The organism is Janthinobacterium sp. PSPC1-1, assembly GCF_049897625.1.
GTDB classification, from domain to species: Bacteria; Pseudomonadota; Gammaproteobacteria; order Burkholderiales; family Burkholderiaceae_D; genus Janthinobacterium; species Janthinobacterium tructae.
Genome location: NZ_JAFCWP010000007.1, coordinates 225,661 through 275,023, shown reverse-complemented (window position 1 = coordinate 275,023; position 49,363 = coordinate 225,661). Strand labels below are relative to the sequence as shown.

Sequence of the window (49,363 nt, the reverse complement as noted above, 5' to 3'; positions counted from 1 at the left end):
CTGATGACCATAGCAAGTTGGTCCCACCCCTTCCCATCCCGAACAGGACCGTGAAACAACTTTGCGCCGATGATAGTGCTGCAACCAGTGTGAAAGTAGGTTATCGTCAGGCTTGTTATATAAAAAAACCCCGCTAGGTGCGGGGTTTTTTTTCGTCTGCAACATTCATCGGATCAGATGCCCCAGGTGATGCTTTCACCTTCCGCCTTGGCCGAACGCAGCATCTCCATCAAGGGATAGGCGCGCTGCGAAAAATGTACTTTTTGCGCGCGCGCATGTGCGCCCGATTCGCCATCTTCCAGCGTTTCCGGCGTATGTGTATCGTGCTCGATGTCGTTTTCCGGATGTAATTTGCTTTCCGCGACTTCTTTTTCCAGCAGGGCCAGGGCATCGCCCGCTTCCGTTGGCGTGATGACGCCGCGCGTGGGGTTCTTGTGCAGGATGTCGAGGATACGCTGGGCATGTTCCTGGTACATCAGCACTTCTGGGGAGGATTTGGATTTGAATGAGATCAACATAAGCGCTTTCTGAAACTTGTTGTTAGTGTCGAAACAATATCACGACTTGAAATATCGCACAGGCTGTCCGATTGCACGGATTGCACATTTGCAAGCTGGATATCCACATCTGTTGGACAACGCACGTATTTACAAGGGCGGCTGTTCCAGGAAGCTGCCTGTTTAAGCGATCGTTAAGTCTCAATCCAGTTTCACCGAGTCCATGAAGGTGTCGATGGTGTCACGCGACAGCTTGCGCTCTTCACCGAGAATGATGATCTGGAAGATGTGCTTGTCCTGTGCCACAAAACGGCCGACCAGCACCACAGGCTTGCCTTGCTGCGTGCCGCTGGCCTCGATGCTGAGCGAACTGCGCTGATGTATTCCGGCAGCCGTGCTGCTGGCTGCCGATGCGGACTTTTCGCTGCGCACAGTGCCGTTGATATTTTTCAACAGGGCGGTTTGCATGGCGGGCAGGGCCGCTTGCGCCTGTTCCGCACTGTCGAGCACGGCACTGCCGATGGCGAAGGTATTGCCATCAACCTCGCTCGCCGTCATGGTCAGGCTGACTTTCTTGCCATCGAGATCGATCTCGCGCGTCAGCACGGCCGGCTTGCCTGGAAACAGGGCCGTGAACTGGGCGTCGGGGCTGCGATAGTCGCGCCAGTCGAATTTCGGACTGCAGGCGGACAGGATGCTGGCGGCCGCGAGCGTAGCCAGCGAGAGGGCAAGTGATGGTTTTTTCATCAGCAGATGGTAGCAGTGCCGCCAATCACGCGCAATCGCGCACGTGTGGCTTTCACAGGTCGTTTTATACTTCACGCAGTACGCGCCGGTACTGGATCGCTTCGGCGACATGCGGCTGCGTGATCGCGGGGCTGCCTGCCAGGTCGGCGATGCTGCGCGCCACGCGCAGTACCCGGTGGTAGGTGCGCGCCGACCAGTGCAGGCGCGCCATGGCGCCATGCAACAACTGTTCGCCATGTGGCTCCAGGCGACAATGCTGTTCGATTTCCGTGCTGCTCAGGTGCTGGTTCGCTTTCCCCTGGCGTGCCAGTTGCAGGACAAAGGCTGCCGCTACCCGCGTGGCGATGGCTTGCGTGCTTTCGCCGGCGCCTGCGTGCCGCCCCAGCGCCGCCGGTGGCATGGCGGCAACTTCGATTTGCAGGTCGATACGGTCGAGCAGCGGGCCGGACAGGCGACTGTGATAGCGCAGCACGGCGTCGGGCGTACAGCGGCAACGGCCGGAAGCGTGGCCCAGATAGCCGCACGGGCAGGGATTCATGGCGGCGATCAACTGAAAGCGGGCAGGAAACTCGGCCTGACGGGCCGCACGCGAAATGCTGATGACGCCCGATTCCATGGGTTGGCGCAAGACATCGAGGACCCGGCGCTGGAATTCGGCGATTTCATCGAGAAACAACACACCGCAGTGTGCCAGCGAGATTTCTCCCGGGCGCGGCACGTTGCCGCCGCCCACCAGGGCCACGCCGGACGCCGTCTGGTGCGGGGCACGATAGGGGCGGCGTTTCCAGTGTTCCACCTTGAAGTGGCCGGCCAGCGAATGCACGGCGGCCGATTCCAGCGCCTCTGCATCGCTCATGGGCGGCAGCACGCCGGGAAAGCGGCTGGCCAGCATGGTCTTGCCCGCGCCCGGCGGCCCTACCATCAAGACGTTATGACCGCCCGCAGCCGCCACCTCCAGTGCGCGTCGCGCCTGCTGCTGCCCCTGCACATCGGCAAAGTCGGGATATGCAAAAACCTGCGCTGCCAGCACGGGCTGATGGCGTTGCAGGGCCGTCTGGCTGGAGCGCGCGGCAAAATGCGCGCAGACCTCGAGCAGGCTGTGGGCGGGATAGATGCAGGCATCGCTGACCAGCGACGCTTCGTCCGCGTTCGCTTGCGGCAGGATGAAGGCGCGTGGCGTGCCCGATTGGCTGCGCTGCATGGCAAAGGTCATGGCCAGTGCGCCACGGATGGGACGTAGCTGGCCCGACAGCGACAGTTCGCCCGCGAATTCGTAGTGGTGTAATTGCTCATCTGGCAACTGGCCGGAGGCGGCCAGGATGCCCAGCGCAATGGGCAAGTCGAAGCGGCCCGATTCCTTGGGCAGGTCCGCCGGCGCCAGATTGGCCGTAATGCGCCGCGCCGGCATCTCAAAGCCGCAGTTTTGCAGCGCGGCGCGGACGCGGTCGCGCGATTCCTTCACTTCCGTATCCGGCAGGCCGACTATCGTAAACGAGGGCAAGCCATTGGCAAGGTGGACTTCGACACTTACCTCGGGTGCCTCCATGCCGGCCAGGGCGCGGCTTTTCAGGACGGCCAGACTCATCAGACTCCCCTGTGGCGCGAGCGCGGTCAGGATCAGTCTAGCGCTTGAAGCGCCGTCAGGCTTGAGATATGCCAGCAAGGCCGTGTATAACGCGACCTTGCTGGCGGTACTTTATGCCTTTGGGTCGTTCAGGCGCGTTTCCAGTTCGATCAGGCGCAATTCCAGTGCGTCCAGCTTGGCGCGGGTCTTGGCCAGCACTTGCGCCTGGATATCGAATTCCTCGCGCGTGACGAGATCGAGACGGGCGAAGCCCTGGGTCATCATCGATTTCACGTTTTTCTCGATATCCTTGGCCGGCGAGTTTTCGATGGCTTGATGGATCTTGCCTTGCAAGTCGTTAAAGAAGGTATTCATGTCCATGGTCAGTCCTTTTATGGTGCGGCCTGTGCATCGCACCATTGCGGTGCACAGCGGCGTTAATCTGGTGCGAAACTGGGCGGTCCATTGTGCTTCAGCAGCCCGTATCCGCAGTCCTGGCGGCTTGCCGGGTATGTATGGACGGAAATGCACCTATCAAGATGGCAAGAGAGCTGGCACGTATTCTGCTAAAGAAGGTATGAACGCTTTGTGATCTCCAGCCAAGATTTTAAACCTCAACCGCTTTAAAAGTTCAATAAAAGGAAATCGCCATGAAGAATCTCTCCAAGAACATGACTTTAGTAGCAGCGTTGACGCTGGCCATGACCGCCGTGTGCGGTAGCGCCATGGCCCAGGATGCAGCGGCAGCGCCTGCTGCTGCCGAAGCCGTACCTGATAACGTGGTGAGCTACAACGTGGCATTGACCACCGACTACCGCTACCGTGGCGTCTCGCAAAGCCGTCTTGACCCAGCCATCAGCGGTGGTGCCGACTATACCCACAATCCGACGGGCCTGTATGTGGGCACCTGGTTGTCGAGCATCAAATGGATCAAGGATGGCGGCGGCGATACCAATCTGGAATGGGATATCTACGGCGGCAAGCGGGGCGAGATCAGCAAGGATTTTACCTATGACGTGGGCGGCCTGTACTATTTCTATCCCTCGAATGGACTGAGCACCAATGCCAACACTTTCGAGCTGTATGGCCAACTTGGCTACGGCCCTGCCTATATCAAGTACTCGCACTCGACGACCAATCTGTTTGGTGTCGCCGACAGCAAGAACAGCGGCTACCTCGATGTGGGCGCGAATATCGATATGTACGAAGGTTATCTGCTGAACCTGCATGTGGGCCGCCAGAAGGTCGCGCACAACGATTCCCTCAGCTACACCGATTACAAGCTCGGTGTCACCAAGGATTTCGGCATGGCAACCGTTGCCCTTGCCTACGTCAAAGCCAATATCACGTCGCTGGCGCCGAATGGCAAGAACCTGGCGAAAAGCGGCCTCGTACTGACCGTGTCCAAAACCTTTTAAGCGAGAATGCCATGAAAATGATTACAGCAATCATTAAACCGTTCAAACTGGACGAAGTGCGTGAAGCCTTGTCGGCTATCAATGTGCAAGGCATTACCGTCACCGAAGTGAAAGGTTTCGGTCGCCAGAAAGGTCACACGGAACTCTACCGTGGCGCCGAGTATGTCGTCGATTTCTTGCCAAAGACCAAGATTGAAGCGGCCGTCGATGACGCCATTGTCGACCAGGCCATCGAAGCGATCGAAGGTGCTGCGCGTACCGGCAAAATCGGTGATGGCAAGATTTTCGTCTACAACCTGGAACAGGTCATCCGCATCCGTACCGGTGAAACCGGCAACGAAGCGCTCTAAGGGGAATATTGATGCATAAAAATATAACAAAATTGCTCGCCGGGATAGCCTGCCTGTGTGCGTTTGGCGTCGCCACGCCAAGCTTTGCCGATGCGCCCGCCAAGACGGAGGCGGCCACGACCACGGCCGTCGCCGCCGCCGCCGTGACGCCGGTGCCTGACGTCGCGCCCGCTGCCGCCGCTCCGGCCCCGGCCGCTGCTGCGCCAGTCGCCGCGCCCGTCGCCAACAAGGGCGATACCAGCTTCATGATGATCAGCACCTTGCTGGTGATCTTGATGACCATCCCCGGCCTGGCCCTGTTCTACGGCGGCCTGGTGCGTTCGAAGAACATGCTGTCGGTGCTGATGCAAGTGTTCATGGTGTTCGCGCTGGTCATCGTGCTGTGGTGCATCTACGGCTACTCGATCGCCTTCACGGAAAAAACCGCCTTCTTCGGTGGCTTAGACCGCCTGTTCCTGAACGGTATCTGGGATCCGGCCAAGGGCACGTTTGCCGCCGCCGCCACCTTCAGCAAGGGCGTCGTCATTCCCGAGTTCGTCTTCGTGGCTTTCCAGGGCACGTTTGCCGCCATCACCTGCGCGCTGATCGTCGGCGCCTTTGCCGAGCGCGCCAAGTTTGCCGCCGTGCTGGCCTTCGTCGTGCTGTGGTTCACGTTTGCCTACCTGCCAGCGGCCCACATGGTGTGGTTCTGGACCGGTCCTGACCTGATCACCAACGCCGCCACCTCGGCCAGCGAAGCCCTGAAGGCTGGCTGGATCTGGCAAAAAGGCGCGCTGGACTTCGCCGGCGGCACCGTGGTGCACATCAACGCCGCCGTTGCCGGCCTGGTAGGCGCCGTCATGATCGGCAAGCGCGTCGGCTACGGCCGCGAATCGATGGCGCCGCACTCGCTGACGATGACCATGATCGGTGCGTCGCTGCTGTGGGTGGGCTGGTTCGGTTTCAATGCCGGTTCCTCGCTGGAAGCGGGCGATGTGGCGGCATTGGCTTTCGTCAACACCTTGCTGGCCACTGCCGCCGCCACCCTGTCGTGGGTATTTGGCGAGTGGATCAGCAAAGGCAAGCCATCCATGCTCGGTGGCGCGTCCGGCGCCGTGGCCGGCCTGGTGGCGATCACCCCGGCAGCCGGCTTTGTCGGCCCGATGGGCGGCCTGGTCATCGGCTTGCTGGCCGGTGTCATCTGCCTGTGGGGTGTGAATGGCCTGAAACGCCTGATCGGCGCCGATGATTCGCTCGACGTGTTCGGCGTGCATGGCGTGGGCGGCATCCTGGGTGCCTTGCTGACGGGTGTGTTTGCTGCACCACAACTGGGCGGTCAAGGCATCTTCGACTATGTCACCAACAAGATGTCGGCTGACCCGTACTCGATCGGCCATCAGGTGTGGGTGCAGGCGCAAGCGGTCGGTACCACCATCATCTGGTCGGCCGTGGTCTCCGTCATCGCCTATAAACTGGTCGACATCGTCATCGGCCTGCGCGTACCGGAAGAAGAAGAGCGCGAAGGCCTCGATATCACCAGCCATGGCGAGCAGGCATATCATGGTTAAATGATGGCAATATGGCATGCCAGCGCCCCGGCGCGGCATGTCTGGCTGGAAAAGGCGCCTCGTTGAGGTGCCTTTTTTTCGTTGTGGGAATGGAAAAGGTCTTTAAAACAAGGCTTTTGCCCCGATTTGGGGTACTTACACGGTAATATAGTCGGCAGTTCTGTGTGCTTTTTTGAATACTGCACATAATTTAAGGATGTAACTATGGTTCCCCATCTCGTCACGGCCCTGACCGGACCGCTGCTCGACCTCGAAAAAAAGATTCTGGCCGCGACGCCGGCCATTGAGCGCTGGTTTCGCATGGAGTGGCAAGAACATACGCCGCCCTTTTATTGCTCGGTAGACTTGCGTAACGCGGGCTACAAGCTGGCGCCAGTCGATACCAATCTGTTCCCTGGCGGTTTTCATAACCTGGCCACGGAAATGCTGCCCTTGTCCGTGCAGGCGGCCATGGCCGCCATCGACAAATATTGTCCGGACGCCCGCAACCTGCTGATGGTGCCGGAATTGCACAATACCACGCCGCAATACCTGCAAAACGTGGCGCGCCTGATGCAGATCTTCCGCCAGACGGGCCTGCACGTGCGCCTGGGCTCATGGTCGCCCGAGATCACCCAGCCGACGCCATTGGCGTTGTCAGATGGCAACATGCTCGTCATCGAGCCCCTCGTGCGCCTGAACAACGGCCGCCGCCTGGGCTTGAAGGATTTCGACCCGTGCACGATCTTGCTGAATAACGATTTGTCGGACGGCATACCCGATATCTTGCAAAATATTCATGAGCAAAGCTTGCTGCCGCCTTTGCACGCGGGTTGGGCCTTGCGCCGCAAGAGCAACCACTACACGGCCTACGATGAAGTGGTGAAAAAATTCGGCAAGATGATCGATGTCGATCCGTGGATGCTCAATCCCTTCCACGCCAAGTGCAGCGACGTCAATTTCCAGGAAGGCGAGGGCGAAGATGCGCTGGCCGCCAGCGTCGACGTGCTGCTGGCCAAGATCCGCAAGAAATACAAGGAATACGGCATCAAGGAAAAGCCGTTTGTCATCGTCAAGCCCGATGCGGGCACGTATGGCACGGGCATCATGACGGTGCGCGACGCCAGCGAAGTGCGCGACCTGTCGCGCAAGCAGCGCGAAAAAATGTCGATCGTCAAGGATGGCCAGCTGGTAACCGACGTGATCATCCAGGAAGGCGTGCCGACCTTTGAAAGCATCAAGGATGCCGTGGCCGAGCCCGTCGTCTACATGATCGACCGCTATGTGGTGGGCGGTTTTTACCGCGTGCACGCGGAGCGGGGCGTGGACCAGAACCTGAACGCGCCCGGTTCGCAGTACGTGCCGCTGGCGTTTGCCCAGCAGCATGCGGTGCCGGACTTGAAGGCCAAGCCGGGCACTGCCGCGCCGAACCGCTTCTATGTGTACGGCGTGGTGGCGCGCCTGGCCTTGCTGGCCGCGTCGCTGGAAATGGAGCGCACGGACCCGAATCCCGAGGTGTATTGATCTACCCCTGCCGCTTGCCAAGCGCGGTGACTACCGCGCCTGGCGATCTCGGCTAGAATCAAGCATTCCTTATCCAGGCTCCCCGATTGGACGCACCATGAAAATTGCATTCCTTGCCGACCCGCTGGCAGGCTTCAAGACTTACAAAGATTCCACCTTCGCCATGATGCGCGAGGCTGCCAAGCGCGGCCACGCCGTGTACGCCTTCGAGCAGAAGGACATGGCGCTGGAAGAGGGCATCGTCACGGCACTGGTAAAGCACATCGAGCTGACCGGTGACGAACACGACTGGTACAAGGTCGTCTCCACCGAGGAAGTGCGTTTGTCGGCCCTGGACGCCATCATCGAGCGCAAGGACCCGCCGTTCGACATGGAGTACGTGTATGGCACGTATTTGCTGGAACTGGCGGAAAAACAGGGCGCCTGCGTCTTCAACAAGCCGTCCGCCATCCGCGACAACAATGAAAAGCTGGCCATTGCGCAGTTTTCCGAATTCACCTCGCCGACCCTGGTAACGTCGGATGAAGCGCGCTTGCGCGCCTTCCACGCCAAGCACCAGGACGTCATCTTCAAGCCGCTCGACGGCATGGGCGGCACGGGCATCTTCCGCGTCAAGGCCGATGGCCTGAACCTGGGCGCCATCATCGAGACCTTGAGCGAGAACGGCGCGCAGACCATCATGGCGCAGCGTTTTATCGCCGACATCGTCAAGGGCGACAAGCGTATCCTCGTCATCGGCGGCAAGCCGGTGCCGTTTTCGCTGGCGCGCATCCCGCAGGCGGGCGAAGTGCGCGGCAACCTGGCCGCCGGCGGCACGGGAGTGGCGCAGCCATTGACGGCGCGCGACCTGGAAATCGCTGAAAAACTGGGCCCGATCCTGGCCGCGCGCGGCCTGATGCTGGTAGGATTGGACGTGATCGGCGACTATCTGACGGAAGTCAATGTCACCAGCCCGACCTGCTTCCAGGAAATCATGCAGCAGACGGGTTTTGATGTGGCTGCCATGTTTGTCGATGCCGTCGAGCATGGCGTTGCGCAAGCGCAGCAGCGTCAGAAGGTGAAATGACCATGGTAGGGATTTTGCTCATGACACATGCACCGTTGGGACAGGCGTTCATCGCCGCCTGCGCACATGTGTTTCGCGGGCCAACGGAACGTTTTGAAGCCATCGACGTCGTCGCCGACCAGGACCTGGCGGAAGTGCAAAAGCTGGCATCGGACGCCATCTGCCGCCTCGACGACGGCTCCGGCGTGCTGGTGATTACCGATGTGAAGGGCGGCACGCCGTCGAACTGCTGCAACAAGCTGGCCGATGCGGGGCGGGTGGAAGTCATCGCCGGCATCAGCCTGCCGATGCTGCTGCGCGCCATCACGTATCGCCGCGACACGCTCGACGTGGTGGTGGAGATGGCGCTGGCCGGCGCGCAAAGCGGCGCCGTGCGCGTCGATAACCGCATCCGCGTGGGCGAGTAAAGAGTGACATGGCCGCCGCCCTGAAGGCGGCGGGTTTTATAGCTAGGGCTGGCAACAATGCAGTGCATTCAGGGATAGAGACCATACAAAAATGATTCAAAGAGAACTCGAAATCATCAACAAGCTGGGACTGCACGCACGCGCCTCCGCCAAATTTACCCAGCTCGCCGCCAAGTTCAAGAGCGACGTCTGGCTGACCCGCAATGCGCGCCGCATCAACGCCAAATCCATCATGGGCGTGATGATGCTGGCCGCCGGCAAGGGCGCGAAAGTGACCCTGGAAGCCGAGGGTGATGATGAGCAGGCATGTGTCGATGCGCTCACCGCCCTGATTAATGACAGGTTTGGCGAAGGCGAGTAATGCCTGCCGAACGTAGCCGCAGCCGCATTCCGACAGGTCACCCCATGGCATCTTTCACGCTCCACGGCATCCCGGTCTCCCGCGGCATCGCCATTGGCCGCGCGCATCTGCTGGCGCCGGCCGCCCTTGACGTCAAACATTACCTGGTCGCCCAGGAACAGATCGAAGCTGAAGTCCAGCGTCTGCAAAACGCCATCGCCGCCGTCCACAAGGAACTGCAAACCCTGTGGAACGAGCTGCCGAAAGACGCGCCCACCGAACTTGGCGCGTTCATCGACGTGCACGCGCTGATCCTGTCGGACCCGCTGATCGCCGAAGCGCCGCTCGACATCATCCGTTCGCGCCATTACAACGCCGAATGGGCGCTGCTGACGCAAATCGATGAATTGTCGGCGCAGTTCGACGAAATCGAAGACCCGTATTTGCGCGAACGCAAGGCCGACATCCAGCAGGTGGCCGAGCGCGTATTGAAAGTCTTGCTGGGCACGGAACAGCTGTTGCCCAAGGCGGCGGCCGAAGATGAATTGCTGGCGCAGATGATCGTGGTCGCCCACGATATTTCGCCGGCCGACATGCTGCAGTTCCGCGACCGTTCCTTCATCGGCTTCATCACCGACGTGGGCGGACAGAACTCGCACACGGCCATCGTCGCGCGCAGCCTGGATATCCCGGCCGCCGTCGGCATGTCGCAGGCGTCGATGCTGATCGAGCAGGACGACTGGCTGATCATCGACGGCGACGCCGGCGTGGTCATCGCCAACCCCAGCGCGCTGGTGCTGGAGCAGTACCGCGAGCGCCAGGTGGCCATGCAGCGCGCGCGCAAGAAGCTGGGCAAGCTGAAAAAGACACCGGCCGTCACCAAATGCGGCACCCCCATCACCCTGCTGGCGAATATCGAACTGCCCGAGGATTGTCCGTTTGCGCTGGAGTCCGGCGCCAGCGGCGTGGGCCTGTTCCGCTCCGAATTCCTGTTCATGGGCCGCGCCCACAAGATTCCCACCGAGGATGAGCAGTTCGAGGCTTACCGCAACACGGTGCAGTCGATGAAAGGGCGCGTGGTGACCATCCGCACGCTCGACATCGGCGCCGACAAGCCGCTCGACCAGTCCGACCATACGGCCTTGAATCCCGCCCTGGGCCTGCGTGCCATCCGTTACTGCCTGGCCGAGCCGCAGCTGTTCCTGACGCAGCTGCGGGCCATTCTGCGCGCCTCGGCCTTCGGCAAGGTGCGCATCCTGATCCCCATGCTGGCGCATGCGTTCGAGATCGACCAGTCGCTGGCCATGATCGCGCAAGCCAAGGCCAGCCTGCGCGAGGAGGGCGTCAAGTTCGACGACGCCGTCGAAGTGGGCGCCATGATTGAAATTCCCGCTGCCGCGCTGGCCCTGCCCATGTTCGTCAAGCGCATGGATTTCCTGTCGATCGGCACGAATGACCTGATCCAGTACACGCTGGCCATCGACCGCGTCGATTACGAAGTGGCGCATTTGTACAATCCGCTGCACCCGGCCGTGCTGCAACTGATCTCCATGACGATTGCCGCCGGCCACAAGGCGGGCATCGACGTGGCCGTGTGCGGCGAGATGGCGGGCGACGTGAAGCTCACGCGTTTGCTGCTGGGGATGGGACTGCGCGAGTTTTCCATGCATCCGGCCCAGCTGTTGGCGGTCAAGCAAGAGATCCTCAACAGCGACCTGGGCCTGATCGCACCACAAATGCGCAAAATTATGCGTTCCATGGAACCAAATGTGATCGCGGAAGCCGTACAACAGTTGCAGCTCATGTAAACTGTCGCTGTATCAGCATCAGGACACGTCGCGCGCGGCAAGAGGTGTCCTGATGCTACAGTTGCAGCACCTATCATCGCGGTGCTGCATCGACCATGGCCCGTGGGGCCACCCCCTTTTATAAACCGACACACATGTCATCCATTGGAATCGTTTCGCCGCAAACCATGTATTTTGCGCAACCCTTGCAGCTGCAAAGCGGTGCATCGCTGCGCGACTATATGTTGATGTATGAAACCTACGGCACCCTGAACGCCGACAAATCGAACGCGGTGCTGGTCTGCCACGCCCTGAATGCCTCGCACCACGTGGCCGGCGTCTACGCGGACGAGCCGAAAAGCACGGGCTGGTGGGACAATATGGTGGGACCGGGCAAGCCGCTCGACACCAATAAATTCTTCGTCATCGGCGTCAACAACCTGGGTTCCTGCTTCGGCTCGACTGGCCCCATGCACACCAATCCTGCCACCGGCAAGCCGTATGGCGCTTCCTTCCCCGTCGTCACGGTGGAAGACTGGGTCAGCGCGCAGGCGCGCCTGGCCGATGAACTGGGCATCACTCAGTTCGCCGCCGTGATGGGTGGCTCGCTGGGTGGCATGCAGGCGCTGGCGTGGAGCATCATGTTCCCCGAGCGGCTGCGCCACTGCGTGGTGATCGCCTCGACGGCCAAACTCTCGGCGCAGAACATCGCCTTCAATGACGTGGCGCGCCAGGCCATCCTGTCCGACCCCGATTACCATGGCGGCGACTTTTATGCGCATGGCGTGGTGCCGAAGAACGGCTTGCGCGTGGCGCGCATGGTGGGCCACATCACGTACCTGTCGAATGACGACATGGCCGAGAAATTCGGCCGCAAGTTGCGCGACGCGGCGCAGACGGGTGACTACAAATTCGGCTTCGGCATCGATTTCGAGATCGAATCGTATTTGCGCTACCAGGGCGACAAGTTCTCCGAATACTTCGACGCCAACACATATTTATTGATCACCAAGGCGCTCGATTACTTCGATCCGGCGCGCGCGCATGGCGGCGACCTGGCCAAGGCCCTGTCGGGTACCAAGGCGAAGTTCTTCCTCGCCTCGTTTTCCACCGACTGGCGCTTCTCGCCCGAGCGCAGCCGCGAAATCGTCGAAGCGCTGGTGTGCAACCGCCGCCAGGTGACCTACGCGGAAATCGACGCGCCGCACGGCCACGACGCCTTTTTGCTGGAAGATGCGCGCTACATGAACATGGTGCGCGCCTATTATGGCCAGGTATGGAACGACATCGGGGCGGGCTTGCCCGCTCCTGCACAGCACACCGCCGTCCGCCAGGGCGCCAAGGAGATCGCATGACTTTTGACGAATTGAGCGCACTGCGCCCCGACCTGGCCTTCATCGCCCACTGGGTTCCGAACAACGCGCATGTACTGGACGTGGGCTGCGGCGAAGGCGTGATGCTGCAGTACCTGCAAAGCGACAAGGAGTGCAGCGGCTATGGCATCGAGATCGCCGACGACAAGGTGCTGGCCAGCACCCTGCGCGGCGTCAACGTGATCCAGCAGGACATGGAAAAGGGCCTGGCCATCTTTGGCGATAACAGCTTCGATACGGTGCTGTGCCTGTCGTCGCTGCAGATGATGAAGCAGGTCGAGCCGCTGCTGCGCGACATCGTGCGCGTGGGCGCCGAGGCCATCGTCTCGTTCCCCAACTTCGCCTACTGGCCGCATCGCGTGGCGCTGCTCAAAGGCCGCATGCCCGTGTCGAAATCTCTGCCCTACCAGTGGTACGACACGCCCAACGTGCGCTGCGCCACCATCAACGACTTCCGCGAGCTGGCCGAGGAATGCGGCCTGGAAGTGATCGAATGCGTGGCCCTGGCCGAAGGCAAGATGGTCTCCGTGCTGCCGAACCTGCGCGGCGACCTGGCCGTCTTCCGCCTGCGTAAAAAAGCGGTGCATTGATGACTACAAGCCCGGCGCCTGGCTGGCGTTCCTATGCCAATGGCCGCATGCTGGCCGTGCTGGTGCTGGGCTTCAGTTCCGGCCTGCCCCTGTTCATCCTGCTGTACCTGCTGCAGGCATGGCTGGCCAAGTCGGGCTTGAACGTCAAGGCGCTGGGGCTGTTCGCCCTGGTGCAGTTTCCGTATATCTGGAAATTCCTGTGGGCGCCTTTGATGGACCGCTACCGCATCCTGGGACTGGGGCGCCGGCGCGGCTGGATGGCATTGACGCAGGTGGCGCTGTTTTTTGCCATCGGCGCCATGGGCATGCTCGACCCGCTCACGCAGATCGGCCTGATCGCCGCCGCTGCGGGCGGAGTGGCCTTTCTGTCGGCCAGCCAGGACATCGTCATCGACGCCTACCGGCGCGAAATCCTGGACGATAACGAGCAGGGCCTGGGCGCCGCCGTCATCGTCAACGCGTATAAAGTGGCAGGCATGGTGCCGGGTGCGTTGTCGCTGATCCTGGCCGACCGCATGCCGTGGCAGCCCGTCTTCTGGATCACGGCCGCCTTCATGCTGCCGGGCCTCGTGTGCACCTTGCTGATCAAGGAGCCCACCGTGTACGGTTCGCCGCCGAAGACCATGCGCGAAGCGATCATCTTGCCGTTCCAGGAATTCATCGCGCGCGATGGTTGGCGTAACGCAATGTGGATCCTCGCCTTCGTATTACTCTACAAAATCGGCGACAGCATGGCCACGGCGCTGGCGACGAAGTTTTATCTGGACCTGGGGTTCAGCATGACGCAGATCGGCCTGGCCGCCAATACCACGGGTTTCTGGGCTAGCCTGGCCGGCGGCGTGGTGGGTGGCGTGTGGATGCTCAAGCTGGGCATCAACCGGGGCCTGTGGGTGTTTGGCGCGCTGCAGGCGATCGCGATTTTGGGATTCGCCTGGCTGGCGCAGGTGGGGCCGAACACCATGTTGCTCAGCGCCGTGATCGGTTTTGAAGCCTTCGCCAGCCTGGGACTGGGTGCGGCCGCCTTTGTCGCGTTCCTGTCGCGCACCACGGACCCGCGCTACACGGCCACACAATATGCCTTGTTTTCCAGCCTCAGCGCCGTGCCGCGCACCCTGATCAATGCCTCGGTGGGCTTTCTGGTCGCGGAGCTGGGCTGGTTCTCGTTTTTCATCGTGTGCTTCTTCCTGGCCTTCCCGGCCATGATGATGCTGCCTAAAATCGCTCCATGGAGGTCTGCCAATGGCACCAATATCCCTTAAACGTTACGCCGTCCTGGCCAGCCTGTGCGCGGCCACCGCGCTGGCCCCCCTGTCCGCCCATGCCCAGCAGGCGACGGTGCAGGATGGCATCAAGGTGCGGCCTTTGTCGACCTCGCGCATCTTTGCCGGCGGCGCCGATTTCAATGCAGAATCGAAGCAGCAATATACGCAGCTGGTCAACGAAGCGAAGGAAAAAAATGCGCTGGTGCCCGATAGCGACCCGCAGGTCAGGCGTTTGCGCGCCATCGCCCAGCGCATCATCCCGTTCGCCACGCGCTGGAACGAGGCGGCGGCCAACTGGAACTGGCAGGTCAACCTGCTCAACTCGGATGAGGTCAATGCCTTTTGCATGCCTGGCGGGCAGATCGCTTTTTACAGCGGCATCATCACCAAGCTCAATTTGACCGACGATGAAGTGGCCGTCGTCATGGGACATGAAATTTCGCATGCGCTGCGCGAACACTCGCAGGCGCAGGCCGGCAAGGGCAACCTGGCCGCCGTCGGCGCCAAGCTGGCCGGCGCCGGGCTGTCAGCCTGGCTCGGCGTCGATCCAAACATCACCAGTACCGCCACGAATATGGCGGCACAGGGCGTGATGCTGAAGTTCTCGCGCGACGATGAACGCGAGGCAGATTTGATCGGCATGGACCTGGCCGCACGCGCCGGCTTTGATCCGCGTGCCGGCGTGATCCTGTGGCAGAAAATGGCCGCCGTGAGCAAGGGCGCGCCGCCGGAATTCCTCTCGACCCACCCGTCGGGCAAGGACCGTATCTCGCAGATGAACAGCCACATGGCGCAAGTGCTGCCTTTGTACGCGCGCAGCAAGGGCGTCAGCGTGGACGCCTTGCCGCCGTACCGCAGCAACGCCATCGCGCAGCGCTAGGATGGCGAAGTGTCACGCCGCCGCTCCCTTGCCCATGCGCGACGGCGTGGCGCCCAGTTATCTGTGGCTGCCGGAAGGGCAGTGGCCGGACATGCTCACCTTTCTGATCGAGCGCTATCCGCAGATCGGCGCCGCGCAATGGCTGGACCGCATGGCGCGCGGCGAAGTGCTCAATGGCGACGGCGCCGTGCTCGGCCCCGGCAGCGCATACCGGCGCGGCATGCGCATTTTTTACTACCGCGAACTGGAACGGGAAACGCCGATCCCCTTCCAGGAAGAGATCCTGTTCCAGGATGAGCATTTGATCGTCGTCGACAAGCCGCATTTTCTGCCCATGACACCGGCCGGGCGCTTCTTGCAGGAGACCTTGCTGACGCGCCTGAAGAAAAACCTGGACTGCGCCGAGCTGACGCCGATCCACCGCCTCGACCGCGAGACGGCTGGCGTGGTGATTTTTTCGCGCCAGGTAGCCAGCCGGGGTGCCTACCAGACGCTGTTCCAGCGCCGCGAAGTGCGCAAGACGTATGAGGCGCTGGCGCCGCATCTGGATGGCCGCGATTTTCCGTTCACGTATCGCAGCCGCATGGTCGAGGGCGCGCAGTTCTTCCTCATGCGCGAGGAGGCGGGCGAGCCGAACTCAGAAACCATCATCGACGTGATCGAGCGGCGCGGCGAGGTGAACCTGTACCGGCTGCAGCCGCATACGGGGCGCAAGCACCAGCTGCGCGTGCACCTGGCTGCACTCGGCATCCCCATCGTCAACGATGCGTTTTACCCGCTGGCCCAGCCGTGCAAGGAAGACGACATGTCGCACCCGCTGCAGCTGCTGGCGCGCGCCATCGATTTCACGGACCCTTTGAGCGGCGAGCCGCGCCATTTTGAGAGCCGGCGCATGCTGGCGTAACCCGACACCCCCATTGGCGTGTCAACCATGTTGTCGGATTACGGCCCTGCGGTCCTAATCCGACCTACGGCAGATCAGGCGTAGGTCGGCTTAGCGCAGCGTAAGCCGACACCACCGCCGACGTGTCAAAGATCAGCCCTTGACCGTGTAATCGATGATCAGGGGCGCATGGTCGGAGAACCGCTCGTCCTTGTAGACGCTGACCGTATGCGCCTGGGCCGCGATGCCGGGGGTGGCGACGTGGTAGTCGATGCGCCAGCCGACGTTCTTCGCGTAGGCTTGTCCGCGGTTGCTCCACCATGTGTACTGGTCTTCGCGCTTGTCCAGGCCGCGGTGCACGTCGACAAAGCCCACTTCGTCGAAGACGCGCGTCAGCCACGCGCGCTCTTCCGGCAGGAAGCCGGAATTCTTCTTGTTGCCCTTCCAGTTTTTCAGGTCGATTTCATGGTGGGCGATGTTCCAGTCGCCGCAGATGACCACTTCGCGCCCCAGTGCCTTCAATGCCAGCAGGTGCGGCAGGAACAGTTCCATGAAGCGGAACTTGGCTTCCTGGCGCTCCGGGCCGGACGAACCGGACGGGCAGTACACGGAAATGACGGACAGGTTGCCAAAATCACAGCGCACGTAGCGCCCTTCGGCATCGAATTCTGGGCTGCCGAAACCGATATGCACGGCATCCGGTTCCACCTTGCTGTACACGCCCGTGCCCGAATAACCCTTTTTCTCGGCATAGTGAAAATGGCCATGGTAGCCGTGCGGGTTGAGGAATTCCGGCGTCATGTCGGGCAGTTGCGCCTTCAATTCCTGCACGCAGATGAAATCGGCCGTTTGCGTGCCCATCCAGTTGAAAAAGCCTTTTTTGGCGGCGGAACGGATGCCGTTCAGGTTGGCGGAGATAATTTTTGGCATAGGTTGAGAGTGAAAAGGGCGTTGGACGGGGCCGGCGGGCGCGGCATGGCGATTGTCTCGCCGCTGCGCGCGGATTAAAATACAGGCACTTTTAAAAAATGAGGCTAATGTGAATAATTTACGCCAGCAGTTTATCGCGTTTTCAGTATCCAAGGGCGTCTTGCGGTTTGGCGAGTTCACCACCAAGGCCGGACGCCAGTCGCCGTACTTCTTCAATGCGGGCCTGTTCCATGACGGCGCCACCCTGGCCGAGCTGGCGCAGTTCTACGCGCAAACCCTGCTCGACTCGGGCGTCGAATTTGACATGCTGTTTGGGCCAGCCTACAAGGGCATCACCCTGGCGTCGGCCACCGCCGTGGCGCTGGCCGGCAAGGGCCGCAACACCTCGTTCGCCTTCAACCGCAAGGAAGCCAAGGACCATGGCGAAGGCGGCACCATCGTCGGCGCCAAGCTGCATGGCAAGGTCGTCATCATTGACGATGTAATCTCGGCCGGCACCTCGGTGCGCGAATCGGTGGACATGATCCGCGCCGCCGGCGCCGAGCCTTGCGCCGTGCTGATCGCCCTGGACCGCATGGAGCGTTCCGGCCCGGACGGCCAGCTGTCGCCAAATTCGGCGGTGCAGGAAGTGTCGAAACAGTATGGCATTCCCGTCATCTCGATCGGCAACCTGGACGACTTGTTCGGCTACCTGAATGGCGCGGGCGCCGATCCGGAACTGTTGAAACATAAAGAGGCTGTTTCCGCCTACCGCACCAAGTATGGTATTTAAATAGTCTTATCCAGCAGCGCCCGCAGCCGCGGGTCGCTGCAGGCGGTGGCAGCTTGCGGGTGGGATTGCAACAGCCGCCGCAGCAGCGCGCCACCGATGCCGCGCCGCCGGAACGGCGGTTTCACGAACAGCATGTTCACCGTCACCCCATCCATGTTCTTGCTGATGTCGAGCATGGCCACCTGCTGGCCGTCGATCCACGCGCACAGCGCGCTGTCCCCTTGCCAATCGATGTGCATCACGCCAGCCATGGCTTGAGCGCCGCATGCAAGCCGAGGGCGAACAGCCCGGCAAAAAAGCAGCGCTTGAACACCTGTTGCGCGATGCGCCCGCGCAGCCATTGACCGGCCAGCATGCCGGCCAGCGCCGGCAGCAGCGCATACGCGGAAGCGCCCGCCGCACCGAGGCTGAAGTCGCCGTGCAGCGCCAGGCTGGCCGCCAGCGCCACGGTCGACACGGTAAACGCCAGGCCCAGCGCCTGTATCAGCGCATCGCGCGCCAGGCCCAGTCCCTGCAGATACGGCACGGCGGGGATCACGAACACGCCCGTGGCGGCCGTCACCAGCCCCGTCGCCACGCCCGTGGCCGGTCCCAGCCAGGCTTCGTGCCGCGCCGGCACGCGCAGCTGTAGCGAGAACAATCCCGCCAGCGCATACAGCATCAGCGCCACGCCCAGCGCGACGATGGCCCAGGCGCCGCTGTCCTGCGGCAGCAGGGCGCCGCCCGCCAGGGTACCGGCCATGACGGCGGCCAGCATGGGCCACAGGCGCCGCATCAGCGCGCGCAGGCCGGGCCCGGCCGCCAGTTGCCACACATTCGTCACCATCGACGGCACGATCAGCAGCGCCGCCGCCTGCACGGGTGGCATGACGAGGCTGAGCGTGCCCATGGCCACCGTCGGCAAGCCCAGTCCGACTACGCCCTTGACGAAGCCAGCGATGAGGAAGCTGGCGCCGACGGCCAGCAGGAATGACGTCTCCATCTTTTTTATCCCACAGTGATTTTGCGTGGATTCTGCGCTTGCCCGGGACTTTCGCCAAGGTGGATTATTTTGAGTCAGCCTAAGTAAAATACGAAGGCTGATAAGATGGCGAAAAGGGGAGCTGTCATGCGCTTTGATCTGGTCGATTTGCAGCTGTTTGTCAACGTGGTGGAGGCGGGTAGCCTGACGGCGGGCGCCGCGCGCAGCCATCTCGCATTGGCCTCCAGCAGTGCGCGCGTGCGCGGCATGGAGGAGGCGCTGGGCATGCCTCTGCTGCTGCGCGGGCGGCGCGGCGTGGAGCCGACACCGGTAGGGCAGACCCTGCTGCATCACGCGCGCCTCGTGTTGCTGCAAATGGAGAAAATGCGCGGCGAGCTCGGTGAATTTGCGCGCGGCTTGAAAGGGCAGTTGCGGCTGCTGTGCAATACGGCCGCGCTCAGCGAATTTTTGCCCGAGGCACTCGGTGCTTTTCTCGACCGCCATCCGAACCTGACCATCGACCTGGAAGAGCGCCTCAGTTACGATATCGTCAAGGCCGTCTCGGAAGGGCTGGCCGACATGGGCATCGTGTCCGACTCGGTCGACATGCGCGGCTTGCAGACGTTTTTGTTCCGCCCCGACCGGCTGGTGGTCATCGCGGCGGCCGATGGCGTGCATCACCGCGCGCTCGGCCAGGATGGTGTCGTCGCGTTCTCCACGCTGCTGGATCACGATTTCATCGGCCTGGCCGACGACAGCGCGATGCAGCAGTACCTGGGCATGCATGCGGCGCGCCTGGGCCGTCCTTTGAAGGTGCGCGTGCGCCTGCGCAGCTTCGATGCCGTGTGCCGCATGGTGGCCAGCGGCGTGGGCATCAGCGTGGTGCCGCTGGCGGCGGCCAGCCGCTGCCAGCAGACGATGGCGCTGCGCTGCCTGGAATTATCCGATCCCTGGTCGGTACGCAATCTGACGATTTGCGTGCGCCAGTTCAGTGAATTACCCCTGTATGCGCGCCAGTTGATCGATCATCTGAAGGCGTGACAGGGCATGACAGGAGCTGCGATGCGTTTTTCAGAAGACAAGATGGCCAGCCTGCGGTGCAGCGACCAGGTCGAGCGTCCCATCCATATCTGGCAGCCGGAGCATCCACGTGCCGTGATCCTGGCGATCCACGGCGGCATGGCGCACGCGGGCGATTACGTCACGCCGGCGCTGACCTTTCGCCAGCACGGCATCGCCACCGTCAGCTTCGATATGGTGGGCCACGATGGCAAGCGCAAGGTGGATATCCCCTCGTTCGATGCATTCCTCGACGATGAAGAGCTGTTCCTCGCCTGGGTCAAGCAGGCGTATCCCGGCGTGCCGATTTTCGTCATGGGTCATTCCATGGGCGGCCTGATCGCCACGCACCTGGGACTGCGGCGCTTTGCGGGCGATCCGGCGATCAAAGGCTTCATCATCTCGTCGCCGTATTACGTGAATGCGATTCCCGTGCCGAAGGTGCTGCAGATGTTGTCCGGCTGGCTGGCGCAGCGCTTCCCGACGATGAAGGTACCGCTGGGGAATCTGACCATGCTGCTGACGCACGATCAGACCATCACCGCGCGCCATTTCCAGGATGAGCGTGACGGTATCCGCGCCAGTGCAGCGTCGGTGCGCTTCGCCCATGCCTTGACGTCGGCGCAAAAGGAACTGGCGGGCGGCTTGTCGGACTGGCGCTTCCCCCTGTTCGCCGTGGTGGCCGGCGACGACAAGCTGGCCGATAGCCGCGCCACGGAAAGCCTGCTGCGCAGCGTGCCCGAGGGCCTGCTCGACTATCACTACTATCCGGCCAATTACCACGAGAATTTCAATGAGGTGAACCGTGACGTGATCTTTGCCGCCATCCTGGCCTGGATCGAGAAACTGCTGGCACCCGTGCCGGCATGAGGCGCCAGTATCGTTATAATCGGCTCAATGAATTGACCGCCGGTGCATGCCGGCCCGGTCCCCGCGGCACAGGGGAATACTCAAGGAACGAACGATGCGCTTGCTGATTGCCCTGTTACTGCCGTGGCTGACCTTTTTCACCATTGGACGCCCCATTGCCGGCATCATTTGCCTGATCCTGCAAATTACCCTGATCGGCTGGCTGCCAGCGACGATCTGGGCCGTGTACTCGCTGAGCCAGTACAAGACGGACCAGAAGATCGCCGAGGCCATGCGCCGGCGCTAAGCTAAGGCTGGCCTAAGCTGCGCTTCCTATCTTGATTCAATCGACATGAGGAGAGTGAGATGGCACCAGACAGACGCGGTACCTTGAACCTGGCGGCGGCAATGCTGGCCGCCGGGCTGTTGCTGGGAAGTGCGGCGCAGGCGCAGGGCGATAGCGCTTTGCCTACCGTGCAGAAGAGCGGGACGGTGGAGTACCTGAGCGGCGGCATCGGCCTCGATGAATCGACTGCCATCAAGAGCGCCAGCCGGCAATGGCCTTTGAGCCTGGTGTTTTCCGTGCAGGCGGCGGGCAAGGCGGAATTTGCCTCCGACGTGAAGCTGACAATACGCGACGCCAAGGGCGCGCCGGTGCTGGAAACGACGGCCAGCGGACCGTTCCTGCTGGCGAAACTGCCACCGGGCAGCTACAGCCTGCGCGCCACCTTGGCCGGCAAATTGCTGGAACGCAAGGTGCAGGTCAAGGCGGGTAGTTCCGCGCGCGTGGAGCTGGTCTGGCCGGCGGGAACGAACCAGGGCCGGCCTTGATGCCGGGCGACGGCAAGGCGCCCGAACGGGGCTTGTCGGCACACATCCTGCCCACGTCGGCGACGATGGTCGGCGTATGCATGACGGTGCTGTCGATCGGGCACCTGGCGCCGCGCGGCGAGGTGCGCGTGGCCATCGACAAGCTGCTCGCCGTCGATGCCATCGTCTTTCTCGTCAGCGCCGTGCTCTCGTTCATGTCGCTGCGCCCCGGCCAGTCGCGCTTGCGCTACGAATGGTGGGGTGAACTGCTGTTTATTTGCGGCCTGGCTCTGCTGGCGCTGGGCGCCGTGGTGCTGGCCTTCGTCATCAACTGACCTCGGTCAGTTGACATCGAATCAGCTGACCGCGAGTACGCGCCCTTCGGCGGCGCTTTGCAGCGCCAGTTCGATCAGGCGTATCGTTGCCGCCGCATCTTCGGCCGCCACGGGCGCTGGTGCGCCGTGGCGGATGGCGTCGGCCATGCCCTGGTAAAAGTCCTGGTAGCGGCCTGCCTGCATCTCGAGGTGTTCACAATGGCCGTCCGGCTGCGTGCCCAGGTGCAGTGCACCGCGTACGGGGTCCACGCCCCAGCCGGGCTGGCCCGGCCTGCCGCCGGCCCTCAGGGCGTCTTCCTGCGGATCGAGGCCGAACTTCACGAAACTCCCCTTGTCGCCATGCACGGCGAAGCGCGCCGTTGGCGCCTTTACCAGGCAGCCCGCTTGCAGCACCACGCGCAGCCGGTCGTAGTATAAAACGATGTGCATATAGTCGACGGCTTGCGCGCCATCGCGCTGCAGGGCGATATCGGCGTACAGCTTTTCCGGCTGGCCGAACAGCTGCATGGCCTGGTCCAGCATGTGCGGGCCCAGGTCGTACAGCAAGCCGCCACCGGGTGCGTCGGACTCGCGCCAGCGCTGGCGGATTTCGGGGCGGAAACGGTCGAAATGCGATTCGACGCTGGCGATGCGCCCCAAGGTGCCTTGCGCCAGCAGCGCTTTCAGGGTCAGGAAGTCGCCATCCCAGCGCCGGTTGTGATACACGCTGAGCACCAGCTTGCGCTCTTGCGCCAGGGTGATCAGGGTCTGTGCTTCAACGCTGGAAATGGTGAAGGGCTTGTCGACCACCACGTGCTTGCCCGCTTGCAGGGCCGCTTGCGCCAGGCTGAAGTGTGCTTCGTTGGGTGCGGCGATGACCACCAGCTCGATGGAGGGATCGGCAAACAGCTGCGCCGCTTGCGCATACACGGTGGCGTGCGGCCAATCCTTGTGCACGAGCTCGGGCTTGCTGGAGGCGACGGCCGTCAATTCCAGGGCATCGATGGTGGACAGCACGGGAGCGTGGAAGGTGGAGCCGGCAAAGCCGTAGCCGACCAGGCCGGTTTTGATCTTGTTCATGGCGTATTCACGGGTGCGTGGAAGAATCTACGATCATACCCGCAAGCGGGCGGCGGCACAGCTGCAGCAATGTTGCAACGCCGCCGCCGCCCCTGCCTTAGTTCAGGCTCCAGACGTATTGCACCTTGACGCTGGCGCTGACGGGCTTGCCGCCAGCGAGGGCAGGCTTGAACGTACACTTGGCAATGCCGCTGCGCGCCGCCTCGTCGAGGGCCGGATGGCCGCTGCTTTTGACCACGCTCGAATTCGTTACCTTGCCGGCTGCATTGACGTCAAAGGACATGTTGACCGTGCCCTCTTCCTTCGCCTGCAGCGATGTGGCTGGGTAGACCGGTTTGCCGCAGACGCCAAAGTCGATGACGGGGCGGCGCTCCAGCACGGGTGCACTGTCGGCGGCGACGGCCTGGCCGTAGATGCCGAGGCAGGCGCCGGCGAGGGCCAGCAGCGGCACGGCCGCTTTCCAGTTCAGGGTTTGTGGTGCAGGGCGCAGCAATCGTTTGATACGTGACATAAGATCTCCTCCGTTGGCCGCCTGGGCCAGGTGGTGGGTTGAGAACTGGAGACGTTCCAGTTCCGAGAGTGCAAGAGCCAGACGCCGCGGTTCGCCCAGTTGTCTTGCTGCGAAATCATCTGCAATATGTTCGCGTTCGAGGCGCACGCCGCGAGAGATCCACCAGACGGCAGGGTGGAAGAACAGCAGCGCCTCGATGGCGTTTTGCAACAGGTTGAGCAGATAATCGTGGCGCCGGATGTGCGCCAGTTCGTGCGCCAGCAGCGCATCGAGCAGCTGCGGCGGCATGCCGGTGATCAGCGCTGCGGGCACCAGCACCATGGGGCGCCAGATGCCGGCCGTGAGCGGGCTGGCGATGTTGTCGAGTACGCGCAGGCGCACGGGCCGCGCCACGCCGGCATTCTGCGCCATGCGCGACAGCCTTGTCTGCAGTTGTTCATGTGTGGCGCCCGTCTTGCTGGCGCTGCGCTCTATCCATAGCATGCCCAGTGCCATGCGCATGGCCAGCACTGCGGCGCATAGGGCCCAGACGCCGACGACGGCGCGAAGAAGCAGGTACAGGTCAGGCAAGGTCGTGGGCATGAGCAGTGCGGCCGGCAGCAAGGTGCTGGAGAACATGGCACCCGTGGCATCGCCATCGGCCAGGCGCAAATACAAGCCCGCTGCCGGCCATGCCAGGCAGGCCAGCAGGGCACCGCAACCGACGCCGTAGCGTGCCTCGGGACGCGCATTGCGCAGGGCGGCCCACGCCAGCGCCGTGGCGCAGCCGATCAGCAAGCCTTGCCACAGGAAATGCAGCAGAGTCCAGCCCAGCGCTGGCACGAAGCCGCTCATGATTGATCGTCCTTGAGCATTTTTTCTATCTCTTCGCGCTCGGCGCGCGACACGCCCGTGCGCAGCGCCGCCAGCACCAGTGCCTTGGCCGAACCGGCAAAGGCTTTTTGCATCAATTCCTTGAGCAGATTCGTCTGCAGGCTGTCCTGTGCCTGGGCCGGCGCATACACGTGCGAACGCTGGCTTGCGTCGCGGATCAGCAAGCCCTTGGTGTGCATGATCTGCATCAAGCGCAGCACGGTGCCATACGTGATGGCCGGCTTGGTCAACGTCATCGCCTCGTGCACCTGCTTGGCCGTGGCGGCGCCCAGTGGCCACAGTGTTTGCAGCAGATCGAGCTCGGCAGCCGTTGGTTTCGGGATATCGGGAGTCTTGGCCATGCTATTTTTCCTCTTGCTGGAATTTCAATGTAGCTAAGTAGGTCGCAATAAATTATTGTGATTTCTGACTTCCATAACGGCGCTCTGCGGTGTTGCCAGCTGCTAGCAGTGCTCGCACTGCGTCGCAGCTGGCGCCTTGCAGAGCATCCGGTTCTGTTCGTCATAACTTCACAATAATTTCCCGCGACCTACTTAGATTAATCGTTGTAGACAGAAATGTATACTTTAATTTTATGTGTCGCATAAGCGCCTTCCAGGCATGGGAAAAAAACTAGACAAGCTTGTTTATGCGTGGAGCGGCCAGGCAAAAAAAAAGACGCCGCAGCGTCTTTTCCTTGGGGGGCGTGGGAATTACCCCGCCAGCTTGGCCTTCAGCAATTCCGTCAGCTGGGCCGGGTTGGCCTTGCCCTTGGACGCCTTCATGGCCTGGCCGATCAGCGCGTTGATGGCCGCTTCCTTGCCGGCGCGGTACTGCTCTACCGACTTGGCGTTCGCCGCCAGCACTTCATCGACGATGGCTTCCAGTGCGCCCGAGTCCGAGATCTGCTTCAAACCCTTGGCATCGATGACGGCGTCGACCAGGTGTTCGTCGTTTGATTTCGCTTCCCACATGCCGGCGAAGACTTCCTTGGCCGCCTTGTTCGAGATCGTGCCATCGGCGATGCGCTTGAGCATGGCGGCCAGCTGTGCGGCGGAGACGGGTGCGTCGTCCAGGTCCACGCCTTCGCGGTTCAGGGTCGACGACACGTCGCCCATCAGCCAGTTGGCGGCGGCCTTGGCGTTTTCCTTGCCGGCCTTGTCGACCACGGCGACGAAATAGGTGGCCATGGCTTTCGATTGCGTCAGCACCAGTGCATCGTAGTCGGGCAACGCGTATTCGCTGATGAAGCGCGCGCGCATGGCGGCCGGCAGTTCCGGCATCGAGGCCTTGACCGTGGCGATCCACTCTGGCGAGATGACCAGCGGCGGCAGGTCAGGGTCCGGGAAGTAGCGGTAATCCTGGGCGTCTTCCTTGCTGCGCATTTCGCGTGTTTCCTTGCGGTCCGGATCGTACAAACGTGTCGCCTGCACGACCTTGCCGCCGTCTTCGATCAGTTCGATCTGGCGGCGCACTTCGACGTGCACGGCTTCCTCGATGAAGCGGAAGGAGTTCAGGTTCTTGATTTCGCAGCGTGTGCCGAATTCCTTCTGGCCGACGGGGCGCACGGAGACGTTGACGTCGCAGCGGAACGAGCCTTCCTGCATGTTGCCGTCGCAAACGCCCAGCCACATGACCAGCGAATGCAGGGCCTTGGCATAGGCCACGGCTTCGGCGGCGCTGCGGATTTCCGGTTCCGAGACGATTTCCAGCAGCGGCGTGCCGGCGCGGTTCAAGTCGATGCCGCTCATGCCCGCATAGTCTTCATGCAGCGATTTACCCGCGTCTTCTTCCAGGTGGGCGCGCGTCAGGTTGACCGTTTTGGTGACGAATTCGCCATCCTTTTCGTAGCCGAAGGTCAGGGCGCCGCCGATGACAACGGGATCTTCGAACTGGCTGATCTGGTAGCCCTTGGGCGAATCCGGATAAAAATAGTTTTTACGGGCGAAGACCGAGTGCGGCGCCACGGTGGCACCCACGGCCAAACCAAAACGGATCGCGCGGTCGACGGCTTGCTTGTTCATCACCGGCAGCACGCCTGGCAGCGCCAGGTCGACGGGGCTTGCCTGCGTGTTGGCGTCGGCGCCGTACTTGATCGGCGAACCGCTGAAAATTTTGGATTCGGTCGTGAGCTGAACGTGGTTCTCAAGACCGATGACGACTTCCCATTGCATAGTGTTCTCGCTTTTTTCTGGTGGCGCCGGCAAAGCGGCGCAAATATATAGTTAGATGCCGGCAGGAGCGCGCGTATGCCAGTCCGTCACTTGCTGGAACTGGTGGGCCACGTTCAGCAGCTTGGCTTCGCCAAAATAGTTGCCGATGATTTGCAGGCCGACAGGGCGCTTGCTGTTTTTCTCGCCAGTGCCAAAGCCGCATGGAATCGACATGCCGGGCAAGCCAGCCAGGCTGGTCGACAGGGTGTAGATGTCGGCCAGGTAGTTTGCCACCGGGTCGTCCGTCTTGTCGCCCAGGTCCCAGGCGACAGTCGGCGCGACCGGTCCCATGATGACGTCGCAGACGGCGTTCGGGCCATTTAATACGGCATCGAAATCCTGTGCGATCAGGCGGCGGATCTTTTGCGCCTTCAGGTAGTAGGCGTCGTAGTAGCCGTGGCACAGCACATAGGTGCCGACCATGATGCGGCGCTGCACTTCCGGGCCGAAGCCCTGGGCGCGCGACTTTTTGTACATGTCCTGCAAGTCCTTGTACTCGGCGGCGCGGTGGCCATAGCGCACGCCGTCGTAGCGCGACAGGTTCGACGACGCTTCGGCCGGCGCGATCATGTAGTAGGCGGGAATCGACAGGGCCGTGTTCGGCAGCGAGATGTCGACCAGGGTGGCGCCCAGCTTTTCATACTGCGCCAGCGCGCCGCGCACGGCCGCTTCCACGTCCTTGGCCAAGCCCTCGCCGAAGTACTCGCGTGGCACGCCGATGCGCAAGCCCGTCAACGGCTGGCCCAGTTCACGTGAAAAATCTTCCGCCACGCCGCCCTGTTCCGGGGACAGGCTGGTCGAATCGCGCTCGTCGAAGCCGGCCATGGCGCTCAAGAGCAGGGCGCAGTCTTCGGCCGAGCGGGCCATCGGGCCGCCCTGGTCCAGCGACGAGGCAAAGGCGATCATGCCGAAGCGCGACACGCGGCCATACGTCGGCTTGATGCCGGTGATGCCACAAAAAGCGGCTGGCTGGCGGATCGAGCCGCCCGTATCGGTGCCGGTGGCCGCTGGCGTCAGGCCGGCGGCGACGGCGGCAGCCGAGCCGCCGGACGAGCCGCCTGGCACGGCCGTCTTGTCCCACGGGTTCTGCACGGCACCGAAGGCCGAGTTCTCATTGCCGGAACCCATGGCGAATTCATCGCAATTGACCTTGCCCAGGGTGACCATGCCGGCCGCCTGGAATTTTTCCACCACGGTGGCGTCAAACGGGCTGGCGTAGTTGGCCAGCATTTTCGAGCCGGCCGTGGTGCGCCAGCCTTTGGTCACGAACAAGTCCTTGTGCGCGATCGGCACGCCCGTCAATGGCGTGGCCGTGCCGGCGGCGATGCGCGCGTCGGCCTCGGCAGCTTGCGCCAGGGTCAGGGCACGGTCGACGTGCAGGAAGGCATTCGAAGTGTCCGCTGCGATGCGGTCGAGGAAATGCGTCGCCAGCGCAACGGCGGAAATTTCCTTGTTCTGCAAGAGCGTGGACAGCTGTTTGATGGATTTTGTATGCATGGCGTTTCTATTTTGATATTCGGCAAGAAGGCGGGAGCGGCGCAACGGCGTGTTTATTCGATAACTTTTGGCACGAGATACAGGCCATCCTGGACCTTCGGCGCCACGGCCTGATAGGCGTCGCGGTGATTCGTTTCCGTGGCGACGTCTTCGCGCAGGCGCAGGGCGATATTGTCCATGTGGGCAGCCAGCGGGTGGCTCAGGGGGGCCACGCCATCGGTATTGACGGCTTGCATTTGTTCCGCCAGGGCAAAAATCTTGTTCAATTGGGCCAAGGACGTGACGGCCTGATCGTCGGCCATTTCGAGTTGTGCCAGGTGGGCGATGCGTTTTACGTCGGAGAGTGTCAGGGACATGGCGAATGGCGCGGAGTGCCGCGCATTAGTATTAAGTTGGCGTTTCGATAAAACGCGAATATTTACTGCTTTTTTGCTCACAAAAGCCGGGGAATGCCGCGTAACTCGCGGCTGCAAGAGTCGCACTTTTCCATGGTTTTTGAGCAAATCGCATTCAAATTATAAGGTAGAATGGCGGGTTAATGCGTTGCCGGCGCTGATGGACCGCTGCCGCAGCATAGAAAAGATTGCGCAAGCGCCAAGCGAAACCCGGAAAAATCGCCTTCATGGATTTTCAGGGTGCCTGAAAGCGCCCGCTTTGAAACTCCCCATAAACAGCTTTTGCGCAGCTCGATGCGCTACAGGACACTCATGTTTGGTTTTTTACGCAGGTATATCTCCACCGATCTGGCCATTGACTTGGGCACGGCCAACACCCTTATTTATGTGCGCGGCCTCGGTATCGTCCTGGACGAACCGTCCGTCGTCGCCATCCGCCAGGAAGGCGGTCCGAATGGCAAGAAGACCATTCAGGCAGTCGGCAAGGAAGCCAAGCAGATGCTGGGCAAGGTGCCGGGCAATATCGAAGCGATCCGTCCGATGAAAGATGGCGTGATCGCCGACTTTACCGTGACCGAACAGATGCTCAAGCAGTTCATCCGCATGGTGCACGACTCGAAATTCTTCCGTCCTTCGCCGCGCATCATCATTTGCGTGCCGTGCGGTTCGACCCAGGTCGAGCGCCGCGCGATCCGCGAATCGGCGCTGGGCGCCGGCGCTTCGCAGGTGTACCTGATCGAAGAACCGATGGCAGCGGCCATTGGCGCCGGCTTGCCGGTATCGGAAGCGACCGGCTCGATGGTGGTCGACATCGGCGGCGGCACCACGGAAGTCGGCATCATTTCGCTGGGCGGCATGGTCTACAAGGGTTCCGTGCGCGTGGGCGGCGACAAGTTCGATGAAGCCATCGTCAACTACATCCGCCGCAACTACGGCATGCTGATCGGCGAACAAACGGCCGAAGCCATCAAGAAGGCCATCGGTTCGGCTTTCCCCGGTTCGGAAGTGAAGGAAATGGAAGTCAAGGGCCGCAACCTGTCCGAAGGCATCCCGCGCTCGTTCACCATCTCCAGCAACGAGATTCTCGAAGCGCTGACCGATCCGCTGAACAACATCGTCTCGGCCGTGAAGAACGCGCTGGAACAGACGCCGCCGGAACTGGGCGCCGACATCGCCGAAAAAGGCATGATGCTGACGGGCGGCGGCGCACTGCTGCGCGACCTGGACCGCTTGCTGATGGAGGAAACCGGCCTGCCGGTGCTGGTGGCCGAGGACCCGCTCACCTGCGTGGTGCGCGGTTCCGGGATGGCTCTGGAGCGTATGGACAAGCTCGGCTCGATCTTTTCCTACGAATAATCGGATCAACGGGCCGGAGAGCGGGTCTCCGGCTTTGGTTTTGGCGCCGGCGTCCGACCGGGGCCTGCACGTTGGCGCACCGCGCCTGATTATTGGATGTCATGGAATACAGTCCTCCGCCACTTTTCAAACAAGGCGCCTCCGCCCGCGTCAAGATGATGGTGTTCGCCGGCATTTCTATCGCCCTGTTGCTGGTCGATTCGCGCATGCACGCCTTGACGGCCGTGCGCCAGGCAGTCGGTACCGTGCTGTATCCGGTGCAGATGGCGGCCCTGGTGCCGCGCGATGTGGCGCTTGGCGTCGGCAACTACTTTTCTTCGCTGTCCTCCCTGGAAAAACAGGTGCGCGACCTGAAGCACGAACAAATCGCCTCGGCGCAGATCATGCAGCAGGCGCAGCTCAATATCGTTGAAAACAACCATTTGCGCAAACTGATGGAAGCGCGCGAGCGCGTTCCCGTGAAGACCATGATGGCTGAAGTCCTGTATGACACGCGCGATTCGGCCACGCGCAAGATCGTGCTGGACCGGGGCATCCAGAATGGCGTCGAACTGGGCCGCCCCGTGATCGATAACCTGGGCGTGGTGGGACAAGTCACGCGCGTGTTCCCGTTCACCTCGGAAGTGACCTTGCTGACCGATGAAGAACAGGCCATTCCCGTGCAGCTGCTGCGCAATGGCGTGCGCAGCGTGGCCATCGGCCGCGGCAAGTCCGGCACCATGGAGCTGCGCTTTACGGCGCCCACCGCCGACATCCAGATCGGCGACATCGTCATTACCTCGGGCCTCGATGGCCTGTATCCGGCCGGCCTGGCCGTGGCGCGCGTGACCCTGGTCGAGCGCAATGCGCATGGCCCGTTTGGCCGCGTCGTGTGCCAGCCGCTGGCTGGCATCGAACGCAACACCCAACTGCTCATCTTGATGACGTCGCCGGAGATCCCAGCGCGTCCGCCAGTCGAAGACGTCAAGACGGGCCGCAAGATTGCCGGCAAGATGGCGCCCATCAAGGACCCTGCCAAGGAGCCGGCCGCCGCCGGGGCAGCGACCGCGCCGGCCACCGCGCCCGCCACACCGGCCGCGAAGCCGCCCGCAAGCCCGCTTCCGAAACCGGCGACGCCGGCCGCTGCCACAATACCTGCCGCCGTGCCACCGAAGGAAGCGACACGATGAACCGCCCGCATTACATCCTGCTGCCGGTCAGCCCTCTGTTCATCGGCTTTTCCCTGCTGTGCGCTTTTCTGCTGAACCTGCTGCCATGGGGGCAGTTCGTCGGCGTGCCCGATTTCGTCGCCCTGGTGCTGGTCTTCTGGGGCATCCACCAGCCGCGCAAGGTCGGCATCGGCGTGGCGTTCTTCATGGGTTTGATGATGGACGTGCACGACTCGACCCTGCTGGGCGAGAATGCGCTGGCCTACACCTTGCTGTCCTACTTCGCCATCATGATGCACCGCCGCGTGCTGTGGTTCCCCATCCTGACGCAGGCGCTGCATGTGCTGCCGCTGCTGCTGCTGACGCAGGCGCTGCAATTGCTGACGCGCCTGATCGTCTCGGGCCGTTTCCCCGGCTGGCTCAATTTCATCGAGAGCTTCGTCGCCGTGGCCCTGTGGCCCTTCGTCACGTGGGTCTTGCTGGCGCCCCAGCGCCGCGCCGTGGACCGCGACCATAACCGGCCGATTTGACGGGCGCCTGCCATGACTGAACTGAAAAATACCGAGCGCGAGCTGCATTTTTTCCGCATGCGCCTGACCATCCTGGGCGCGCTCGTCTTCGTCTGCTTTTCGCTGCTGCTGGCGCGCTTCATCTGGCTGCAGGTGATCAAGCACGAGGACTACGCGACCAAGGCCGAAGACAACCGCATCGCCGTGGTGCCCATCGTGCCAACGCGCGGCCTGATCCTCGACCGTAACGGCGTGGTCCTGGCGCGCAATTACTCGGCCTATACGCTGGAAATCACGCCATCGAAATTGAGTGCCAGCCTCGATTCGGTGATCGACGAGCTGTCGACCCTGGTGCAGATCGACATCAAGGACCGCCGCCGCTTCAAGAAGCTGCTGGAAGAATCCAAGAACTTCGTCAGCGTGCCGCTGCGCACGCGCCTGACGGATGAAGAAGTGGCCCGTTTCACGGCGCAGCGCTTCCGCTTCCCTGGGGTGGAGGTGCAGGCGCGATTGTTCCGCCAGTATCCGATGGGCGAAATCGCCTCGCATGTGGTGGGTTTCATCGGTCGCATTAACCGCAATGAAGCCAAGGCGCTCGAAGAGGGCGAGGACGCGGCCAACTACAACGGCACCGACCATATCGGCAAGGAAGGCCTGGAAAAAAGCTATGAGAAGCAGCTGCATGGCACCACCGGCTACGAAGAAGTGGAAGTGTCGGCCGGCGGGCGCGCCATGCGCACCCTGTCGCGCACGGCGGCCACCCCTGGCAACAACCTGATCCTGTCGATCGACATCGAACTGCAAAAAGTGGTCGAGGAAGCGTTCGGCGAATGGCGTGGCGCGGCCGTGGCGATCGACCCGGCCACGGGCGATATCCTGGCCTACGTGTCCAAGCCCGGCTACGACCCGAACCTGTTCGTCGACGGCATCGACCAGCAAAGCTGGAATGAACTCAATACCTCGCTGGACCGGCCGATGGTCAACCGGCCCCTGTCCGGCACCTATGCGCCCGGCTCGACCTTCAAGCCGTTCATGGCGCTGGCCGCACTCGAACTGGGCAAGCGCACGCCGAGCCAGTCGATTTCCGATCCGGGTTTCTTCATCCTGGGCGGCCACACCTTCCGCGACGACAAGGTGGGCGGCCATGGCACGGTGGACATGCACAAGTCCATCGTCGTCTCGTGCAACACCTATTACTATCAGCTGGGCCGCGACATGGGCATCGATGCCATCCACGACTTCATGAAACCGTTCGGTTTCGGCCAGCTGACGGGCATCGACCTGAATAATGAAAAGACGGGCGTGCTGCCGTCGATGGAATGGAAGCGCAACCGCTTCAAGACGCCGCAGCAGAAAAAATGGGTGGGTGGCGACACGATTTCGGTGAGTAACGGCTCCGGCTACAACTCGTATACGCCGCTGCAGATCGCCCACGCGACGGCCAACCTGGCCAATAACGGCGTGGTGATGAAGCCGCATCTGGTGAAGATCATCGAAGACGCGGCCACGCGCGCACGCACCCTGACGGTACCGAAGGAAAGCTACCGCATCGCGCTCAAGCAGGAAAACATCGACGTCATCAAGCGCGCCATGGTGGGCGTGACCAGCGAGCAAGGCGGCACGGCCGCGCGCATTTTCGCCGGTGTGCAGTACACGGTGGGCGGCAAGACGGGGACGGCACAGGTGGTGGGCATCAAGAAAAACGAGAAGTACAATGCCAAGCTGCTGGCCGAACGCTTGCGCGACAATGCCTTGTTTACGGCCTTCGCGCCGGCCGACAAGCCGCGCATCGCCATTGCCATCGTGGTGGAAAACGCGGGCTTCGGTGCCGGCGTGGCTGCGCCGATCGCGCGCAAGGCGCTCGACTACTACCTGCTGGGCAAGCGCCCGAGCGACAAGGAAAAGGACACCACCAAGGTGCCCAAGGAAGATGTCGACGAAGTGCGCACCCTGGAAGAAATCACTGACGAGCAGGCCGCCCCGGCGCCGCCTGCCAGGCAATAAAGGAAGCACATGCCCATTAACGAGAGGCGCTCGCTGTGGCGGCGCGCCAAACCCTATCTGGCGGTGTTCGATCCGCCGCTGATGATCATCATCCTGATGCTGCTCAGCACCAGTCTGCTGACCCTGTATTCGGCCAGCATCGGCATCCCCGGCAAGATCGAGGACCACCTGCGCAACATCCTGCTGTGCTTTTTCGTCATGTGGGTGGCGGCCAACATCACGCCGCAGATGATGATGCGCATCGCCGTGCCGGCGTATACGATATCGGTGATACTGCTGATAGCCGTGGCGCTGTTCGGCACCATCAAGCTGGGCGCGCGGCGCTGGCTGCATATCGGCGTGATCGACATCCAGCCCTCCGAGTTCCTGAAGATCGCCACGCCGCTGATGCTGGCCTGGTTCTTCCAGCACAATGCGGGCGCCCTGCGCTGGAAATCGTTCCTGATGGCGGCCGTGCTGTTGCTGGCACCCGTCTACCTGATCGCACGCCAGCCCGACCTGGGCACGGCGCTGCTGGTGGTGGCGGCCGGCTTCACTGTCATCTTCCTGGCAGGCCTGTCGTGGAAGGTGCTGGCCGGTTTGCTGATCACCTTTGTTTCCTGCCTGCCGATCGCCTGGTCGCATCTGCATGATTACCAGCGCGACCGCGTGATGATGCTGATCGACCCGACCAAGGACCCGCTGGGCAAGGGCTTCCATATCATCCAGTCCATCATCGCCATCGGTTCCGGCGGCATGACGGGCAAGGGCTGGACGCACGGCACCCAGGCCCACCTGGAATTCGTCCCGGAGCGCACGACCGATTTTATTTTTGCCGTATATTCCGAGGAATTCGGACTGGTCGGTAACTTGATCCTGATGCTGATGTATTTGCTGCTGGTGGGACGGGGGATGATGATCGCCGCCAACGCCCCCAGTTTTTTCACTCGCCTGCTGGCAGGAGCGATAACAATGATTTTCTTTACGTATGCGTTTGTAAACATGGGCATGGTCAGCGGCATCGTGCCGGTGGTCGGCGTTCCCCTGCCTTTCCTCAGCTATGGCGGCACCGCGCTGCTGACCCTGGGTGTGGCCACGGGTATCCTGATGAGCATCCAGCGCCATCGCAAGCTGGTGCAGACCTGATGCGCGCGCCTTTTGACACTCTCGCCATGCGCGGACTGAGCCTGGCGGTCTTGCTGACCCTGGCCGCCTGCGGCACCACGCCGCACAAGCCCGCATCGACTAACGTGCCGCTGCCGTCAGGCGGCAAGGTCAAGTCCCCCGTGCGCCAGGACCCCACCTTGCCGGCGTTGCCGGCGGCCGGATCCGGGCGCGGCGGTTACTACAAGGATGACGGCCCGGGCGAGAATCCGCCGGCCAACCTGCGTGACGTGCCCGATGCGGAAGTGCGCAACGAGCCGTATTCGACGCGCTCGAACCGTCCTTACGTTGTGTTCGGCAAGACGTACACGCCGATCACCGACAACGAACCATTTACGCAGAAGGGCACGGGCACCTGGTATGGCAAGAAATTCCATGGCCAGCGCACTTCGTCGGGTGAGATCTACGACATGTACAAGATGACGGCGGCCCATCCTACCTTGCCGATTCCGTCGTATGCGCGCGTGACGAGCATCGACAGCGGCGAGCAGGTGATCGTGCGCATCAATGATCGTGGTCCCTTCCACGCCACGCGCGTGATCGACGTGTCCTACACGGCGGCGCTGAAACTGGGCTTCCTGGGCAAGGGCAGCCACCAAGTGGTCGTGGAACGGCTGCTGCCGGCCGATATCGACGCCATCCTGGCTGCCCGCGCGGCGCCCAAACCGGCACCGTTGACGCCTTCCGTGGTGGCCATTTCCATCGATACGCCGCCCGAGACGGGCGCCGTGGTGCAGCCGGAAGTGTCGACGCAGATGGATGCCACGGTGGCCGCGCCGGCGCCGGCCGCTTTGAGCAGCGGCTATTATTTGCAGCTGGGTGCCTACTCGCGCGCCGACAATGCGGAAACGGGGCGGTCGCGCCTGGCGCCATACGCGGCGGCCCTGGGTACGCTTGGGGTGGTGCAAGCCGGTAACCTGTTCCGCCTGTATGGCGGACCGTTCTCCAGCCGTGCCGAAGCGGCGCGGGCGGCGGCGAATTTGCCTGAGTCGACGGGTATCAAGCCCATCGTGATTCAAAGGTAGAGCGTAGGTCGGATTAGCGCGCAAGCGCGTAATCCGACGCCATGGTTGGTGTCGCTGGCGTTGTCGGATTACGCGCAAGCGCTAATCCGACCTACCTGGCTGTATGGCGGGAAGTTTTCCAGCCGTGCCGAAGCGGCGCGGGCGGCGGCGAATTTGCCTGAGTCGACGGGTATCAAGCCCATCGTCATCGAAAGATAAGCGTAGGTCGGATTAGGCGCAAAGCGCCGTAATCCGACGCGATTGTCAGGTGTCATTTACAGGAGCGCAGTTCCTGCTCCGGGAACTGCGTTTTGATTTTCTCCAGCCGCGCGCGCGTGGCGGCGTCGAGGTCGCGGAACTGGTAAGCGAGCTGCTTGCTGGCGCTGTAGCGCGGCGCGACGCGGGCGCTGTGCACGCCCTGTTTGTTGAGCGATGCCAGCTGGCTTTGCGCGCTGGTTTCCGACTTGAATACGCCCAGTGAAATGCCCCAGCGCTGCGCGCTGCCTTCGTTGATGATGAAGTAATTCGTCACGCCCAGCTGCTTCAACTCGCCGGCCTTGCGCTCGGCGCCTTCCTTGCTGCCCTGCGGCGGGATGTACACCATGTAGCTGGAAATGTCCTGGCCGGCCACGTTGCGGCGCGACTGGCGGTCGCCCAGCTCCAGCGCTGCCACTTGCGCTTCGAAGCGGCGTCCGTCAGCCAGCAGGAAATTGCCCACTTCCGTGCAGGCATACGATGGCGGCGCCGCAGGTACGGCCGCCGCCGGCGTCGCGGCCTCTTCGGCGGCCGGCGCCGTGGCCTGCTCCTGCGTCAGCAAGGTGAGTTTATTCGCCTGCAGCTGGTTTTTCAGGCGCGCCGGTTCGCGCGTCTCCGTGCGAAAACTGCCCAGATAACCCTGGCCGATGGCCAGGACCAGCAGGTTGACGCCGGCCAGCAGCCAGAAGACGAATTTCAGCATACGTGGTTTCCTTGTGTTCCTGCCGCGTCGGCGCGTGCGGATGCCTGCAGGCCGAGCATGACGATATTGTCCACCAGATGCAGCGGTACCGGCAGTGCCAGGGCCGGTGCGATACGCAGCGCGGCGCCGCCTGACAATAAACAGGCGCTGGCGCCGTGCATGCGCACGGCCCGTTCGATGGCGCCCGCCTGGGCCGCCAGGCAGCCACTCAAAATCGCGTCGTCCGTGTTGTCGGCAAAGCCGGCCGGCAGCATGGCGTCGCCCGCGATTTGCGGCAGCTGCGCCGTGTTGCGCGCCAGCGAGCTGGCCATCAATCCCAGTCCCGGCAAGATCATCCCGCCGAGGAAAACGCCATCGGCCGTGATGGCGTCGATGGTGGTGGCGGTGCCGCAATTGGCGACGATGAGCGACTGGCCAGGCGCCAGTGCATGCGCGCCGATGGCGGCGGCAAAACGGTCGCAGCCCAGTTGCGACGGCGCGCGGTAGCCATTCGTCAGTCCGGCCAACTGCGGCAGCGAGACAAAGTCACAGGGTGCTACCGGCAGCATGGCGCGCAGGCGCATGCCGATGACGCTGCCCGCCACGTTCGATAGCAGCACTTCGCTGATGGCGAGTCTCTCCCATTGCGCCGCCAGGGTGTCGAGCTGCGCATGCGTGACGGCGCCGCTGGCCAGCCAGCCGCCGACGGCACCATCGGCGGCCACGAGTGCCCATTTGATGCGCGTATTGCCAGCGTCTATCAGCAGTAGCATGCGCTTACTCCCCGCTCAGGCGCAAGGACACGTCGCCTGACATGATTTCCTGCAGGCCGCCATCAGTGCGCAGCAGCAAACGCCCCAGATGGTCCACGCCGGCCGCCACGCCTTGCTGCAGCAGCTGGCCGTTGTCGAGGATTTTCACGTGCTGGCCCTGCCACGCGTGCAGTGCGTTCCAGCGTTCGGCAAATGGTGTAAAACCCGTGTCGTCGAATTCGGCCAGCACGCCGGCCAGGCGGCTCAGGAGCGCCGCCACCAGGGTATTGCGCTCCATCTGCGCCAACCACGGCACGGCAGATACGCTGCGGCCGATCTGCCGTTCCAGCGCATCGGGCATCAGCAAATTGATGCCGCAGCCGATCACGGCCCACACGCCGTTGCCCTCGGGCGCCTGTTGCGTCTCGACGAGGATGCCGGCCAGTTTGTGGCCATCCTTGAGCAGGTCGTTCGGCCATTTCAGTTGCACCGGCACGCCCAGCGCCGTCATGCTTTCGGCCAGCGCCACGCCGACGGCCAGCGGCAGGCCGACCAGCTGATGCAGCGGACCCTTGAAGCGCCAGGCCAGCGAAAACATCAGGCTGGCATCCGCCTGCGACACCCACGGCCGCCCGGCCCGCCCGCGGCCGGCCGTCTGCTGGCCGGCGATGCGCAGGGTGGGGCCAGCCAGGGTGGCGCAGCGCGCCAGCAGGTCGGCGTTGGTCGATCCCGTTTCGTCGACCACTTCGATGGCCACGTGGGAGGCGCCCGTGGCGCAATGGGCGGCGATGGCCGGGCTGTTCAAGTCTGAGTGCTTCGTCATGGTGATTGGTTCAGTTGCGCGCCTTGTGCGGCGCATTCGCGAAGACCCGGTCGTAGACGGCATTCGGTAGCGCGCGCAGCAGCTTGGCGACGACGCCCATCTGCCACGGGATCACGCGGTAGCTGTCGCCGTCGGCGATGGCGCGCGCGGCGCGCACGGCGAATTTTTCGGCCGGCATGAGGAAGGGCATGCGGTAGGCGTTGTGGCGCGTCATCGGCGTGTCGATGTAGCCGGGCGTGATGGTGACGACCTTGATGCCGGCCGGTTTCAATTCCAGGCGCAGCGATTCGCAGTAGCTGATGACGGCCGCCTTCGATGCGCTGTAGGCTTCGGCGCCGGGCAGGCCGCGGATGCCCGCCACGCTGCCAATGCCCACCAGGCGTCCGCTGCCCTGGGTTTTCATGGCGGCGATGAAGGGGGCAAAGGTGGCGACGGTGGCCGTGACGTTGATGGCGATAAGGCGCGCGAAGGCATCGAGGTCTTCCGCATGTTCGCTCAAGGTGCCGTACGACACGCCGGCGCTGGCGATGACGACGTCGATATGCCCGGCATGGGCGATGAAGTCCTGCGCCGCGCTCTTCAGGGCGGCATGGTCGCACACATCGACGGCGTAGGCGCGGTGGCGTTCAGGGTGGGGCAGGGAAGCGATCAGTTGCTGCAGGGTGTCGCCGCGGCGCGCCAGCAAGCCCAAATGGGCGCCCTGACGCGCGTACTGCAGCGCCAGGGCGGCACCCAATCCGCTCGACGCGCCCGTGATGAATACGCTGTAAAGCACGCTGTGCATCAGGCGATGCCCGGGCGCGCCAGGGAAGTGGCCATGCTTATTTCTTTTCCGCTTTGGCTTTCGCAAGCAGCACGTCCATCACGGTGAGCGCCTGGGCGTTCAGCTGCTCTTCGTTCTTGGCTGACTTGCTGCCCTGATCGGCTTGCGAAGGCGAGGTGATGTAGCGGCCGTCGATGGCGATCATGGGCCAGAACGTCACGTTATAGCCCTGCATCATGGCATCCGCACGGCGCACGCGGGCCGAGACACCCATCGAACGGTAGGTGTCGATGAACTTCTGGCGGTCCACGCCCTGCTTGGCGACGAAGTCGAAGACGGCGTCGTCGGTGGCCAGGCGGTTGCGCTCCACGTGCATGGCGTGGAAGACGCCGGTGTGCAGCTTGTCGAGCAGGCCCATGGCTTGCAGGGTGAAGAACAAACGCTGTTGCGGCGCCACGCTGTCATCGCGCGACACGTGCACGCGCTTGAAGACGATGTTGTCGCCCTGTTTCTTGACCCAGGCCGCCAGTTGCGGTTCGAGCACGTTGCAATGCGGGCAGTAATAGGCGAAAAATTCCGTCACTTCGATTTTCTTGCCCGACTCCGTCGCCTGTGGCGTGGCCAGGGTGTCGTATTCGACGCCATTCTTCGGCTCGGCCGGCGAGGCCGATGCGCCCAGGGCAACAGTGCACAGGGCGGCGGCGAACAGGATTTTCTTCAGAAAACGCATGCTGGTTCCTTATTTTTGGTTGCGGACGACGGCGACATCGATGCCATTTTCAGACAGCTTGGTGCGTGCGCGGTTCATCGATTCGAGCTGGTTGAACGGTCCGATGCGCACGCGGTGCAGCACGCCGGCATCGGTACTGCGGTCGCTGATGGCCGCTTCGAAGCCCAGCAGCGCCAGTTTGCCGCGCGTGCTTTCGGCGTCCGACATGTCATGGAAAGCGCCGGCCTGCAGATAATAAATCCATTTGTCGCTGGCGGCATCGGCCTTGGCTTCGGCTTTCACGTCGGCCTTGGCTTGCGGCGCTGGCGCTGCTGCTGCCGGCGTTTTCGGCACCGGCTTGTCCTTCAATGTACCGATGAGTTCCTGCAACGCGTCCGGCGGCGGTGCCTTCGGCTGCTGCGCTGGAGCGGGTGCCGGTGCGACTGGCTGCGTCGGCGTGACGATCTCGCGCGGTTCCTTGGAGAAGTCGCGCGCCGCTTCCTTGGCCGCTTCCTTGTTGCCGTACATCGGCTTGTTCGGGTCGGCGATCTGGCCGGCCGTCGGTTCGGCCGACTTGCCGGCCTTGCCCGACTTGTCGGTGAAGGGCGAGGCGCCCTTGGTGATCACCAGGGCGACCACCACGGCGATGCCCAGGCCGATGACCAGGCCGATGATGATGCCGACCAGCGTGTTACCCTGCTGGCGCCGGGTCGAAGAGAAGCGGGAGGCGTGGGGGGAAGCGTGACTCATTGACGGTTAGACCTTCGCGATTACATTTTGTTTGGCGCGGATACGCCGATCAGTGCCAGGCCGTTGCGCAGCACCTGGCGCGCGGCGATGACGAGGGCCAGGCGGGCCATCTTGACGGCGTCGTCCTCGACCAGCACTTTTTCGGCGAAGTAGAAGCTGTGCAGGTTGGCGGCCAGGTCGCGCAGGTAGAAGGCGACTTGATGCGGTCCCAGTTCCGCTTGCGCGCGCGCCAGCGTTTCCGGGTAGGCGGCCAGGGTCGCCAGCAGGGTCGCTTCGGTCGGTGCCGTCAAAGGAGACAAGTCAACGCCGGCGACCGTGCTTTCATCGCCGCCCCAGTTTTCCAGGATGCGGCAGATGCGCGCATGCGCGTACTGCACGTAATACACCGGGTTTTCATCGGTAGTTTTCAGCGCCACGTCGACGTCGAAGACGAATTCCGTGTCGGCCTTGCGCGAGATCAGGAAGAAGCGCACGGCGTCGCGGCCTTTGGCGATGTCGCCGCCGCCCGACCATTCGATCAGATCGCGCACGGTCACGTAGGAGCCGGCGCGCTTGGAAATCTTGACTTCTTCGCCGTCCTTCATGACGGTGACCATCTTGTGCAGCACGTAGTCGGGGTAGCCTTGCGGGATGCCCATGTCGACCGCCTGCAGGCCGGCGCGCACGCGCGCGATGGTGCCGTGGTGGTCGCTGCCCTGGATATTGATGGCCTGTACGAAGCCGCGCTGCCATTTCACCATGTGATATGCCACGTCCGGCACGAAATACGTGTAGGTGCCGTCCGTCTTGCGCATCACGCGGTCCTTGTCGTCACCGTAGTCGGTGGTGCGCAGCCACAGCGCGCCATCGAGTTCGTAGGTATGTCCAGCCTTGACCAGCGTTTCCACCGTGGTGTTGACCTTGCCGTCGGCGTACAGCGACGTTTCGAGGTAGTAATTGTCGAACTTCACGCCGAACGCCTGCAAGTCGATATCCTGCTCGTTGCGCAGGTAGGTGACGGCAAACGGACGGATCGAATCGATGTCGTCGATGTTGCCATTGGCCGTGGCGGGCAAGCCATCGCTGGCCGACACCGTCTTGCCGGCCTTGAAATCGTTGGCGATATCGGCGATGTAGTCACCGTTGTAGGCCGGCTCCGGCCATTCGGCGTCGCCCGGCTTGAAGCCGCGCGCGCGCGCCTGCACGGAATTGGCCAGGGTCTGGATCTGCACGCCCGCGTCGTTATAGTAAAACTCGCGCGTGACTTTGTAGCCTTGCGCATCGAACAGCGACGACAGGGCGTCACCCAGCGCCGCCTGGCGGCCGTGGCCCACGTGCAGCGGGCCGGTCGGGTTGGCCGAGACGAATTCGAGGATGACCTGCTTGCCGGCGCCTGCCGTGCTGCGGCCATAGCTGTCGGCCTCGCTCAAGATGGTTTTCACCACGGCTTGCTTGGCGGCGTTTGACACGCGCACGTTGATGAAGCCGGGACCGGCGATTTCCACTGCCTCGACCAGGCCCTTGCCGGCCGGGTTGGCCAGCACGGCTGTGACGATGGTTTGCGCCAGTTCGCGGGGATTCTGTTTCAGCTGCTTGGCCAGTTGCATGGCGATGTTGCAGGCGACGTCGCCATGCGATGCGTCGCGTGGTCGCTCGAGCACCACGGATGGCTCAAGCGTAGTGCCGGCCAGGACGGGAGCGAGGGCGGCCTGGAACAGGGCGATGATTTCTTGTTTCTGTTGGGCGAGCATGAGCAGGATGGCGGTGGAACCGCGTTAAGAATGAATAGAATGAATCAAAAAGCAAAACGGACGGCAAGTACCCAAGCCGCCCAGACTGCGTCAATTATACTGGTTTGCCGTCGGGAACAATACGCTTGCCGGCAAGGTCCCCGTGCCGGCGCATTTCACGATATTATCAGGACAACATGCTCATGTTGGTGCATGAAAACATCAGCATGGCGCATTCTGCTTGTATATATGCAGTTTTTTGCCGCAATTTACAGGTATCGCTGCAATCGCTTGGGCCAGAGGGCGCCACAAACGCTACAATCGACCCTTTATTGATGACGCGCGGCAGCGACTTTGCCACCATGCAGCCCACCGCGCGCAGCCACACCGGATAACTATGAACAAGCGCCCCACGCTGAAATTGAAAACCAAGCCGGCGCCAGGCCAGGCGCCTGCCGCACCGAAATTGCGTCCCAGCTACCATCCCGACCTGAAACCGGTCTTGCAGCCAGGCTTCCAACCCGATTTGCGCGCCGACTCGCTGGCGTTTTGCCTGCTGGGCGCCGCCAATGCCGTGGCGCAAGTGCGCACGGGCACGGCTCTGCCGCAGGCGCTGGCCAAAGTGTTTGCGCAATCGAACGCCAACCCGCAGGCGCGCGGCGCCATCCAGGATATTTCCTACCGCACCATGCGCCAGCTGGGGCGCAGCGAAACCCTGGTTGGCCTGATGACGTCGAAGGCGCCCGAGCCGCCGATGCTGGCCGCGCTGCTGTGCTGCGCGCTCTCCTTGATGTCGGCCGAGCCGGGCGAGCAGCCGTACGAAGAGTTTACCGTTGTCGACCAGGCTGTCACGGTGGCCACCTCGCACCCTGACCTGGCGCATGCCAAGGGCATGGTGAATGCCGTGTTGCGGCGTTTCTTGCGCGAGCGAAAGTCCTTGCTGGAAGCGGCCCAGCAGCAACCTTTGGCGCAATGGAATTATCCGCAATGGTGGATCGATTCGCTGCGCCTGGCTTACCCGCGCGACTGGCAAGCCATTTTGACGGCCGGCAATGCCGTGCCGCCATTGACCTTGCGCGTGAATCGCCGCAAGAGCACGGTTGAAGCGTACCTCGCCGTGTTGCAGGAAGCGGGAATCGCGGCGCGCCAGGTGGGACCGTTTGCCGTACGCCTGGACAAGCCCATCGGCGTGGCACTGATTCCCGGCTTCGAGCAGGGTGTCGTCTCCGTGCAGGATGCCGGCGCGCAATTGGCCGCACCGCTGCTGGATTTGCAAGACGGCATGCGCGTGCTGGACGCCTGCGCGGCGCCCGGCGGCAAGACCTGCCACATCCTGGAACTGGCCGACGTGCACGTGACGGCCATCGATGCGGACGCAAAGCGCTTGCCGCGCATCGCGGAAAACCTCGAACGCCTGGGCCTGGACGCCACCCTGAAGGCGCAGGATGCGCAATCGAGCGCGTGGTGGGATGGTCAGCAGTACGACCGTATCCTGGCCGACGTACCGTGCACGGCTTCGGGCATCGTGCGTCGCCATCCGGACATTCGCTGGTTGCGCCGCAAGGGCGACGCGTTCCAACTTGCAACACTTTCCTCCAAAATTCTGGACAACCTGTGGCAGATGCTGCGCCCCGATGGTAAATTGCTGTTCGTGACATGTTCATTGTGGCCGCAAGAATCCGAGGCACAGGCGGCGGCATTTGCGGTGCGCAATAATGCGACCCGATTGACAGCGCCTGGCCAGCTGTTGCCGACTGGCAGCGCGGAGCAGGACCATGACGGTTTGTTCTATGCGCTATTCCAAAAAAATGCGGCTTGAGCGATTCGTCGAACCTTTTCCTGCGGACACCACCGGCACACTTGTGACAACACGACTCTTCCGACTCCTGGCCCTGCTGCTGATGCTGGCATGTACCATGCCGCGCGCGCAAGCCGCCGACATGGTCGAGATCACCCGTGCCTACATCGAGTCGAGCGAAGAGGGCTACAAGCTGGCCGCCACCTACTCCTTTGATCTCAATCACGACCTCGATGATGCCGTGCAGCATGGCGTGCCCCTGTTTTTCACGACAGAAATCGAACTGACCCGGCCTCGCTGGTACTGGTTCGATGAAAAGGCCATCGTGGCGCGCCAGACCAGCCGGCTGTCGTACAACGTGCTCACGCGCCAGTATCATGTGTCGGGCGGGGGCTTGCAGCAAAGCTTCCCCACGCTCGACGATGCGCTGTTCCTGATCCGCCGCCCCAGCCGCTGGCTGGTGGCGCCGCGCGGCGCGCTGAAAGTGGGGCAGACGTATAACGTCACCTTGCGCATGGGCATGGACCGCGACTACCTGCCCAAGCCAATACAGGTCAATGCCTTCAATAACAGCGACTGGCGCCTGGCTTCGAATAAAAAAACCTTCTTGTATACGGCGGAGTAGTGAGTCAAGCATTACGCTATCTGCTGGTAGTGGGCGGCGGCATTGTCAGTATCCTGCTGTTCCTGCTGGCGTCGGCTTCCGACAATTCCGGCTTTTTCGACCGTTATTACACCTGGTTGCTGGGGCTGAACGCCGCCGTGGCCGTGTCGCTGCTGGCGCTGGTGGGCATTTCCCTGGGCCGTCTGTACGTGCGCTACAAGAGCGGCAAGTTCGGCTCCAAGCTGATGACACGTTTGGTGATGCTGTTCGCCGCCGTCGGGATCCTGCCGGGCCTGGTGATTTTTCTTGTCTCTGTGCAATTCGTGTCCCACTCCATCGAGTCCTGGTTCAACGTCAAGATCGAAGCGGCGCTGGAATCGGGGATTGAGCTGGGCCGCGCCGGCCTCGATGCGGCCCTGGTCGAGCTGGACCACCGGGGTCACAAGGCGGTCGCGGAACTGGGCAGCGATCCGGTGGCCGGTCCGGCCGTGCTGACCAGCCTGCTGCGCGAAGAAGGCATGCAAAATGTCATGGTTGTCAGCAGCGACGGCGTGCTGCTGGCCAGCGCCGGGCCGCACAGCGCGGCCGACTTGCCGACGCCGGCCATGCTGGTGCAGGCCGCCTCGCCGGCCGGCTATGCCTCCGCCGAAGGGGGGCTGGAGTTGCACGACGATGGCACGGAGTCGGGCGGCGGCGGTTTCCGCGCGGGCACGCCGGCATCGCTGGAAACGGCGGCCAGCCTGCGTTTGCGCGTGCTGGTGGCCGTGCCGGGGCCGTCCGTCTCACCCCGCTACCTGCAATTGCTGCAAGCGGTGCCGCCCAAGCTGGCGACGAATGGCGAGGTGCTGCGCGCCGCCTACAGCGAATACAAGGAACGTTTCGTCGCGCGCGTGGGCTTGCGCAAGATGTATATGGAAATCCTCACCTTGACCTTGCTGCTGGCCATCTTTGGCGCCATCGGCAGCGCTTTCCTGATCGCGGGCAATCTGGCCCAGCCCCTGCTGCTGCTGGCAGAAGGCACGCGCGCCGTGGCCGAGGGCGACCTGTCGCCGCGCCCCATCGTCGCCACCAAGGATGAACTGGGCACGCTGACGCAGTCGTTCAACATCATGACGCGCCAGTTGCTCGATGCGCGCACGGCCGTGGAAAGCAACCGTGCCGCGTTGCAAAACGCCAAGGCCCACCTGGAATCGGTGCTGGCGAACATGTCGGCCGGCGTGATGGTGCTCGACGGCGATTTCAAGCTGGTGACGTGCAATGAATCGGTCGAGCGCATCTTGCAGCATTCGGGCATGAGCATCGTGGGGCAGCCGCTGGCGCATATTGCTGGAATGGAAGAGTTTGGCGGCGCCATCATCAGCGCCTTCACGGCGCAAAGCGCACAATCGGCGTCGGGCCGCAACCAGCAGCGCCTGCACTGGCAGCGCCAGATCGAGATTCCGCGCCGCTTGGGCAGCAGTGCCGACGAGCATGACATCACCCTGCTGGCGCGCGGTTCGCGCTTGCCGCTGGAGTCCGGCAGCGGCTACATCGTCGTCTTCGATGATATTTCCGACGTGATTTCTGCACAGCGCTCGATCGCCTGGGGCGAGGTGGCGCGCCGCCTGGCGCATGAAATCAAGAATCCGCTCACGCCCATCCAGCTGTCGGCCGAGCGCCTGCAGATGAAGCTCGAAGGCAAGCTGGAGCAGCCCGATGCGGACTTGCTCAACCGCGCCACCACCACCATCGTCAAGCAGGTCGATGCGATGAAGCGCATGGTCGATGACTTCCGCGACTATGCGCGCACGCCGCCGGCCGTGCTCACGCCGTTGCGCCTGAACGAACTGATCGAAGAGATCCTGAACCTGTACCTGCGCGGCGATGATGGCGACATCATCCACCCGCAACTGGCGCCGAATTTGCCGATGGTGATGGGCGATCCGACCCAGTTGCGCCAGGTGATCCATAACTTGCTGCAGAACGCGCAGGACGCCATGGCCGACCTGCCGCCGGACTCGCCGCATCCGCGGATTGACGTAAGGACGGAAGCAATTCATTATCGCAGTGCGGACGGCGGCGTGAATATCGCCGTGCGGCTGGCCATCACCGACAATGGCCCTGGTTTCGCGCCAAAAATCCTGGCGCGCGCCTTCGAACCCTATGTGACCTCGAAGGCACGCGGCACGGGATTGGGCCTGGCGATGGTCAAGAAAATTATCGATGAACATGGTGGACGCATCGATATCGAGAACCGGGTCGACGGCAATGGCGCTTCGGTGGTCATTTTGCTGTTAAAGTTAGCTCCCGACACTCCTGCCCAGGATTTCCTGGCGTGAGGGTCTGGTTTAGTATTTAAAACACTAATAAAATCATAGCTGTCCGCCGTGTGCATCTTGTGCGCGAGGGCCGGCGAAATGAGGAAGGCAAGACACGAATGGCAAACATACTCGTAGTGGATGATGAAATGGGTATCCGTGAGTTGCTCTCGGAAATTCTGGGCGACGAAGGACATGCTATCCAGCTGGCCGAAAATGCGCAGCAGGCGCGTGAAGCGCGTGCCGCCGGTGCGCCGGATCTGGTATTGCTGGATATCTGGATGCCCGACACCGATGGCGTGACCCTGCTCAAGGAATGGCAGCGTGACGGCTTGCTGACCATGCCGGTGATCATGATGTCGGGCCACGCCACCATCGATACGGCGGTCGAGGCGACGCGCATCGGTGCCATGAATTTCCTGGAAAAACCGATTGCTCTGCAAAAACTGCTGAAAGCAGTCCAGCAAGGCTTGACGCGGGCACAGGAAACTGTGCGCGCGCCGAGCGTGGCGCCGCGTCCCGTGGCACCCGTGGTGGCCGAGGAAAGCAGCCATCCCGTGCCCAGTTTTGGCGGCAGTGCGCCGCAACAGCTGATGGTGCGTCCAGGCATCGCCGTACCGGCGGTGGCTGAAGGCCATGGCTATAACCTGTCGTTCGATTTGCCGTTACGCGAGGCGCGCGACGCGTTCGAGCGCATGTATTTCGAACACCACCTGGGCCGCGAAGGCGGCAGCATGACCCGCGTGGCGGAAAAAACAGGCCTGGAGCGTACCCATTTGTACCGCAAGCTGAAACAGCTGGGCGTCGAACCGGGCAAGCTGGCCAAGAAAAGCCTGTGACGGCAGCCGTGCGGCGTCCGACGCCGCTGACCCTGGTCAGCGGTGGACGCGCCGCCGGGCGCGAGGCCGCCATCGCGCAAGCCTTGGCGCCGGACGAGCCGGCCGCCGTGATCCTCGAGGGATTGGCTGACGGCAACGCCATCCTGGCCGACCTGGCCGGGCAAGTTTCCCCTTCTCCACCATTTCCATTGCAACTGTTGCGCATCGCGCCCGGTTGCCTGTGCTGCAGCGGCAATCTCGTATTGCGTGTAACATTGAATCGTCTGCTGCGCCATCCTCCCGCGCGCTTGTTCATCAGCCTGGCCGATGCCACGCACATCGAACAATTGCGCGCCTGGCTCACTGCCAGTCCCTACGACATCCTGCTGGCGCTGCAAGCCGACATAGCGGTTTCTTGACGATTTCCTGATGGAATTTCCGCACTTGCCTTTGCATCTCGTTACAACTCTGTAGCCCGCCGGGTGGCATGGCGCTTGAAATGGCGCCGTATCAGCCCCACCTCTGTTCTGAAACCGCAAGAGTTTCTCTTGCTTGAGCGAAGGATGCAAAATGAACCTGATCTATAACAGCGAACAATACAGCGTCGTGGAATTCGGCGCCGACGTCGACCTGGAAGCCCTGCGCTTTGGCGGCTATGAAATCGTCGACAAGGGCGGCAAACGCGAGACGTTTATCGCCGGCATCCTTGCGCAAAACTTCCGCCGCGACGTCACGGAATTGATCGCCAGCGAACCCAGCATGGAAGAGATCGATGAATTTTTGGGCAGCTATGATTCCCTCATGAGCCAGCCAGTCCTGTTGCACTAGGGTGGTGGCTATCGTCACCATACCAATCCGCCGGGCGGCATGGTATGGTGGCCGTGTTATTCAGCTGCAAACAGACCATGTGCCAACTTCTCGGAATGAATTGCAATGTCCCCACGGACATTGTCTTTAGCTTTACCGGCTTCGCCATGCGCGGTGGCCATACCGATACCCACCATGACGGCTGGGGCATCGCCTTTTTCGAGGGTGCCGGCGTGCGCCATTTCGTCGACCACCAGGCAGCCATCGCCTCGCCCGTGGCCGAACTGATCAAACGCTACCCCATCAAGTCGCGCAATGTCATCGCGCATATCCGCAAGGCCACGCAAGGCCAGGTGGCGCTGGAAAATTGCCACCCGTTCGTGCGCGAACTGTGGGGCCGCTACTGGGTGTTCGCCCACAATGGCGATTTGAAACAATTTCATCCCGTGCTGACGGACAGTTACCGTCCCGTCGGCTGCACGGACAGCGAACTGGCTTTCTGCTATCTGCTGCAGGAATTGCATGCGCGCTTTGGCGATGCCCCACCGGCCTTGCCGCAACTGCATGCCGCGCTGGCGCAATTGCTGCCCAGCATCGCCGCCCACGGCACTTTCAACATGATGCTGTCGAGCGGCGAGGCGCTGTTTGCCCATTGCTCGACCAGCTTGCACTATCTGGTGCGACAACATCCGTTTCCAACTGCTAAACTCTCCGATGAAGACCTGAGCGTGGACTTTTCCCAGGTGACGACGCCCCAGGACCGCGTGGCCGTGATCGTTACCCAGCCGCTGACGACGAATGAGCAGTGGACGGCGTTTGCGCCCGGCGAATTGAAATTATTTGTCGACGGGATGGTGCAAGACACGCCAGTGGCCTAATTTGTTGACGACAATACGCTTGATTGCTGCCAAAATACCCACAGCGCGGGCGAAATTCAGCTAAAGTATTGTCAATAGTGAACCTTGATGCGGGCAC

The 49,363-nt window shown here is 62.4% G+C and carries 52 protein-coding genes and 1 rRNA gene; 33 read left to right on the top strand and 20 right to left on the bottom strand.

All coding sequences use genetic code 11. The features are described from left to right. A 5S ribosomal RNA gene (gene rrf, locus ACP7EG_RS22150) occupies positions 1-112 on the top strand. Between the two features lie 61 nt (positions 113-173). Here the strand turns inward: rrf and ACP7EG_RS22145 are convergent. The 4 genes from ACP7EG_RS22145 to ACP7EG_RS22130 form a co-directional block, all read right to left on the bottom strand. Continuing rightward, positions 174-518 (bottom strand): DUF1840 domain-containing protein, encoded by a 345-nt coding sequence (locus tag ACP7EG_RS22145; protein WP_141171650.1) that lies wholly within the window; start codon positions 516-518, stop codon positions 174-176. Positions 519-698: 180 nt separating this feature from the next. Further along, positions 699-1,244: a hypothetical protein gene (locus ACP7EG_RS22140; RefSeq protein ID WP_426089306.1), complete on the bottom strand. Its 546-nt coding sequence runs from the start codon at positions 1,242-1,244 to the stop codon at positions 699-701. Positions 1,245-1,308: 64 nt separating this feature from the next. Beyond that, positions 1,309-2,829, bottom strand: a complete 1,521-nt coding sequence (locus ACP7EG_RS22135) for a YifB family Mg chelatase-like AAA ATPase (protein WP_426089305.1) — start codon at positions 2,827-2,829, stop codon at positions 1,309-1,311. 111 nt (positions 2,830-2,940) lie between these two features. Then, positions 2,941-3,189, bottom strand: coding sequence for an accessory factor UbiK family protein (locus tag ACP7EG_RS22130; RefSeq protein ID WP_035824443.1), 249 nt, complete (start codon positions 3,187-3,189; stop codon positions 2,941-2,943). A gap of 269 nt (positions 3,190-3,458) precedes the next feature. On the opposite strand from ACP7EG_RS22130, the gene ACP7EG_RS22125 reads away from it, so the two are divergent. From ACP7EG_RS22125 to ACP7EG_RS22065, 13 genes are all read left to right on the top strand, one after another. Next, positions 3,459-4,226 (top strand): TorF family putative porin, encoded by a 768-nt coding sequence (locus ACP7EG_RS22125; RefSeq protein WP_426089304.1) that lies wholly within the window; start codon positions 3,459-3,461, stop codon positions 4,224-4,226. An 11-nt stretch (positions 4,227-4,237) separates the two neighbouring features. After that, positions 4,238-4,576: a P-II family nitrogen regulator gene (locus tag ACP7EG_RS22120; protein ID WP_010393464.1), complete on the top strand. Its 339-nt coding sequence runs from the start codon at positions 4,238-4,240 to the stop codon at positions 4,574-4,576. A gap of 11 nt (positions 4,577-4,587) precedes the next feature. Next, the gene (locus tag ACP7EG_RS22115) at positions 4,588-6,123 is read left to right on the top strand and encodes an ammonium transporter (RefSeq protein ID WP_426089303.1); all 1,536 of its coding nucleotides are present in this window, start codon (positions 4,588-4,590) and stop codon (positions 6,121-6,123) included. A 204-nt stretch (positions 6,124-6,327) separates the two neighbouring features. Continuing rightward, positions 6,328-7,626 (top strand): glutamate--cysteine ligase, encoded by a 1,299-nt coding sequence (gene gshA, locus ACP7EG_RS22110; protein WP_426089302.1) that lies wholly within the window; start codon positions 6,328-6,330, stop codon positions 7,624-7,626. 97 nt (positions 7,627-7,723) lie between these two features. Continuing rightward, positions 7,724-8,692 carry a glutathione synthase gene (gene gshB / locus ACP7EG_RS22105; protein WP_332861236.1) on the top strand — a complete coding sequence of 323 codons (969 nt, stop codon included), beginning with the start codon at positions 7,724-7,726 and terminating at the stop codon, positions 8,690-8,692. A gap of 2 nt (positions 8,693-8,694) precedes the next feature. Continuing rightward, positions 8,695-9,099, top strand: coding sequence for a PTS sugar transporter subunit IIA (locus tag ACP7EG_RS22100; protein WP_035824452.1), 405 nt, complete (start codon positions 8,695-8,697; stop codon positions 9,097-9,099). A gap of 91 nt (positions 9,100-9,190) precedes the next feature. Further along, positions 9,191-9,460, top strand: coding sequence for an HPr family phosphocarrier protein (locus ACP7EG_RS22095; RefSeq protein WP_034749416.1), 270 nt, complete (start codon positions 9,191-9,193; stop codon positions 9,458-9,460). A gap of 44 nt (positions 9,461-9,504) precedes the next feature. Next, positions 9,505-11,247, top strand: coding sequence for a phosphoenolpyruvate--protein phosphotransferase (gene ptsP / locus ACP7EG_RS22090; protein ID WP_426089301.1), 1,743 nt, complete (start codon positions 9,505-9,507; stop codon positions 11,245-11,247). Positions 11,248-11,381: 134 nt separating this feature from the next. Beyond that, the gene (metX, locus tag ACP7EG_RS22085; RefSeq protein ID WP_141171657.1) at positions 11,382-12,581 is read left to right on the top strand and encodes a homoserine O-succinyltransferase MetX; all 1,200 of its coding nucleotides are present in this window, start codon (positions 11,382-11,384) and stop codon (positions 12,579-12,581) included. Continuing rightward, positions 12,578-13,189, top strand: a complete 612-nt coding sequence (gene metW, locus ACP7EG_RS22080; protein WP_070222822.1) for a methionine biosynthesis protein MetW — start codon at positions 12,578-12,580, stop codon at positions 13,187-13,189. The genes metX and metW overlap by 4 nt, the downstream gene beginning before the upstream one ends. Further along, the gene (locus ACP7EG_RS22075; protein WP_099760750.1) at positions 13,189-14,448 is read left to right on the top strand and encodes an AmpG family muropeptide MFS transporter; all 1,260 of its coding nucleotides are present in this window, start codon (positions 13,189-13,191) and stop codon (positions 14,446-14,448) included. The genes metW and ACP7EG_RS22075 overlap by 1 nt, the downstream gene beginning before the upstream one ends. Further along, positions 14,429-15,331, top strand: a complete 903-nt coding sequence (locus ACP7EG_RS22070) for a M48 family metallopeptidase (RefSeq protein ID WP_426089300.1) — start codon at positions 14,429-14,431, stop codon at positions 15,329-15,331. Before ACP7EG_RS22075 ends, ACP7EG_RS22070 begins: the two co-directional genes overlap by 20 nt. Before the next feature lies 1 nt (position 15,332). Further along, positions 15,333-16,235 (top strand): pseudouridine synthase, encoded by a 903-nt coding sequence (locus tag ACP7EG_RS22065; RefSeq protein ID WP_426089299.1) that lies wholly within the window; start codon positions 15,333-15,335, stop codon positions 16,233-16,235. A 132-nt stretch (positions 16,236-16,367) separates the two neighbouring features. Here ACP7EG_RS22065 and ACP7EG_RS22060 read toward each other — a convergent pair whose 3' ends face one another. Continuing rightward, positions 16,368-17,144 (bottom strand): exodeoxyribonuclease III, encoded by a 777-nt coding sequence (locus tag ACP7EG_RS22060; protein ID WP_141171662.1) that lies wholly within the window; start codon positions 17,142-17,144, stop codon positions 16,368-16,370. 109 nt (positions 17,145-17,253) lie between these two features. On the opposite strand from ACP7EG_RS22060, the gene pyrE reads away from it, so the two are divergent. Beyond that, the gene (pyrE, locus tag ACP7EG_RS22055) at positions 17,254-17,916 is read left to right on the top strand and encodes an orotate phosphoribosyltransferase (protein WP_426089298.1); all 663 of its coding nucleotides are present in this window, start codon (positions 17,254-17,256) and stop codon (positions 17,914-17,916) included. Here pyrE and ACP7EG_RS22050 read toward each other — a convergent pair. Both ACP7EG_RS22050 and ACP7EG_RS22045 read right to left on the bottom strand, forming a co-directional pair. After that, positions 17,913-18,167, bottom strand: a complete 255-nt coding sequence (locus ACP7EG_RS22050; RefSeq protein WP_426089297.1) for a GNAT family N-acetyltransferase — start codon at positions 18,165-18,167, stop codon at positions 17,913-17,915. The genes pyrE and ACP7EG_RS22050 overlap by 4 nt on opposite strands. Further along, positions 18,155-18,898, bottom strand: a complete 744-nt coding sequence (locus tag ACP7EG_RS22045; protein WP_426089296.1) for a sulfite exporter TauE/SafE family protein — start codon at positions 18,896-18,898, stop codon at positions 18,155-18,157. Before ACP7EG_RS22045 ends, ACP7EG_RS22050 begins: the two co-directional genes overlap by 13 nt. Positions 18,899-19,024: 126 nt before the next feature. On the opposite strand from ACP7EG_RS22045, the gene ACP7EG_RS22040 reads away from it, so the two are divergent. From ACP7EG_RS22040 to ACP7EG_RS22020, 5 genes are all read left to right on the top strand, one after another. Then, positions 19,025-19,918, top strand: coding sequence for a LysR substrate-binding domain-containing protein (locus ACP7EG_RS22040; RefSeq protein WP_071079533.1), 894 nt, complete (start codon positions 19,025-19,027; stop codon positions 19,916-19,918). Positions 19,919-19,939: 21 nt separating this feature from the next. Then, positions 19,940-20,806, top strand: a complete 867-nt coding sequence (locus ACP7EG_RS22035) for an alpha/beta fold hydrolase (protein WP_426089295.1) — start codon at positions 19,940-19,942, stop codon at positions 20,804-20,806. A 94-nt stretch (positions 20,807-20,900) separates the two neighbouring features. Beyond that, the gene (locus ACP7EG_RS22030) at positions 20,901-21,092 is read left to right on the top strand and encodes a YqaE/Pmp3 family membrane protein (RefSeq protein WP_071079579.1); all 192 of its coding nucleotides are present in this window, start codon (positions 20,901-20,903) and stop codon (positions 21,090-21,092) included. 59 nt (positions 21,093-21,151) lie between these two features. Next, complete coding sequence (locus ACP7EG_RS22025; protein WP_426089294.1) at positions 21,152-21,616, top strand: carboxypeptidase regulatory-like domain-containing protein; 465 nt, start codon at positions 21,152-21,154, stop codon at positions 21,614-21,616. After that, on the top strand, positions 21,616-21,930 hold the full coding sequence (locus ACP7EG_RS22020; RefSeq protein ID WP_426089311.1) for a hypothetical protein: 315 nt from the start codon (positions 21,616-21,618) through the stop codon (positions 21,928-21,930). Before ACP7EG_RS22025 ends, ACP7EG_RS22020 begins: the two co-directional genes overlap by 1 nt. A gap of 21 nt (positions 21,931-21,951) precedes the next feature. Here ACP7EG_RS22020 and ACP7EG_RS22015 read toward each other — a convergent pair whose 3' ends face one another. The 6 genes from ACP7EG_RS22015 to gatC all read right to left on the bottom strand — a co-directional run bounded on the left by ACP7EG_RS22015 (position 21,952) and on the right by gatC (position 28,418). Beyond that, on the bottom strand, positions 21,952-22,989 hold the full coding sequence (locus ACP7EG_RS22015; RefSeq protein ID WP_426089293.1) for an oxidoreductase: 1,038 nt from the start codon (positions 22,987-22,989) through the stop codon (positions 21,952-21,954). A gap of 97 nt (positions 22,990-23,086) precedes the next feature. Further along, complete coding sequence (locus ACP7EG_RS22010) at positions 23,087-24,334, bottom strand: TonB family protein (protein ID WP_426089292.1); 1,248 nt, start codon at positions 24,332-24,334, stop codon at positions 23,087-23,089. Further along, entirely contained in the window at positions 24,331-24,714 is a 384-nt protein-coding gene (locus ACP7EG_RS22005) for a BlaI/MecI/CopY family transcriptional regulator (protein WP_426089291.1), read from the bottom strand. The genes ACP7EG_RS22010 and ACP7EG_RS22005 overlap by 4 nt, the downstream gene beginning before the upstream one ends. Before the next feature lie 351 nt (positions 24,715-25,065). Further along, positions 25,066-26,526 carry an Asp-tRNA(Asn)/Glu-tRNA(Gln) amidotransferase subunit GatB gene (gatB, locus tag ACP7EG_RS22000; RefSeq protein WP_426089290.1) on the bottom strand — a complete coding sequence of 487 codons (1,461 nt, stop codon included), beginning with the start codon at positions 26,524-26,526 and terminating at the stop codon, positions 25,066-25,068. A gap of 51 nt (positions 26,527-26,577) precedes the next feature. Continuing rightward, positions 26,578-28,062, bottom strand: a complete 1,485-nt coding sequence (gene gatA, locus ACP7EG_RS21995) for an Asp-tRNA(Asn)/Glu-tRNA(Gln) amidotransferase subunit GatA (RefSeq protein WP_426089289.1) — start codon at positions 28,060-28,062, stop codon at positions 26,578-26,580. A gap of 53 nt (positions 28,063-28,115) precedes the next feature. After that, complete coding sequence (gene gatC, locus ACP7EG_RS21990; protein WP_071079526.1) at positions 28,116-28,418, bottom strand: Asp-tRNA(Asn)/Glu-tRNA(Gln) amidotransferase subunit GatC; 303 nt, start codon at positions 28,416-28,418, stop codon at positions 28,116-28,118. Between the two features lie 351 nt (positions 28,419-28,769). On the opposite strand from gatC, the gene ACP7EG_RS21985 reads away from it, so the two are divergent. The 6 genes from ACP7EG_RS21985 to ACP7EG_RS21960 all read left to right on the top strand — a co-directional run bounded on the left by ACP7EG_RS21985 (position 28,770) and on the right by ACP7EG_RS21960 (position 35,642). Beyond that, positions 28,770-29,813 carry a rod shape-determining protein gene (locus ACP7EG_RS21985; protein WP_010393186.1) on the top strand — a complete coding sequence of 348 codons (1,044 nt, stop codon included), beginning with the start codon at positions 28,770-28,772 and terminating at the stop codon, positions 29,811-29,813. A gap of 101 nt (positions 29,814-29,914) precedes the next feature. After that, positions 29,915-30,982, top strand: a complete 1,068-nt coding sequence (gene mreC, locus ACP7EG_RS21980) for a rod shape-determining protein MreC (RefSeq protein ID WP_282407895.1) — start codon at positions 29,915-29,917, stop codon at positions 30,980-30,982. Next, a complete protein-coding gene (gene mreD, locus ACP7EG_RS21975) occupies positions 30,979-31,491 on the top strand; it encodes a rod shape-determining protein MreD (RefSeq protein WP_071079524.1) in 513 nt (170 codons plus the stop codon). Before mreC ends, mreD begins: the two co-directional genes overlap by 4 nt. A 12-nt stretch (positions 31,492-31,503) precedes the next feature. Beyond that, on the top strand, positions 31,504-33,474 hold the full coding sequence (gene mrdA, locus ACP7EG_RS21970; RefSeq protein WP_426089288.1) for a penicillin-binding protein 2: 1,971 nt from the start codon (positions 31,504-31,506) through the stop codon (positions 33,472-33,474). Between the two features lie 9 nt (positions 33,475-33,483). Then, positions 33,484-34,599, top strand: a complete 1,116-nt coding sequence (rodA, locus tag ACP7EG_RS21965; RefSeq protein WP_426089287.1) for a rod shape-determining protein RodA — start codon at positions 33,484-33,486, stop codon at positions 34,597-34,599. Next, positions 34,599-35,642, top strand: coding sequence for a septal ring lytic transglycosylase RlpA family protein (locus ACP7EG_RS21960; RefSeq protein WP_426089286.1), 1,044 nt, complete (start codon positions 34,599-34,601; stop codon positions 35,640-35,642). The genes rodA and ACP7EG_RS21960 overlap by 1 nt, the downstream gene beginning before the upstream one ends. A gap of 250 nt (positions 35,643-35,892) precedes the next feature. Here the strand turns inward: ACP7EG_RS21960 and ACP7EG_RS21955 are convergent, their stop codons facing one another. Genes ACP7EG_RS21955 through argS form a run of 7 tightly spaced genes read right to left on the bottom strand, consistent with a single transcriptional unit; the run spans position 35,893 to position 42,085 of the window. Further along, a complete protein-coding gene (locus tag ACP7EG_RS21955; protein ID WP_426089285.1) occupies positions 35,893-36,579 on the bottom strand; it encodes an SPOR domain-containing protein in 687 nt (228 codons plus the stop codon). Then, on the bottom strand, positions 36,573-37,331 hold the full coding sequence (locus ACP7EG_RS21950) for a type III pantothenate kinase (RefSeq protein WP_426089284.1): 759 nt from the start codon (positions 37,329-37,331) through the stop codon (positions 36,573-36,575). The genes ACP7EG_RS21955 and ACP7EG_RS21950 overlap by 7 nt, the downstream gene beginning before the upstream one ends. A gap of 4 nt (positions 37,332-37,335) precedes the next feature. Beyond that, positions 37,336-38,133: a biotin--[acetyl-CoA-carboxylase] ligase gene (locus tag ACP7EG_RS21945; RefSeq protein ID WP_426089283.1), complete on the bottom strand. Its 798-nt coding sequence runs from the start codon at positions 38,131-38,133 to the stop codon at positions 37,336-37,338. 10 nt (positions 38,134-38,143) lie between these two features. After that, the gene (locus ACP7EG_RS21940) at positions 38,144-38,917 is read right to left on the bottom strand and encodes an SDR family oxidoreductase (protein ID WP_426089282.1); all 774 of its coding nucleotides are present in this window, start codon (positions 38,915-38,917) and stop codon (positions 38,144-38,146) included. Positions 38,918-38,954: 37 nt separating this feature from the next. Then, entirely contained in the window at positions 38,955-39,626 is a 672-nt protein-coding gene (locus tag ACP7EG_RS21935; RefSeq protein WP_426089281.1) for a thiol:disulfide interchange protein DsbA/DsbL, read from the bottom strand. Positions 39,627-39,635: 9 nt separating this feature from the next. Further along, positions 39,636-40,355: an SPOR domain-containing protein gene (locus ACP7EG_RS21930; protein ID WP_426089280.1), complete on the bottom strand. Its 720-nt coding sequence runs from the start codon at positions 40,353-40,355 to the stop codon at positions 39,636-39,638. 20 nt (positions 40,356-40,375) lie between these two features. Then, positions 40,376-42,085, bottom strand: coding sequence for an arginine--tRNA ligase (gene argS / locus ACP7EG_RS21925; protein WP_426089279.1), 1,710 nt, complete (start codon positions 42,083-42,085; stop codon positions 40,376-40,378). A 376-nt stretch (positions 42,086-42,461) separates the two neighbouring features. Between argS and rsmB the strand changes: the two genes are divergently transcribed. From rsmB to ACP7EG_RS21890, 7 genes are all read left to right on the top strand, one after another. Next, entirely contained in the window at positions 42,462-43,883 is a 1,422-nt protein-coding gene (gene rsmB / locus ACP7EG_RS21920; protein WP_426089278.1) for a 16S rRNA (cytosine(967)-C(5))-methyltransferase RsmB, read from the top strand. Positions 43,884-43,980: 97 nt separating this feature from the next. Next, a complete protein-coding gene (locus ACP7EG_RS21915) occupies positions 43,981-44,487 on the top strand; it encodes a DUF4390 domain-containing protein (RefSeq protein ID WP_257572158.1) in 507 nt (168 codons plus the stop codon). Then, positions 44,487-46,784, top strand: coding sequence for a sensor histidine kinase (locus ACP7EG_RS21910; protein ID WP_096233781.1), 2,298 nt, complete (start codon positions 44,487-44,489; stop codon positions 46,782-46,784). Before ACP7EG_RS21915 ends, ACP7EG_RS21910 begins: the two co-directional genes overlap by 1 nt. Positions 46,785-46,882: 98 nt before the next feature. Next, entirely contained in the window at positions 46,883-47,602 is a 720-nt protein-coding gene (locus ACP7EG_RS21905; RefSeq protein ID WP_034784724.1) for a response regulator, read from the top strand. Further along, complete coding sequence (locus ACP7EG_RS21900; RefSeq protein ID WP_426089277.1) at positions 47,599-48,000, top strand: GTPase; 402 nt, start codon at positions 47,599-47,601, stop codon at positions 47,998-48,000. Before ACP7EG_RS21905 ends, ACP7EG_RS21900 begins: the two co-directional genes overlap by 4 nt. A gap of 151 nt (positions 48,001-48,151) precedes the next feature. Continuing rightward, positions 48,152-48,409 carry a BTH_I0359 family protein gene (locus ACP7EG_RS21895; protein WP_071079509.1) on the top strand — a complete coding sequence of 86 codons (258 nt, stop codon included), beginning with the start codon at positions 48,152-48,154 and terminating at the stop codon, positions 48,407-48,409. A 77-nt stretch (positions 48,410-48,486) separates the two neighbouring features. Continuing rightward, complete coding sequence (locus tag ACP7EG_RS21890) at positions 48,487-49,266, top strand: class II glutamine amidotransferase (RefSeq protein ID WP_426089276.1); 780 nt, start codon at positions 48,487-48,489, stop codon at positions 49,264-49,266. Positions 49,267-49,363 lie beyond the last annotated feature (97 nt).

Bases quoted from the DNA above. Each gene is read 5' to 3' on its own strand.
- ACP7EG_RS22030 (WP_071079579.1), top strand. From the start codon at position 20,901: ATGCGCTTGCTGATTGCCCTGTTACTGCCGTGGCTGACCTTTTTCACC.
- rsmB (WP_426089278.1), top strand. From the start codon at position 42,462: ATGAACAAGCGCCCCACGCTGAAATTGAAAACCAAGCCGGCGCCAGGC.
- gshA (WP_426089302.1), top strand. From the start codon at position 6,328: ATGGTTCCCCATCTCGTCACGGCCCTGACCGGACCGCTGCTCGACCTC.
- ACP7EG_RS22140 (WP_426089306.1), bottom strand. From the start codon at position 1,244: ATGAAAAAACCATCACTTGCCCTCTCGCTGGCTACGCTCGCGGCCGCC.
- ACP7EG_RS22065 (WP_426089299.1), top strand. From the start codon at position 15,333: ATGGCGAAGTGTCACGCCGCCGCTCCCTTGCCCATGCGCGACGGCGTG.
- ACP7EG_RS22075 (WP_099760750.1), top strand. From the start codon at position 13,189: ATGACTACAAGCCCGGCGCCTGGCTGGCGTTCCTATGCCAATGGCCGC.
- ACP7EG_RS22115 (WP_426089303.1), top strand. From the start codon at position 4,588: ATGCATAAAAATATAACAAAATTGCTCGCCGGGATAGCCTGCCTGTGT.
- ACP7EG_RS21945 (WP_426089283.1), bottom strand. From the start codon at position 38,133: ATGACGAAGCACTCAGACTTGAACAGCCCGGCCATCGCCGCCCATTGC.
- ACP7EG_RS21915 (WP_257572158.1), top strand. From the start codon at position 43,981: ATGCCGCGCGCGCAAGCCGCCGACATGGTCGAGATCACCCGTGCCTAC.
- ACP7EG_RS22095 (WP_034749416.1), top strand. From the start codon at position 9,191: ATGATTCAAAGAGAACTCGAAATCATCAACAAGCTGGGACTGCACGCA.
- ACP7EG_RS22060 (WP_141171662.1), bottom strand. From the start codon at position 17,144: ATGCCAAAAATTATCTCCGCCAACCTGAACGGCATCCGTTCCGCCGCC.
- ACP7EG_RS21985 (WP_010393186.1), top strand. From the start codon at position 28,770: ATGTTTGGTTTTTTACGCAGGTATATCTCCACCGATCTGGCCATTGAC.
- ACP7EG_RS22125 (WP_426089304.1), top strand. From the start codon at position 3,459: ATGAAGAATCTCTCCAAGAACATGACTTTAGTAGCAGCGTTGACGCTG.
- gatA (WP_426089289.1), bottom strand. From the start codon at position 28,062: ATGCATACAAAATCCATCAAACAGCTGTCCACGCTCTTGCAGAACAAG.
- ACP7EG_RS22035 (WP_426089295.1), top strand. From the start codon at position 19,940: ATGCGTTTTTCAGAAGACAAGATGGCCAGCCTGCGGTGCAGCGACCAG.
- metX (WP_141171657.1), top strand. From the start codon at position 11,382: ATGTCATCCATTGGAATCGTTTCGCCGCAAACCATGTATTTTGCGCAA.
- ACP7EG_RS22015 (WP_426089293.1), bottom strand. From the start codon at position 22,989: ATGAACAAGATCAAAACCGGCCTGGTCGGCTACGGCTTTGCCGGCTCC.
- ACP7EG_RS22130 (WP_035824443.1), bottom strand. From the start codon at position 3,189: ATGGACATGAATACCTTCTTTAACGACTTGCAAGGCAAGATCCATCAA.
- gshB (WP_332861236.1), top strand. From the start codon at position 7,724: ATGAAAATTGCATTCCTTGCCGACCCGCTGGCAGGCTTCAAGACTTAC.
- ACP7EG_RS21895 (WP_071079509.1), top strand. From the start codon at position 48,152: ATGAACCTGATCTATAACAGCGAACAATACAGCGTCGTGGAATTCGGC.
- ACP7EG_RS22070 (WP_426089300.1), top strand. From the start codon at position 14,429: ATGGCACCAATATCCCTTAAACGTTACGCCGTCCTGGCCAGCCTGTGC.
- ACP7EG_RS22040 (WP_071079533.1), top strand. From the start codon at position 19,025: ATGCGCTTTGATCTGGTCGATTTGCAGCTGTTTGTCAACGTGGTGGAG.
- gatC (WP_071079526.1), bottom strand. From the start codon at position 28,418: ATGTCCCTGACACTCTCCGACGTAAAACGCATCGCCCACCTGGCACAA.
- ACP7EG_RS22020 (WP_426089311.1), top strand. From the start codon at position 21,616: ATGCCGGGCGACGGCAAGGCGCCCGAACGGGGCTTGTCGGCACACATC.
- ACP7EG_RS22145 (WP_141171650.1), bottom strand. From the start codon at position 518: ATGTTGATCTCATTCAAATCCAAATCCTCCCCAGAAGTGCTGATGTAC.
- rodA (WP_426089287.1), top strand. From the start codon at position 33,484: ATGCCCATTAACGAGAGGCGCTCGCTGTGGCGGCGCGCCAAACCCTAT.
- ACP7EG_RS21930 (WP_426089280.1), bottom strand. From the start codon at position 40,355: ATGAGTCACGCTTCCCCCCACGCCTCCCGCTTCTCTTCGACCCGGCGC.
- ACP7EG_RS21955 (WP_426089285.1), bottom strand. From the start codon at position 36,579: ATGCTGAAATTCGTCTTCTGGCTGCTGGCCGGCGTCAACCTGCTGGTC.
- gatB (WP_426089290.1), bottom strand. From the start codon at position 26,526: ATGCAATGGGAAGTCGTCATCGGTCTTGAGAACCACGTTCAGCTCACG.
- ACP7EG_RS22045 (WP_426089296.1), bottom strand. From the start codon at position 18,898: ATGGAGACGTCATTCCTGCTGGCCGTCGGCGCCAGCTTCCTCATCGCT.
- ptsP (WP_426089301.1), top strand. From the start codon at position 9,505: ATGGCATCTTTCACGCTCCACGGCATCCCGGTCTCCCGCGGCATCGCC.
- mrdA (WP_426089288.1), top strand. From the start codon at position 31,504: ATGACTGAACTGAAAAATACCGAGCGCGAGCTGCATTTTTTCCGCATG.
- ACP7EG_RS21935 (WP_426089281.1), bottom strand. From the start codon at position 39,626: ATGCGTTTTCTGAAGAAAATCCTGTTCGCCGCCGCCCTGTGCACTGTT.
- ACP7EG_RS22010 (WP_426089292.1), bottom strand. From the start codon at position 24,334: ATGAGCGGCTTCGTGCCAGCGCTGGGCTGGACTCTGCTGCATTTCCTG.
- ACP7EG_RS21960 (WP_426089286.1), top strand. From the start codon at position 34,599: ATGCGCGCGCCTTTTGACACTCTCGCCATGCGCGGACTGAGCCTGGCG.
- ACP7EG_RS21890 (WP_426089276.1), top strand. From the start codon at position 48,487: ATGTGCCAACTTCTCGGAATGAATTGCAATGTCCCCACGGACATTGTC.
- ACP7EG_RS22005 (WP_426089291.1), bottom strand. From the start codon at position 24,714: ATGGCCAAGACTCCCGATATCCCGAAACCAACGGCTGCCGAGCTCGAT.
- argS (WP_426089279.1), bottom strand. From the start codon at position 42,085: ATGCTCGCCCAACAGAAACAAGAAATCATCGCCCTGTTCCAGGCCGCC.
- ACP7EG_RS22135 (WP_426089305.1), bottom strand. From the start codon at position 2,829: ATGAGTCTGGCCGTCCTGAAAAGCCGCGCCCTGGCCGGCATGGAGGCA.
- ACP7EG_RS22100 (WP_035824452.1), top strand. From the start codon at position 8,695: ATGGTAGGGATTTTGCTCATGACACATGCACCGTTGGGACAGGCGTTC.
- ACP7EG_RS22120 (WP_010393464.1), top strand. From the start codon at position 4,238: ATGAAAATGATTACAGCAATCATTAAACCGTTCAAACTGGACGAAGTG.
- mreD (WP_071079524.1), top strand. From the start codon at position 30,979: ATGAACCGCCCGCATTACATCCTGCTGCCGGTCAGCCCTCTGTTCATC.
- ACP7EG_RS22025 (WP_426089294.1), top strand. From the start codon at position 21,152: ATGGCACCAGACAGACGCGGTACCTTGAACCTGGCGGCGGCAATGCTG.
- metW (WP_070222822.1), top strand. From the start codon at position 12,578: ATGACTTTTGACGAATTGAGCGCACTGCGCCCCGACCTGGCCTTCATC.
- ACP7EG_RS21950 (WP_426089284.1), bottom strand. From the start codon at position 37,331: ATGCTACTGCTGATAGACGCTGGCAATACGCGCATCAAATGGGCACTC.
- ACP7EG_RS21940 (WP_426089282.1), bottom strand. From the start codon at position 38,917: ATGCACAGCGTGCTTTACAGCGTATTCATCACGGGCGCGTCGAGCGGA.
- ACP7EG_RS22050 (WP_426089297.1), bottom strand. From the start codon at position 18,167: ATGGCTGGCGTGATGCACATCGATTGGCAAGGGGACAGCGCGCTGTGC.
- mreC (WP_282407895.1), top strand. From the start codon at position 29,915: ATGGAATACAGTCCTCCGCCACTTTTCAAACAAGGCGCCTCCGCCCGC.
- ACP7EG_RS21905 (WP_034784724.1), top strand. From the start codon at position 46,883: ATGGCAAACATACTCGTAGTGGATGATGAAATGGGTATCCGTGAGTTG.